Annotated in this window: 42 protein-coding genes and 2 pseudogenes (1 of these 44 cut by a window edge); 29 read left to right on the forward strand and 15 right to left on the reverse strand. The window is 54.4% G+C overall.

Annotation, left to right across the window (positions count from 1 at the left end; genetic code table 11):
* From ACI48J_RS11420 to ACI48J_RS11430, 3 genes are all read left to right on the forward strand, one after another.
* Nucleotides 1–124: the final stretch of an ABC transporter permease gene (locus ACI48J_RS11420; protein WP_405082827.1), read on the forward strand. Its footprint begins 737 nt before the window's first position; 124 of the gene's 861 nt are visible here — the last part of the coding sequence; its start codon lies beyond the left edge, outside the window; it ends in the stop codon at nt 122–124.
* A gap of 34 nt (nt 125–158) precedes the next feature.
* A complete protein-coding gene (locus ACI48J_RS11425; protein ID WP_405082828.1) occupies nt 159–1,517 on the forward strand; it encodes an LLM class flavin-dependent oxidoreductase in 1,359 nt (452 codons plus the stop codon).
* A gap of 265 nt (nt 1,518–1,782) precedes the next feature.
* Complete coding sequence (locus ACI48J_RS11430) at nt 1,783–3,399, forward strand: basic secretory protein-like protein (protein WP_405082829.1); 1,617 nt, start codon at nt 1,783–1,785, stop codon at nt 3,397–3,399.
* 124 nt (nt 3,400–3,523) lie between these two features.
* Here the strand turns inward: ACI48J_RS11430 and ACI48J_RS11435 are convergent, their stop codons facing one another.
* Nucleotides 3,524–3,931 carry a hypothetical protein gene (locus ACI48J_RS11435; protein WP_405083206.1) on the reverse strand — a complete coding sequence of 136 codons (408 nt, stop codon included), beginning with the start codon at nt 3,929–3,931 and terminating at the stop codon, nt 3,524–3,526.
* A 245-nt stretch (nt 3,932–4,176) separates the two neighbouring features.
* Here ACI48J_RS11435 and ACI48J_RS11440 point away from each other — a divergent pair, with 245 nt between their 5' ends.
* The 4 genes from ACI48J_RS11440 to ACI48J_RS11455 all read left to right on the forward strand — a co-directional run bounded on the left by ACI48J_RS11440 (nt 4,177) and on the right by ACI48J_RS11455 (nt 10,974).
* Nucleotides 4,177–5,265, forward strand: a complete 1,089-nt coding sequence (locus ACI48J_RS11440; RefSeq protein WP_405082830.1) for a glycosyltransferase — start codon at nt 4,177–4,179, stop codon at nt 5,263–5,265.
* 52 nt (nt 5,266–5,317) lie between these two features.
* Nucleotides 5,318–6,391: a glycoside hydrolase family 99-like domain-containing protein gene (locus ACI48J_RS11445; RefSeq protein WP_326053717.1), complete on the forward strand. Its 1,074-nt coding sequence runs from the start codon at nt 5,318–5,320 to the stop codon at nt 6,389–6,391.
* A 525-nt stretch (nt 6,392–6,916) separates the two neighbouring features.
* Entirely contained in the window at nt 6,917–7,966 is a 1,050-nt protein-coding gene (locus ACI48J_RS11450; protein ID WP_326053715.1) for a lytic polysaccharide monooxygenase, read from the forward strand.
* Nucleotides 7,967–8,445: 479 nt separating this feature from the next.
* On the forward strand, nt 8,446–10,974 hold the full coding sequence (locus ACI48J_RS11455; protein WP_405082831.1) for a DUF4855 domain-containing protein: 2,529 nt from the start codon (nt 8,446–8,448) through the stop codon (nt 10,972–10,974).
* A gap of 231 nt (nt 10,975–11,205) precedes the next feature.
* Here ACI48J_RS11455 and ACI48J_RS11460 read toward each other — a convergent pair whose 3' ends face one another.
* Complete coding sequence (locus tag ACI48J_RS11460) at nt 11,206–11,919, reverse strand: TioE family transcriptional regulator (RefSeq protein WP_405082832.1); 714 nt, start codon at nt 11,917–11,919, stop codon at nt 11,206–11,208.
* Nucleotides 11,920–11,977: 58 nt separating this feature from the next.
* Nucleotides 11,978–12,247 carry a DNA-binding protein gene (locus ACI48J_RS11465; protein ID WP_405082833.1) on the reverse strand — a complete coding sequence of 90 codons (270 nt, stop codon included), beginning with the start codon at nt 12,245–12,247 and terminating at the stop codon, nt 11,978–11,980.
* Nucleotides 12,248–12,620: 373 nt separating this feature from the next.
* Here ACI48J_RS11465 and ACI48J_RS11470 point away from each other — a divergent pair.
* Nucleotides 12,621–13,169 (forward strand): annotated as a pseudogene (locus ACI48J_RS11470) (cupin domain-containing protein); the annotation flags it as partial.
* A gap of 837 nt (nt 13,170–14,006) precedes the next feature.
* Nucleotides 14,007–14,906 carry an arylamine N-acetyltransferase gene (locus tag ACI48J_RS11475; protein ID WP_405082834.1) on the forward strand — a complete coding sequence of 300 codons (900 nt, stop codon included), beginning with the start codon at nt 14,007–14,009 and terminating at the stop codon, nt 14,904–14,906.
* 190 nt (nt 14,907–15,096) lie between these two features.
* Here the strand turns inward: ACI48J_RS11475 and ACI48J_RS11480 are convergent, their stop codons facing one another.
* A complete protein-coding gene (locus ACI48J_RS11480) occupies nt 15,097–15,456 on the reverse strand; it encodes a VOC family protein (RefSeq protein ID WP_405083207.1) in 360 nt (119 codons plus the stop codon).
* A gap of 95 nt (nt 15,457–15,551) precedes the next feature.
* On the opposite strand from ACI48J_RS11480, the pseudogene ACI48J_RS11485 reads away from it, so the two are divergent.
* The 4 genes and pseudogenes from ACI48J_RS11485 to ACI48J_RS11500 form a co-directional block, all read left to right on the forward strand.
* Nucleotides 15,552–15,823 (forward strand): annotated as a pseudogene (locus ACI48J_RS11485) (NADPH--cytochrome reductase); the annotation flags it as partial.
* A 47-nt stretch (nt 15,824–15,870) separates the two neighbouring features.
* Nucleotides 15,871–16,254, forward strand: coding sequence for a VOC family protein (locus ACI48J_RS11490; protein WP_405082835.1), 384 nt, complete (start codon nt 15,871–15,873; stop codon nt 16,252–16,254).
* Nucleotides 16,255–16,713: 459 nt separating this feature from the next.
* Nucleotides 16,714–19,227, forward strand: coding sequence for an excinuclease ABC subunit UvrA (gene uvrA, locus ACI48J_RS11495; protein WP_405082836.1), 2,514 nt, complete (start codon nt 16,714–16,716; stop codon nt 19,225–19,227).
* Between the two features lie 369 nt (nt 19,228–19,596).
* On the forward strand, nt 19,597–20,484 hold the full coding sequence (locus tag ACI48J_RS11500; RefSeq protein ID WP_405082837.1) for a GNAT family N-acetyltransferase: 888 nt from the start codon (nt 19,597–19,599) through the stop codon (nt 20,482–20,484).
* Between the two features lie 252 nt (nt 20,485–20,736).
* Here ACI48J_RS11500 and ACI48J_RS11505 read toward each other — a convergent pair whose 3' ends face one another.
* Nucleotides 20,737–21,666: an ABC transporter substrate-binding protein gene (locus tag ACI48J_RS11505; protein WP_405082838.1), complete on the reverse strand. Its 930-nt coding sequence runs from the start codon at nt 21,664–21,666 to the stop codon at nt 20,737–20,739.
* 269 nt (nt 21,667–21,935) lie between these two features.
* Here ACI48J_RS11505 and acsA point away from each other — a divergent pair, with 269 nt between their 5' ends.
* The 4 genes from acsA to ACI48J_RS11525 all read left to right on the forward strand — a co-directional run bounded on the left by acsA (nt 21,936) and on the right by ACI48J_RS11525 (nt 25,667).
* A complete protein-coding gene (gene acsA, locus ACI48J_RS11510) occupies nt 21,936–23,666 on the forward strand; it encodes an acetate--CoA ligase (RefSeq protein WP_405082839.1) in 1,731 nt (576 codons plus the stop codon).
* 276 nt (nt 23,667–23,942) lie between these two features.
* A complete protein-coding gene (locus ACI48J_RS11515; protein ID WP_042227065.1) occupies nt 23,943–24,368 on the forward strand; it encodes a DMT family transporter in 426 nt (141 codons plus the stop codon).
* Between the two features lie 52 nt (nt 24,369–24,420).
* Nucleotides 24,421–25,119 carry a cyclic nucleotide-binding domain-containing protein gene (locus ACI48J_RS11520; protein WP_326053696.1) on the forward strand — a complete coding sequence of 233 codons (699 nt, stop codon included), beginning with the start codon at nt 24,421–24,423 and terminating at the stop codon, nt 25,117–25,119.
* 62 nt (nt 25,120–25,181) lie between these two features.
* The gene (locus tag ACI48J_RS11525) at nt 25,182–25,667 is read left to right on the forward strand and encodes a DMT family transporter (protein WP_326053693.1); all 486 of its coding nucleotides are present in this window, start codon (nt 25,182–25,184) and stop codon (nt 25,665–25,667) included.
* A gap of 95 nt (nt 25,668–25,762) precedes the next feature.
* Here the strand turns inward: ACI48J_RS11525 and ACI48J_RS11530 are convergent, their stop codons facing one another.
* The gene (locus ACI48J_RS11530) at nt 25,763–28,894 is read right to left on the reverse strand and encodes an ATP-binding protein (protein ID WP_405082840.1); all 3,132 of its coding nucleotides are present in this window, start codon (nt 28,892–28,894) and stop codon (nt 25,763–25,765) included.
* Between the two features lie 244 nt (nt 28,895–29,138).
* Here ACI48J_RS11530 and ACI48J_RS11535 point away from each other — a divergent pair, with 244 nt between their 5' ends.
* The 3 genes from ACI48J_RS11535 (at nt 29,139) to ACI48J_RS11545 (ending at nt 35,144) form a co-directional block, all read left to right on the forward strand.
* The gene (locus ACI48J_RS11535; protein ID WP_405082841.1) at nt 29,139–30,287 is read left to right on the forward strand and encodes a response regulator; all 1,149 of its coding nucleotides are present in this window, start codon (nt 29,139–29,141) and stop codon (nt 30,285–30,287) included.
* Between the two features lie 395 nt (nt 30,288–30,682).
* A complete protein-coding gene (locus ACI48J_RS11540; protein WP_405082842.1) occupies nt 30,683–34,378 on the forward strand; it encodes a collagen binding domain-containing protein in 3,696 nt (1,231 codons plus the stop codon).
* A 127-nt stretch (nt 34,379–34,505) separates the two neighbouring features.
* Nucleotides 34,506–35,144, forward strand: coding sequence for a class D sortase (locus ACI48J_RS11545; RefSeq protein WP_405082843.1), 639 nt, complete (start codon nt 34,506–34,508; stop codon nt 35,142–35,144).
* A gap of 255 nt (nt 35,145–35,399) precedes the next feature.
* Here the strand turns inward: ACI48J_RS11545 and ACI48J_RS11550 are convergent, their stop codons facing one another.
* From ACI48J_RS11550 to ACI48J_RS11565, 4 genes are all read right to left on the reverse strand, one after another.
* Nucleotides 35,400–36,407 (reverse strand): FecCD family ABC transporter permease, encoded by a 1,008-nt coding sequence (locus ACI48J_RS11550; protein WP_405082844.1) that lies wholly within the window; start codon nt 36,405–36,407, stop codon nt 35,400–35,402.
* Nucleotides 36,404–37,414, reverse strand: coding sequence for an iron ABC transporter permease (locus ACI48J_RS11555; protein ID WP_326053684.1), 1,011 nt, complete (start codon nt 37,412–37,414; stop codon nt 36,404–36,406). Before ACI48J_RS11555 ends, ACI48J_RS11550 begins: the two co-directional genes overlap by 4 nt.
* A 73-nt stretch (nt 37,415–37,487) precedes the next feature.
* Nucleotides 37,488–38,408, reverse strand: coding sequence for an iron-hydroxamate ABC transporter substrate-binding protein (locus ACI48J_RS11560; protein WP_405082845.1), 921 nt, complete (start codon nt 38,406–38,408; stop codon nt 37,488–37,490).
* Between the two features lie 4 nt (nt 38,409–38,412).
* Complete coding sequence (locus ACI48J_RS11565; RefSeq protein ID WP_405082846.1) at nt 38,413–39,204, reverse strand: ABC transporter ATP-binding protein; 792 nt, start codon at nt 39,202–39,204, stop codon at nt 38,413–38,415.
* A gap of 197 nt (nt 39,205–39,401) precedes the next feature.
* Between ACI48J_RS11565 and ACI48J_RS11570 the strand changes: the two genes are divergently transcribed.
* A complete protein-coding gene (locus ACI48J_RS11570) occupies nt 39,402–40,451 on the forward strand; it encodes an NAD(P)/FAD-dependent oxidoreductase (RefSeq protein ID WP_405082847.1) in 1,050 nt (349 codons plus the stop codon).
* A gap of 211 nt (nt 40,452–40,662) precedes the next feature.
* Here the strand turns inward: ACI48J_RS11570 and ACI48J_RS11575 are convergent, their stop codons facing one another.
* On the reverse strand, nt 40,663–41,082 hold the full coding sequence (locus tag ACI48J_RS11575; protein WP_405082848.1) for a GNAT family N-acetyltransferase: 420 nt from the start codon (nt 41,080–41,082) through the stop codon (nt 40,663–40,665).
* A 429-nt stretch (nt 41,083–41,511) separates the two neighbouring features.
* On the opposite strand from ACI48J_RS11575, the gene ACI48J_RS11580 reads away from it, so the two are divergent.
* Complete coding sequence (locus ACI48J_RS11580; RefSeq protein WP_405082849.1) at nt 41,512–42,012, forward strand: SRPBCC family protein; 501 nt, start codon at nt 41,512–41,514, stop codon at nt 42,010–42,012.
* A gap of 107 nt (nt 42,013–42,119) precedes the next feature.
* On the opposite strand, the gene ACI48J_RS11585 is transcribed toward ACI48J_RS11580, so the two are convergent.
* The 4 genes from ACI48J_RS11585 to ACI48J_RS11600 all read right to left on the reverse strand — a co-directional run bounded on the left by ACI48J_RS11585 (nt 42,120) and on the right by ACI48J_RS11600 (nt 47,945).
* Complete coding sequence (locus ACI48J_RS11585) at nt 42,120–42,596, reverse strand: hypothetical protein (protein WP_405082850.1); 477 nt, start codon at nt 42,594–42,596, stop codon at nt 42,120–42,122.
* A 149-nt stretch (nt 42,597–42,745) separates the two neighbouring features.
* Nucleotides 42,746–44,407, reverse strand: a complete 1,662-nt coding sequence (locus ACI48J_RS11590; RefSeq protein WP_405082851.1) for an extracellular solute-binding protein — start codon at nt 44,405–44,407, stop codon at nt 42,746–42,748.
* A gap of 99 nt (nt 44,408–44,506) precedes the next feature.
* Entirely contained in the window at nt 44,507–46,126 is a 1,620-nt protein-coding gene (locus ACI48J_RS11595) for a response regulator (protein ID WP_405082852.1), read from the reverse strand.
* On the reverse strand, nt 46,107–47,945 hold the full coding sequence (locus tag ACI48J_RS11600) for a sensor histidine kinase (protein ID WP_405082853.1): 1,839 nt from the start codon (nt 47,943–47,945) through the stop codon (nt 46,107–46,109). Before ACI48J_RS11600 ends, ACI48J_RS11595 begins: the two co-directional genes overlap by 20 nt.
* A gap of 143 nt (nt 47,946–48,088) precedes the next feature.
* Between ACI48J_RS11600 and ACI48J_RS11605 the strand changes: the two genes are divergently transcribed.
* From ACI48J_RS11605 to ACI48J_RS11635, 7 genes are all read left to right on the forward strand, one after another.
* Entirely contained in the window at nt 48,089–49,039 is a 951-nt protein-coding gene (locus tag ACI48J_RS11605) for an ABC transporter permease (RefSeq protein WP_405082854.1), read from the forward strand.
* A gap of 15 nt (nt 49,040–49,054) precedes the next feature.
* Nucleotides 49,055–49,927 (forward strand): carbohydrate ABC transporter permease, encoded by an 873-nt coding sequence (locus ACI48J_RS11610; protein ID WP_405082855.1) that lies wholly within the window; start codon nt 49,055–49,057, stop codon nt 49,925–49,927.
* Nucleotides 49,928–50,101: 174 nt separating this feature from the next.
* Nucleotides 50,102–50,629 carry a sigma-70 family RNA polymerase sigma factor gene (locus ACI48J_RS11615; RefSeq protein ID WP_405082856.1) on the forward strand — a complete coding sequence of 176 codons (528 nt, stop codon included), beginning with the start codon at nt 50,102–50,104 and terminating at the stop codon, nt 50,627–50,629.
* The gene (locus ACI48J_RS11620) at nt 50,607–51,698 is read left to right on the forward strand and encodes an anti sigma factor C-terminal domain-containing protein (protein ID WP_405082857.1); all 1,092 of its coding nucleotides are present in this window, start codon (nt 50,607–50,609) and stop codon (nt 51,696–51,698) included. The genes ACI48J_RS11615 and ACI48J_RS11620 overlap by 23 nt, the downstream gene beginning before the upstream one ends.
* Nucleotides 51,689–52,036 (forward strand): hypothetical protein, encoded by a 348-nt coding sequence (locus ACI48J_RS11625; protein WP_405082858.1) that lies wholly within the window; start codon nt 51,689–51,691, stop codon nt 52,034–52,036. The genes ACI48J_RS11620 and ACI48J_RS11625 overlap by 10 nt, the downstream gene beginning before the upstream one ends.
* A gap of 407 nt (nt 52,037–52,443) precedes the next feature.
* On the forward strand, nt 52,444–56,994 hold the full coding sequence (locus tag ACI48J_RS11630) for a discoidin domain-containing protein (RefSeq protein ID WP_405082859.1): 4,551 nt from the start codon (nt 52,444–52,446) through the stop codon (nt 56,992–56,994).
* A 117-nt stretch (nt 56,995–57,111) separates the two neighbouring features.
* A complete protein-coding gene (locus ACI48J_RS11635) occupies nt 57,112–57,516 on the forward strand; it encodes an NUDIX domain-containing protein (RefSeq protein ID WP_405082860.1) in 405 nt (134 codons plus the stop codon).
* Nucleotides 57,517–57,671 lie beyond the last annotated feature (155 nt).

Genomic DNA, 57,671 nt, shown 5'->3' on the forward strand with positions numbered 1-57,671 from the left:
TTCGAATACGGATATCGTGTTCGTCGGGATTATCCTGTTCGCGTGCGTCGGTTCTTTATCGGACCTCGCGGTCCACGCTTTGGAGAAACGCTGGCTGGGCTGGCGGGATACGTTCAAGGGTTGACCGAAACATATGAATTAAAGGAGGTTGAATGCGGATGTCTAAACGCACGGACCAGCTCCATCTGGGAGCTTTCATTTATTATGCCGGCCATCATCATGCGGGCTGGCGCCACCCGGAATCCGGAGTGGAGGGGATGTACGACTTCGACCTGTACCGCTCCATTGCCGAAACGGCCGAACGCGGCAAGTTCGACATGATTTTTTTCGCGGATTTGTTGTATGTGCAGCATGTGGATATGGCGGCCTCGGGCATGCTGGATCCCATAACGCTGCTGTCGGCTCTGGCCGCCGTTACGAAACGGATCGGCCTTACGGCGACCGTATCCACGACCTACAATCATCCTTACCATGTGGCCCGGAAGTTCGCGTCGCTCGATTATATCAGCAAGGGACGGGCGGGCTGGAACATCGTGACCTCCCAGCTCGATATCGAAGCCCACAACTACGGCCTGCCGAAGCACCCCGATCATGCGCTTCGCTACGAGATGGCCGAGGAATTCGTCGAAGCGGTCACCCGGCTGTGGGACAGCTGGGACGATGACGCGCTAGTGCTCGACCGGGAAGCGGGTATCTATGCCGATCCCGGCAAGGTGAAGGCCGTCGATTACCGGGGAAAATGGTTCTCCAGCAAAGGGCCGCTGAATGTTCCCCGCCCTCCCCAGGGTAATCCGGTCCTGATCCAGGCGGGCTCGTCCCCGCAGGGACAGGAGTTCGCTTCCCGTTACGGCGAGGTGATTTTCACCGCGCAGCAGTCGCTGGAGGCGGCCAAAGCGTTCTATGCCGCCGTCAACGGCAGACTGTCCGGAGCAGGCAGAAAGCCGTGCAGCCTCAAAATTATGCCGGGGATATCGCCGATTCTCGGATCGACCGCGGAGGAAGCCCGGCGCAAAGAGCGGGAGCTGACGGATCTTATCCCGACCGAGCTGGCCGTCATGGCTCTGTCCGGCATGGTGAGCCACGATCTGTCGGCTTACCCGCCCGACGGCCCGCTGCCGGATATTCCCGATCCTGTGGAGAAGTCCAACGGGATGAAAAGCCGCGTCCAGCTTATTATGGATACCGCCCGTTCCGAGGGGTTTTCCATCCGGGAGCTGGGGCAGAGGATTCTGGGCGCGCGGGGACACTTGCAGTTCGTCGGCACACCGGAGCAGCTTGCGGATCTCATGGAACAGTGGTTCCAGGAGAACGCATGCGACGGGTTCAATGTCATGGGGCCGGTCCTGCCGGGAGACCTGGAGACTTTTACCGACGAGGTGGTTCCGATTCTTCAGCGCAGAGGGATTTTTCGTACGGAATACAGCGGAACTACGCTACGGGATCACTTGGGCCTCGAACGAGCCGAAGCCGGGCATTTCAGCAGACGCGGTTCGGCGGAGGTCGGCGTGAACGGATAGGGAGTGAGCCGCTTTCCGGCGGATTTGCCGGCGATCCTCCCTGCAAGCCGTTTCCTATTGCGGGAAGCGGCTTTTTAATTGACATAAAATCAGGTTCTTCTATAAAAGGCATTAAAAACCTCAATAGATAAAAATTGCATGTTTCTGTTAAAATGAAGAGGGATTCATCCCTTTTAATAGAGAGGTGATAGAAAAGTTTGCCGGCGGAAGCGGTGAACCACTGATTTCGGTTTGACCAAAACGAGAGAGAAGGATGGGAGAAACCATGAAAAAATTGACTTACCTGACGGCAGCGGCTTTTCTGGGACTGGGCTTGATTGGCGGTTTCGGCGTTCCTACGGCAGAGGCGGCCCAAACGACGTCTGCGACTACCCCCAAAAATGTGGCGGCGGGAGGCTCCGTAACGGCAAGCGGCGAATATGCGCCGACCCAGACCAAGGAAAGCGCATTCGACCAGTCTCTTTATTCAAAATGGCTTACGTTCAGTTCCACAGGCTGGATTCAAGTCAAACTCGACACCGCGAAGACGGTCACCTCTTACACGATTACGGCCGCTGAAGATTTTCCCGAAAGAGACCCGAAAAGCTGGGTGCTCAAAGGCTCCAATGACGGATCGACGTGGACCGTACTCGATACCCGGCAAAATGAAGCTTTTACATACCGCAATCAGACAAAAACCTACTTGCTTGCGAACGCGTCCTCTTTTAAATATTTTAAATTCGACAGCATTACAAACCATTCGGGCGGAATCCTTCAGATCGCGGAAATCAAATTATTCGACGGCTCCGTCGATACCTGGACCACGATTAAGCCTACCGTAACGGCCAGCGCTGAAAATACGCCTAACGAAGGGAAAGATAACCTGGTAGACGGAACCAGTGTGACCAAATGGCTGACATTCAATGCAACGGGCTGGCTGAAGTTCGATTTCGGCAAACCGGTCACGATCGACGGCTATGCGCTTTCGGCCGCCAACGACTCTCCCGAACGCGATCCCAAGAGCTGGGTGCTTCAAGGGTCCAACGATAACGCCACATGGACGAACTTGGATACAAAGAGCAATGAATCGTTCAGACTCCGGCATCAGCGGAATCATTATGTTCTGAACGGCAACAACACCGCGTACCAATACTACCGGCTGAACAATATTGCCAATCACAGCGGGGGCATCCTGCAGCTGTCCGAAGTCGAATTTTCGCGCAAGGACGACATGTGGCATGCCGTGAACCCGGTCATCGAAGTGCAAAATCTGGATGCTGCAGGCAACGGCCAACTGTTCGACCAGGCGCTGCCTAACGCGACGGACGATATCCGGGTTATCGTGCGCAAAGTAAATGAGCTGCTGTACAACAATCCCGGCGAACTGCAGGGAGGCGTGCAGAAAATCAAGGTCACGATCGAAGATGTTCCCGGAGTGGCTTGGGCGTCGGGCGACCACATCCAGAAAACGGTCGGCTTCAGCTCCCGGTTTTTGCGCGATATCGCGAACGATCCGAACAAATCGGTGCGCGACGAAATTCTCGGCGTCCTGTATCACGAGCTTACTCACTGCTATCAGTATGACGACAACCGGTATGCCGACAAAAGCGTCGGCGGTGTCAGCTACATGGTCGAGGGTCTGGCGGATACGATCCGCTTCGCAGCCGGCTATCATGACCGTTACGGCATGACCAAGGGCGGAACGTGGCAGGACGGTTACGGCACGACGGGCAATTTCTTCCGCTGGATCGAGGACACGAAAAAGCCCGGATTTATCCGCCAGCTGAATGCAAGCCTGACCCCGTTTGACGGACAGGACTGGACAGAAGGCAAAATCCAGGAGCTAACGGGAACGAACGTTAATACGCTTTGGACAGAGTACCAGGCGACACTCCCTAACTAATCGCCGATGGAATGCATAAGTAAAGGCTGCCGGAAATCGGCAGCCTTTCTTTTTGTGAGAGGAAACCGGGGCAGCTCGGATCATTCCAGCCGGGAAGGGCCGGTCGGGAATAGACTTCCGGGCTTTAAGCTCTCTGGATAGCTAAGCTGGGCGTGCCGCTGCTCACATCGACGAACAGAATGTAGGCCAAACCGTCCGTACCCGTCAACAGCAAGCCGGGCTGGTTCAGCACGCCGGGATTGTAGAACCGTACCTGCTGTACGGTAGGGATACTGACCGGCAGCGTAGGCTGGCCGACCGATCCCACTTGCGAGACCGCACGAATGCTTCCTCCGGCCGTAATCGTTCCGCCCGCAGCCAGGTTGTTAAAGATCGTTTCGCTGCCGTTCACCTGCAGACTGCCGGCGATCGTCTGATTCCCGCTCACGTTCAGATGCGAACCTACCGTCTCGTTGCCGTTCACCTGCAAATCCTGTCCGATTGTCTGGCTGCCTGTTACCTGCACGCTATCGAATGTTGGCAATTCTATCACACTCTCTTTCATTTGGTATATCTCATTCTATGAGGACAACTATCAAGGGGACATGATCGCTTCACACATTTTCGGCCGGAAAGACGCCTAATTCCCCGAAATGAGCTTTTTTTTGTTAAAACTGCCTATCAATTTGGGATAAACACACTAAATCAAATCATTTTGCCTGTGCATATGCTAGCATAAAAGCCCCCTTGAAACGGACGTTGTCGCTATTCGAAGACTATGCGGAAATGAGGAGCAGCATGAAAAAAACGATCAAGAAGAAATCCCCTTCCAAACAGGCGCAAAATAAATGGATTTTAAATGAAGTGAAAAAACCGTTGAACAAGAAGCTTCAGCCGGTCAAACACACGTTGTCCGCCAACCGGCCCAGTACTTGGAACGAGTTATCGCTGCTGCGGGACGTACAGCAGAGCCGGGAGATCACTAAAAAACGGCCCTACAAGCGGATGAACCTGCTTCTAGTTGCACCCGACCACCCTATGCCGGGCGCACCGAACGAGATGCTGCTTGAAGAGCAGCTGAAGCATCTGGTGAGAAATGTGACGACAATCAGATCCGCACAGCCTCTGGCGGAGCAACTGAGTCGGCCGGACCTCGACCTGATTCTGATTATAGGCGGGGAAGAGGCGCTCTCCGATGAAAGTACGGACGCCTTGAATAACACACCGGTTCGTAAGGTGCTCTGGCTGTCCGATAAAGAGAAACCGTTCGATTTGGATTCGCGGACGGTTTCTTTGTTCGATTATATCCTTACGCAGCAAATGGCTCACATCCCCGTGTACCGGGCGTTACAGTGCCGAAACTGCAGCTGTCTGCCCTATGCCTCCGATAGCGGCATGTATTTTCCGAGACCGGTCGAGGACCGCTATAAATCCGATCTGCTGCTGATCGGTAACGCCGAGCCCGGAAGCATTCTGCATTCGTTCGTCTTTTCGGATTTGCCGGCCGATGAGAAGGTTAGGGTATGCGGAAGAGGCTGGGAAACGTTCCCCTCTCTGATTATTATTCCGCCGGATGAAGATTTGGCGCCTTATTACAACGGAGCCCGCATCGTGATCAACTGCAGCGGTTCCCTCGTGCAGACGCTGGATGTGGCGGCCTGCGGTGCGTTTCAGCTTATCCAGCAGCACTCCGAATTGACGCCTTTTTTGGAAGCGGGGAACTGGATCACCTTTCAAACGCAGGATGAATTTGCGGATAAATTTCTGTACTACCGGGAAAACGTCGATCACCGGCGGCTCGCCGCTTCGAGAGCTCTGGCCGACAACAAGTACAATCATTCTTTTCTTCAAAAAGGCATCCAACTGCTTGACCTTGTATTCGACTGAACCGGCGGAGGACATCCGGAGTGTGTTCTTATTCAACAAGGAGGGATAAGCGTTGAAGCTCATTGCCTTTTTACTGCCCCAGTTTCATCGGATTGAGGAGAACGACCGCTGGTGGGGGAAAGGCTTCACGGAGTGGACGAACGTTAAAAAGTCCGTTGCGTTATACCGGCATCACAGTCAGCCCAGAGCCCCTCTGAACGATTACTATTATGACCTGACCGATCCGCGCGCAAGGCAGTGGCAGGCCCGGACAGCCCGGGACTACGGCATTTACGGATTTTGCTATTACCATTACTGGTTTAAAGGAAAGCGGCTGCTCGAGAAGCCCGTTCAGCATATATTGGCGAGCGGGGAGCCGGATTTTCCCTTCTGTCTGTCCTGGGCCAACGAGCCTTGGACGCGGAGATGGGACGGCATGGAGTCGGATGTGCTGATGCCCCAAGATTACGGGAACGAAGAAGACTGGAGTCTGCACTTCTATGCGCTCCTGGATGCATTCAGGGATAAACGGTACATCCGCGTCGAGGGCAAGCCGGTGTTCCTGATTTACAGGCCCGCGAGCATTCCGAAGTGCGAAGCCATGCTCAGCCACTGGAGAAACCTGGCGCGCCTCAACGGCTTGGAGGGGCTTCATCTGGTGCGGACGCTCGGCGGTTTCCCCGTCGGCACGCAGCACGGGTTCGACGCCAGCGTGGAGTTCGAACCGCATTACACATTCGCCCACGGCAGCATACATCCGCCCTGGCTGCAAATTCCGGTCATGGGAAAGGGGCATCTGGCCGTTGACTACGACCGGACTTGGACAAACATCCTGGGGCGCACGCCGCACAGGGACGGCGAAGTGATTTATCCAGGCGCTTTCGTGAACTGGGATAATACGCCCAGGAAAGGAATTGACGGCCAGAGCACTCTGGGCATGACTCCGCGGAAATTCGGCCGGTACTTGTCCCGGCAAATCGCTAGAGCCAGGGAGACTTTCGGCAGCGAATTTCTGTTTATCAACGCCTGGAACGAATGGGCGGAAGGGGCATATCTGGAGCCGGACACGAAGTACGGCTATCAGGTTCTGGAGGCCGTTAAAGCGGCTCTGGAACTTAACGGCGCGGCTTCTTACGGGAACCTCTGACCGGCTGCGGCCTCCCGGCGCTTCACCCGCTCCGGCGTAGGCGCAGGCGTGATTCCCTTATGCGCGTGTTCCTCCTGCCGGCGACCGAAAGGCATTACAAAGCACATCCGTTTTCTGCGGGTGTGTCTTTTTTTTAGGCGGGGAGAAAATAACCGTTATTGTTTCGTTATTAAAAGAAAACAAACAGTTGCATCATATTCTTGTATAATTTGTAATATGAGGTATAATATGAGGTGTATTTTCGGCCGTGTGCTCCGGGTTCCACGTTCTAGCCGGGTGGCTGTGGCCATGCAGCTTACTATCCGGCGGTTTATGAAATCGCTTACGCACGCTGTCGCGAAGAGGAAAGAGGCGGTTAGCTTTGTTTGCAGCCGGCCGCGATCCTGTGAAAGGAGGAGGATGCAGGGGTATCCGCAGGAATAACTTTTGCCGCTGCCCGCTTGTACTAATGCCAGACCCGGCTCCAGCGCCGGCATTTGTTAAAACGCTTTCATTTTTATCGCCCACTAAAAGGAGGAATTTATAGTGACCATTCGTTTGCCCTATCAAGGGATGATCAAGATGCTTGCGGCCGGAGCTATTATGCTCATGCTGTCCATCGCCATGCTTCTTCTGCTGGAAAATAAAGCTTCCGCTCACGGGTATGTCAGTAACCCTTCCAGCCGTGCCGCTCTTTGCGCCAGCGGAGTGAACAAAAATTGCGGTCTGATTATTTACGAGCCTTACAGCCTCGAAGCGCTCAAAGGCTTCCCCGCCGCAGGACCTGCCGACGGTAAAATCGCTAGCGCGAACGGGCTGTTCGCACCTCTCGACGAGCAGTCGTCCACCCGCTGGACCAAAGTAAACCTCAGCCCGGGCCCGACGACTTTCAACTGGACGCTGAAAGTTCCGCACGCGACGGCCGCTTGGAAATACTACATCACGAAGCAGGACTGGAACCCGAATGCGCCTCTGAGCCGCGCTTCCTTCGACCTGACGCCTTTCTGCAACGTACCGTACAAGGGACAACCTTCCGGTTCGTACTCCGACACGTGTAACGTTCCGAGCAGAACGGGCTATCAAGTTATCCTTGCCGTTTGGGAAATCTCCGATACGGCCAACGCTTTCTACAACGTAATCGACGTGAACTTCGGCGGATCTCCGGGAACTCCCGACACGTCAGCTCCGACGGCACCGACAGGCCTGACGGCTTCCAATGTTGCCGCTACAAGCGCAACCGTATCCTGGACGGCGTCTTCCGACAATGTCGGTGTAGCCGGCTACCGGATCTACAACGGTTCCACTCAAATCGGCACGACCAGCGGAGCGCTCAGCTTCAACCTGACGGGGCTGACGGCCAATACGGCCTACGCCATCACGGTCAAAGCCGTTGACGCTGCGGGCAATGTATCGGCTGCCAGCAACACCGCCAGCTTCACGACAGGCGTCGGCACGACTTATCCGGCATGGAACGCTTCGACCGCTTATACGGGCGGAAGCAAGGTGACGTACAACGGCGTCAACTACGAAGCCAAATGGTGGACGCAGGGCGAAACACCCGGCAGCAATTCCGGCGTATGGAAAGTGATTCCATAACGGCCGCCGCTGACCGTTAGTCCCAGGATGACTTCCGAATATTCGGAAGTCATTTTTTTTATGCATGCGGCACCTCAAGAGGAGCGAGAAGCCCGTCCGTTCATCCGGATGGAGGAATGAGGCCGGGCATAGTTTGACCGAATTTCGGTCGCTAACAAAGTAAAGAAGCAAAGCCCGTAACGGGTAGAAAAAGCAGGAGGAGAGCAGCGGCCGATCCAAAGAGCCCAACCGGATAGCCGGCTTTCGACAGGCCGCGGTAATCGGCTTTTTTGCCGTTTCCGCGTTTAAATTGCGGCTGGAGGGAAGAGATCGGAAAGCCAAGAGGGCCCTTTCATGCAAAAACCTGAGAACGCACGAACGGAAAGCATGAAGTAAAGAAGTGTATATAAAAGTCGGAAGTTATCTCTTTTATTCAAGAGACGCGTCTCTTAAGGTTACATTGTAGGCGCTTTCACATTACCTAATTTAGGAGGGAAATTATGAGTTCCAAGAAGAAATGGTTATCGCTGGCACTGGGTGCGATCTTGATGGCTACGATGCTCCCCCATGCATACGGCGCCCAAGCTCAGCCGGAAGTGCGCAATCTTGCCAAAGGCTTGAAGTACGAATGGTCCGAAGCTCCTCATTCAAACTATCCGGATCCGTCCGGCAAGCTTACCGACGGAGTGATCGGCAGCGCCAATGTGACGGACCCGTCCTGGGTCGGAAGCTTAAATAAGCAGACCCGTGAAATCGTCTTCGATCTGGGCGAGGCCAAGTCTATTTCTAAGATCCGGGCGCATTTTCTGCAGGATTGGCCGGGCTCGGCGGTTCTTTTCCCTCTGACGGTCTCCATGTATGTGTCCGACGATAAGCAGAACTGGGGAACGGTAGCCCATAAAGCGACGGAGCACTTATGGTCGGACGGTCCGCCTGTCGACCAGTTCTATACGTGGGACGGAAGCAAGGACGGCATCCCGAATGCGGGCTCCGATGCGAAGATGGCCTATGCCCGTTATGTCAAAGTGGCGTTCTCCATGCATCCGAAGGCGTGGGAGTTTATCGACGAGATCGAGATCTGGGGCGCCGACGGCAAAATCGAAGGAGCGAAGCAGGTGCCTGCGGAAGCATTCGACTATATGCAGCCCGGTGAAAACACGGCCGGAATCCGCAATCTGTCGCTGCTGTACAACGGGTATTACTCGGACGGCGTCAAAATGACGAAGGAGAAGCTGGTTCCCGAAATCGGGTATGTGAACAAGGAAGGAAAGCCCGTCGACTGGTTTTTTGACGGAGCCCTAGTTCTCGGCTTGATGTCGCCTCAAGGGCGCGATTTCGGAGAAGGGGGGGCCCTGCTGACGGATTGGAAATGGTACCTGGACAAAACATTCGCGGCTCAGGGAGACCTGGATCAGCTGAACGAAGCGACGAAGGAAGTCGGCCAGAAGTTGGGAGAGCCCGGCCACAAAACGAAAACGGTCATGATGATCCCTAATCCGGGCGAATATACAACCGATTTCGGGGATATCGACGGAGACGGCGTCACCGAGAATTTCAACGAGGGCGCGGTCGGCAAGGATAAAGCCACCGCCAACCGGCAGAAGGTAATCCGCTGGTGGATCAACGAGGTCAGCCGCAAGTTTGAGGAGAAGCACTATTCCAATTTGGAGCTTTCCGGTTTCTACTGGCTGCAGGAGCAGGTGGGAACGAGCAGCACGGGGCCGGATCTGCTGCGCTTTACGAACGGTCTCGTTCACGAGAAAGGTCTGAAGTCGTTCTGGATTCCCCACTTCCTCGCGTACAAAAGCTATATGTGGAAAGATGTAGGATTTGACGCGGTCACTTTCCAGCCGAACTATTATTTCGAACCTCTGAACATAGACCGCCTGCAAGACGCGGCCCAAACGGCCAAGCGGTTCGGAATGGGCGTCGAGCTTGAATTCGACGATCGGCTGCTGACCGATCCCGTATTCCGCAAGAGATTCCAGGAATACCTGGATGCGGGTGAGCAGTTCGGCTTTAAGGGAAGTCCCTTCAAGGCTTACTATAAAGGCAGCGGGCCTGTCATGGCCCAGGCGGCGGCAAGCTCCGATCCGGAAATCCGCGGCGTGTACGACAAGCTCTACCAGTTCACCAAAGGCGGGACTCCGGCGGGAGGGGCTCCCGTAGCTTCGGACAGTGCGCTCAGCACAGCGCCGGATACGCCCGTCTCCGGCACTCTTCCGGCGACGGATGACGACGGCGATCCGCTGACTTACAGCATTGTGCGCAACGGCGTCAAGGGAAATGCCGTAGTGACGGATGCATCCAAGGGGACGTTCACGTATACGCCGGGCAAGGGCCAGACGGGGACCGACACGTTCACGTTCAAAGCCAGCGACGGCAAGACGGATTCCAACGTCGCCACGGTGACGGTGACGATTGCGGCGGGGCAGACGGGCTGGCAGACCGTATTGACAGGCAGCGGAACGGTTCCGGCGGGGGAGAAGTTCTCCGTTACCTACGGGCTGACCGGAGGATCGCAGGCGGTATACGCGCAGGATCTTAAAGTCGAATATGATGCCGCCTTTATGGATTTTGTATCGGCGAAGCCCATAATGGACGGAATCTCCCTGCTTGAAACCGACAAAAAGACGCCTGGGCAGCTCCGGCTGCTGATAGCCAGTCAAGGTGACAGCCATGCCGTGACGGGTCCGGCCAAGCTGCTCGAATTCACCTTCCGCAGCAAAAAGGACAACCAGACGATCAAAGGAGTCGTCTCCGTCACGAGCGCGGTGATGGGTGACCGCGACGGACAAGAAGTGGAGGCCGCGCCTTCGTCTCTTACGGTACAAACCCCGGGATCGGTTCCGGGCGATTACAACGGAGACGGCAAAGTGAGCGTCGGTGATCTGGCCATCGTGGCGGCTCCGTACGGAAAAACGAAACAAAGTCCGGACTGGGAGCAGATCAAGCACCTGGACATCAATAAGGACGGTAAAATCAACAATCAGGATCTCTCTGCCATGGCGAGTAAAATCTTGAAGTAGCCGCCCGGCGCTGAGACGTTCATCCCGGACGGTGACCGCGCACATGAACTAAAGGCGTACAAGAGTGAACTTACGATTGCCGGTAAAGCATGCTTTGAAATAGAAAGGAGCCTGTTCCTGTCGTACGTTTGGCACGTATACGCACAGGAAGGCTCATAGAACCGCCGCCCGTTTCCCTTGAAGGAAGCGGGCGGCTTTTTGTATGAAGATGCAAGGGGGAGGACGGTCAGGTCAATCCCGCTCCATTAATCCGACTTCTTTGCAAAGCTCGACGAGCTCAGAGACCGCCCGGAACTGCTGCCGGTTCCTTTCATGAATGCTATGAAGCGCTTGCTCCGTCACTTTTTTCGCCTTCCCGATGCTCTGGTGTTCCACGGCTTGTACGATATCTTTCATTCTTTCCAGGAAGTAAACCGTTCTGCGCAGCGTGCGGATCAGCAGAATCTGCCGGATGTGCATAGGCGTAAAATTCCGGTATCCGTTGTCCGGATCTCTACCCGGCTTAAGCAGCCCTTCCTTTTCCCAATGGCGGATGGCGGAATCCTGGACACCGGTGAGAGAGGCGGCCTCGCCGATGGTCATCGCGCTTTTCAGCTTTTTATCGGCGAGGATCGGCAGCTCGGGGTCTTGGAGGAGAGCGAGTGTCTTGTCGGCCACCGCTTTTTCATGCTGGAGGACGGACTGCTCATGGCTGACGAGCCAGAAGGCGCCGTCCATATCGCCGCGCTGGATATGGCGAAGCACATCGCAGCTGAGTCCGACGCCGAAAGCGGGGAACATGGCGCGCAGACAGCGGAAATACGCCAGATGCATCCTCGTGTACAGGCGGTACCCGTTCGCGGCCCGCTCCGGCGCCGGAACGACGCCCCACGATTCGTAATGCCGCAGGGCGCTCGTGCTGATGTGCAGTTTTCGGGCAATGTCGATGGGCTTGTAGTAGTCCATGTCTCGGGCCTTTCTCCGCGCGGAAAGCGGCGGTTTCGATGCTTGTTTAGGACGATGTTTAGGACGATTTTCCGGATGCTCCGGAATCTGAGGCGAAAGACAGGCTCTTAGCCGCCAGGGCGGGGCGCAGCAGTTCGATCCCTTTGGGACCCATGCCGTGCAGCCGCAAAAGCTCCTTCTCGGTGACCCGGGTCAGCTGCTCCAGCCGCTGAAAGCCGGCTGCGGCAAGCGCGTGGAGAGCGGGCTTGGACAGGCCTGCGGGAAGATCGGATTCCGGACCGGACGTCGCAGCTTTCATACTCGGCTCGTCAGGAAGGTTAGTCGGCATGAAGATACCTCCTCTCCTTAAATAAGTGGATTTCTTAACACGGGTGAGGTAGAAGCTATGCTTACTATACCACGGGGCCGATGATGTTTTTTCTTAGGAATTGCGGACCTTAAAAAAAGATAACTCATGTTAAGTCACGGTATCCCGATCGAGAAGCCCGTAAGGTACACTTCAATCATACCAAAAAAAGCAAGGGTGATGGAATGTGAGCTACAAGACAGGGCTCGAACTGGTGGAACCGGGCAGCGAGTGATTTACGGTAATCACGTGCTTGAAATAAACAAGGGCCGGACTTATTTAAGCACATAAAACATTTCGTCCCCCCATACAAATAGGAAGCAGGAGAGGTTCTGTCATCACGAATAAGGAGAAGATGAATTTGGCGAATTCCTATATGGATTACACTTCACCGGATCTCCAGTTTTTTTATGATTTGCCGAAGAACACCGTTTTCAAAACGAACAGCCGCAATTACATCAATCTGCTCGGCTATAAGCAGCTCAATACGCTGGGCAACGCCTCTCTGCTCGACATTTTTTTTAGCAAGGGGCACTATGTGGAGCCGCATTATCATCAGAACGCGACGGAACTCGTTTACTGCGCATCGGGTGCCGCCGAGGTTTCGTTTATCAATCCCTTTACCAATAAGCTCTATCATATTCCCATTAAAACGGGACAGGTGGCCACTGTGCCGCAGGGGTGGTGGCATTATGAGGAGGCGTCCGAAGACGATACCCATCTTATCGCGATATTCGACGCGCCTATGCCGGAAGTGATTCTGGGTTCGGATATTCTGAGGCTGACCCCGGCCCGCGTAATGGCTGAAACTTATTGTCTGGATGAAGAAAAATGGAAAGAAGTGATCGCCCCCATCACGAAAACCGTTGCGATCGGACCGCTGGACAACTGCCGCAAAAAGCCGCAGACAGTCAGAGATTCCCGCGAACCGAACGGTGAAATTCGGGGGAGCGGAGCTGCCGCTAACGTAGGCTCGATTCTTCCTCCGGGTTACCCGACCGCTTCTTACGGGGCCGCTCCCGCCCAGCCGTATCCGCCCGAGAATGCTCCGATCGGCTATCGCGGTCCGGCGGCTCCATATGGGAGCATCTCAAGCGCCGGGCACCCTGCTTCCGGATATCCCGCCCCATATTCTTCGCCGTCCTACGCAAATCCCGTTTCTGCGGCGAATCCGTATGGGCAGCGCTATGTTTGGCCTAACGCGCATGTTTACACGACGCGGACGCATCACCAAGCGTACAACCAGGCGCACAACCAGACGCCTAGCCAGGCGTACAATCAGACGCCCAACCAAGCGTACAACGAGGCGTACAATCAGACGTACGCGCAGCCTTATTCGCGGCAGCCGTATCCGCAGACGCAGTCCGAAACTTACCGGACCCCCGTGCCCGGAGCGACAAGCTTTTAATTACGCGGTGAATAAGACCCGGCAATTCCGGGTACCCGCATGTAAATTCCCAAACCGAAGGTGACAACAGGCGGGCTTCACAGTGGAGAGCGTCTGCCTGTTTTCTCGGTGCGCCAGCGGATATTAGCGCGGACGTCCCGGCAGTTCCGCGATCTTTCACTCCGCGGTGAGGCACTGCATGAAGGCGCTCAGCCGCGCTCCAAGGGGCATCTGTACCGGTACAGATGCTTTTTTTTGACGTTGTAGGCGCCTCCACTCCCTTCTAGAATGGAATTACGCAGCAGGAAATCTATTTCCGGGCAAGCGTAATACGGGTACCCGAGGTGACTCTTTATGTATACATTGACGAGGGAAGAAGTGCGCGCTTATTTAAAAAGAATCGGGATTTCGGAAATCGGGGCGCCCACGCTTCTTTATTTGGCTGAGCTGCACAAAGCTCACGTCAAGCATCTTCCCTGGCAGACGCTGGACATTTTCGGCGGAAAACCGGCCCCTATCGGGTTTAAAGAATCGGTGGCGCTCATTCTGAATCAGCGAAGCGGCTACTGCTTCCATTTGAACGGCGCGTTCGGCGTTCTGCTGCATTCTCTCGGTTACCGGGTGAATTTGCATCGTGCCGGCGTTCAGCCGATGGGAGCTGAGCCGCGGATCAATTCTTTTCATCTGGGACTGACCGTTGATTTTTCCGACGGAGATATGGGGAACGGGACTTGGATCGCCGATGTAGGGCTGGGGGATATGCCTTTCGAGCCGCTGCCTCTAAGACACGGCACTTACGTTCAGGAGCCTTACACTTACAAAGTGACGGAGTCGGGGGTTGCGGCTGACGGCTGGCGGCTGGAGCATGATCCGCTCGCTTCTTTTTCGGGTGTCGATTATGCGCCCGACGTGCTGACGGATCTTGAAGAATTCAAGCCGAACCACGAATTTTATATCCGTTCGGAGGATTCCCCCTGGTTTAATAAGTTTCTGATCAGACAACGGAATGCGGCGGACGGCAATGAACTCAGAGGCTGTATTTGGAGTAGAAGGGATGCAAGGGGACTGAAAAAAAACGAGCTTCGCACGAAATCGCAATGGTTCGAGGTTCTGGCCGGTGTATTCGATGAACAGCTTGTCAACTACAGCAAGCCGGAGCGGGAGGAATTGTGGAAAAGAGTTGCGGCGGCCCATTCCGACTGGCAAAAAATAAAGGACCGGCAAGAAAAGGCGGGAAGCCTGCCGACGGGATGATTCCGGTACAAATCGGTTATAACGAATGCGGCTTTCCCGGCGTGACATACAAGCCCTCCGGCTGAAGGGATGAGCCTGCCGCAACAGGCGGAAGCCGCATCTGAACCGCTGCGATAACGGCCGGATGCGGCTTTTGGCGTTCCATGCCCGGATCGGGAAACAACATTCCGCAAGCGGGGCTTACAAGGGCTTAGTCCTCTTGCCCATGGCTCAAAATGTTGACGAGCTTGCCCAGAGGATCGCGCACAAAAAAACGCCGGACCCCCCAGGGCTCGTCAACGGGTCCGTACTCCGCAGGAAAACCGGCCTCCTCCATGCGTGCAAGCGCTTCTTCCAGATCGTCCACTTCAATGGATAGAGCCGGTGTAGGGGTGCCGGAGCCTCCCTGCGAAGCGATGCTGATCTGGACGTTCATCGTCTCGCGGTTCCCGTACGTTGCGATCCAGCCATGATCCATCAGCAAATCGAGACCGAGCGCCTCCTGATAAAAGCGTTTGGCCGCCGTAAGTTCCGGCGAGTCCAGGTTTGCGATAATTCGTTTAACCTTCATAATCAGCCTCCGTTTATAAGCCGTTATATCCCGGAGAACTACTTCGACAAGCATGGACAGTTTCTCCTTCCTTGATAGATTCGGTACCGCTGCCGCGCAGCGGAATGCCAAAGACGTACGTGCAACACCTGATGAAAAGGAACGCGGCGGAGCTGATCGGCCTGCTCGAACAGGCGGGCGGCTGTATGTAGGCGGAGACGGAAGCCGGATGGCGCCGGACGTGGAAGAGGAAAACCGGCAGGCTTGCGCGAATATCCGTCAAGTAAGCCCGGAAGTGGCCGGATGGTTTGCAGACGGACGCTACGCCAAAGATGTCTGGGCGGGGATTTACAGCGTAGAAGCGCAGCCTCAATTCGCCGTCATGTAAGCCGCCGGACGATCATTGGTTATTTTACGGAAGGGAAGGCGATTTTTATGAAAATCGAGCATGCGGCTTTATGGACGGCCGATCTGGAGCGGATGAAATCCTTTTATGAAACTTATTTCGGCGCAGCGGCGGGAGATAAGTACACGAATGCCAAGAAGCAGTTTCACTCGTACTTTTTGCAGTTCGAAGGCGGCGCAAGGCTGGAGCTGATGACCAAACCGGCGTGTTTCGGGAGAGATGAGGGGCGGGTTTACCTGGGCTATGCCCATATCGCCTTCTCGGTCGGAAGCGAAGCCAAGGTCGTGGAGCTGACGGAACGGCTAAGACGTGACGGATATACGGTCGAGGGCGAGCCCCGAGTAACCGGCGACGGCTATTTTGAAAGTGTTGTCCTGGACCCGGAAGGAAACAGCATAGAAATCACGGTGTGAAACCAACGGACCCCTGGAGTCAAAAAGTACCCGAATGTATGCGAGCGAGGGTTGAAAAATTTTAAGGCCCGCCCGAACAAAAAAATCCATACGGACGGACGCCGGCAGCTATCCGTTGCGGTTTTAAAGACACAACACGTTTACGTGCTGTGTCTTTTTATTTCCGTCCATTCGTTTAATGGGAAAAAGTCTTCGGCACCGGGCACGCCGTTTTCCTGACCGGAGAGCATCTGTTCCGTGGAACGGGGACTTTTTTTGCCGGGCGGTTGTTGTTTCAATTCGTTTAGAACCTTGAAGTGCATGGCTATACATTTTGCAAACAAGTGCCTGATAAACCAAGAAAAAAATACTTAAACCTTCTCATTTGCATGAATGTTATAGAATAAGGTTGTGTGACTGGAATCAGGAAATAATGCGCTAATAAGGAAGAAAAATCAAAAACGAACGGAGGATTTACTTGTGAGCAGCGAGATCGTGATCCGGGGAGCCCGGGAAAACAATTTGAGGAACGTGACGCTTCGCATTCCGAAATACAAACTGGTTGTGCTGACGGGACCTTCCGGCTCCGGTAAATCGACGCTGGCCATGGATACGCTCCAGCGCGAGTGCCAAAGGCAGTATATGGAGTCGATGGGCATGACCTCGGACACTATTGCCAAACCGAAGGTAGACGCGATTATCGGGTTATCCCCGTCCATCAGCGTAGGGCAGCATGTCACGAACCGCAATCCGAGATCGACGGTCGGTACGATCACGGATATTCACACGTACCTGCGCGTCATTTACGAGAAACTGGGCGAGCGGCCCTGCCCGGACTGCGGAAAGCGCTTCGTACCGGGGCCTGACGGAGAAGCGGCCGGACAGGGAGACGGGGAAGACGGAGAGGACATGCAGCCGGCCGTGAAGTGTCCGCATTGCGGCGCCGGAATGGAACGTCTTACGCGCCGGTATTTCTCCTACAACACGCCGGAAGGCGCCTGCGGGGAATGCGGCGGGCTCGGTCATACGGTTACCCTGAACACGGATGCCGTTTTTGATGAGGAGAAAAGTTTGCGGAACGGCTGTGTAACGGTCTGGTATGACATGATCGCGAAATACAATCTGTCGATTCTCAAAGCGGCGGGGGAACATTACGGCTTCACCTTCGATGCCGATGTGCCTCTTAAAGATTACGGGGCCGTCCAGCGCGACCTGCTTTACTATGGTGTCGAGAGCGAGGCGTTCTCCGCGCATTTTCCGGACGCAAAGCCGCCCAAATCGGTCGGCGGCGGGAAGTTCGAAGGTGTCGTGACTGGCATCCGGAGACGCTACAAGGAGAAAGGCGGCGAATCGGGCGAGTCGGCGCTGTTCCTTGAAGAGACGTGCGCCGCCTGTTACGGCGCCCGGTTGAAGGAGAGCGTCCGGCAGGTAACGGTCGGCGGCGCTTCCATCTGCGATATTTCCGGCTGGGCGCTCCAGGATGCGCTAGGCTGGCTGCAGCGGCTGAGGGGAGAGCTGCAGCCCGAGGCCAGGGAGATGGTCGGGTCGCTCCTGCACGATCTGACCGTCCGGACGGAGCGGATCGTGGCTGTCGGCCTGGGCTATCTGTCCTTGAGCCGACAAACGGTATCGCTCTCCGGCGGAGAGGCGCAGCGTCTCCGGCTCGCCTCCATCCTCGGCTCGGGACTGACCGGCGTGCTGTACATCCTCGACGAGCCGACGGCCGGACTGCATCCGCGGGATACCGCCGGGTTGATCGGCGTGTTGAAGCAGCTGAGGGACCTCGGCAACACGGTACTCGTCATCGAACACGACGTCGAAATGATGCAGGCCGCGGATCATGTGATCGACATGGGTCCCGGCGCGGGAAGTTTCGGGGGCCGTGTCGTCGGAGAAGGGACGCTCGCGGAGCTTATATACACTCCGGATTCCGTCACGGGAGCGTTCCTGCGAGAGTCTTCCGGCATGACCGCGTCCCGGTCCCGGCAGAGAAGGCCCGGCAACGGCCGGTTTCTGAACGTTCACGATGCCTATGAACGGAATCTGAAGCATATCGACGTCTCCTTTCCTCTAGGCTGCCTGACCGCCGTCACCGGCGTCTCGGGTTCAGGAAAGTCGACCCTGCTTTTCGATCTGGTGGCCGCGGGCGGACGCGACCAGCAGCAGCGCCGCGGCTGCCGGAGCATCACCGGTTTCGACGGCATCGGCGGGATCGTGACGGTCGACCAGTCGCCGATCGGCCGGATGAGCCGGTCTAACGTCGCGACCTACACCGATGTATTCACGGCGATGCGGAGTCTGTATGCCGGCTTGCCCGAAGCGAAGCGGGCGGGGCTTAACGCCAAGCATTTCTCGTTCAACACGCCGGGCGGCCGCTGCGAGCACTGTCAAGGACTCGGTGTTGTGCCGATGGACATGTTCTTCCTGCCCGGTCTTGAAGTCCGTTGTCCGGTCTGCCGGGGGAAGCGGTTCAAGGAAGAAGTGCTGCGGGTCACCTGCAACGGGTACTCCATTTCGGATCTGCTGAACATGACAGTCCAGGAAAGCATGCCTCTGCTGCAGGGCAGAATCAAGATGGACGGGCAAATCGCTCTTCTGACCGAAGTGGGATTAGGTTATCTGCACTGGGGGCAGTCGGTCCGGACCCTGTCGGGAGGAGAAGGGCAGCGGATCCGGCTTGCCAAGGAGTTGGGCGGCAAAACGAAGCAGCACACGCTGTATCTGCTGGATGAGCCGTCGACGGGCCTGCATCCGCGGGATACCCGGCAGCTGCTCGTGCTGCTGAACAAGCTGGTCGACGCGGGAAACACGGTCATCGTCGTGGAGCATAATCTCGACATGATCCGCGAGTGCGATTGGGTCGTCGATCTCGGGCCCGAAGCGGGAGACAAGGGCGGGGAAGTGGTGGCCGCGGGCACGCCGGAGGCGGTCGCGGCAGCCGCAGCTTCCCATACCGGACGCTTCTTGAAAAAAGCGCTGGTCGCGGCCTACTAAAAGAAGCCCCTGGCGGGGCCGGGATTCCAGCCGCGAACAGGGGCTTTTCCGGTGCCGGTTTACTGCGGCCCAGGTGGAAGCAGCACGAGTGGCTGACCGCCTGCAAGTCCCCGTTGGGTCGGCCGACCACCGCACAGCGTCGCAACGCGCGCCTGGATTCGCCGGTTCGTCATGTGTGACCCTACTGCGCCGTGCGCCGTACATCTGCCCTCTGAATCGTGCCCGCTGAGCCTCTAAGGCACAACTAGCCGCTCGGGACGAAAAAACGACTATAACCAAATCCGCCTTAACCGCCGGTCTATTTTTCCATTATAATGGATAGGACTGTGAGCCTTCACGGCTCTTACTACATGAATAAGGGGAATTTGAATGCCGGATACCGGGATTGTTTTGTCTGTAAATCGTTTGACCCACGATCAATTGGCACAAGTGAAAGAACTGGAAAAGCGCTGTAACGAATACGATTCCATTACATTAAAACTGAACTGGGATATGCTCGAGAACCGGAAAGCGGAAGAATACAGCGACTGGCTTTATGTCGAGGACGGGAAAGCAGTCGGTTTTCTGGCGCTGTTTGCTTTTAAAAGCAGCGAAGCGGAAATCAGCGGCATGGTGGACCCGGAGTACCGCCGCCGGGGAATTTTTCGGAAGCTGTTCGAAGCGGCCGCCGAGGAATGCCGGAAACGCGGAATACCCGAACAACTGCTTATTGTGCAGCGGGGGTCGGAGTCGGGACGCTCTTTCGCCGGATATACCGGAGCCGCTTATGAATTTTCCGAGTATTGGATGGAGCTGCCCTCGGGTTATGACCGGGATGTGCTGAGTTCCGTCATTTCCGCCGGTCAAATCCAGCTTCGTCCCGCGGAGCAAGCGGATATGGAAGTAGCGATCCGGCTGGACGTTGCCGGGTTCGGCGTCACGGAATCGGATGCCAGGGGATTCAACGAACAGAAATTGGCCGCGGCCGGAGAAAGCTTCTGGATTGCCGAGCTTGAGGGGACTCCTATCGGGAAAATCAACATTCAGCTGTACGACGGCGGGTTTATTTCCGGATTTTGCGTGCTCCCGGAATACCGCGGGCAAGGTCACGGCAGAGTGATTCTGGGCAAAGCGATTTCCATAGCGGAGTCGAAACAGCTTCAGGGCAAGCTGGCTCTGGAGGTGGCGGCGAACAATGACCGCGCCCTGGGTTTGTACAAATCGGTGGGCTTCGTCGAGCGCAGCGTAAACGATTACTACCGCGTCACCGTGGGATAACCGTTATGTAAAAAGGACATCAGGGCGGCTGCCCTGATGTCCTTTTTTCTTGAAGACGCTTGATTATGTGCGGAACGGGAATCTGAGGACGCAGGACGTATAGGTCGCCTAAGAAGGGGGACGCACCTCGCAGGACGTCCTCTTCATCCGGCAAAAGAAAGGCCGCCGTCTGCAGCCGAACCGGAACCGACGCGGGCGGCGAAGGCAGGGCGAGCGTCAGTAGGCGGTATACGACTGGATGGAGTCCGATCGTTAAGGACGCAGCGCTTTCATGACGTCGTCGACGATTTTCTCGGCGGCGATGACGCCGTTATACAACCAACTGCTTGTTGAAGGAATCTCATAGACGTGACCGTTTTTAACTGCCGGGATGTTTCTCCAGAGGTCTTCTTCCAGGTTTCCGGCCTGGCCTTTATCGTAATTGACGAGAAAAAGATAATCGGCGTCCAGTTCGGCCAGCTTCTCCAGCGAAACGGGAACCCAATTGGCCTTGGAGTCCGGCAAAGAATTCAGCAGGTTCGGTTTGTTCAAGCCCAAATCCCCGTACAAAATCGCTCCGCTTGAAACATTTCCGTTTACGACGTAGAAGGTTTTCTTGGTGAGCCACAGAACCGCTACTTTTTTGTCTCCGAGCGCTTTCCGCAAGCTTTCTTTCGACTCTTTTGCCTTCCGGTCGTAGACATCCAGCGCTTTTTTCGCTTCCTCCTTTTTATTTAACAATTCGGCCATTTTCGTTATTGTTTTTTTATAATCGTCGGCGTCTTCTTTAGAGAGGACAAAGGTCGGCGCTATTTTCGCATACTGCTCGTATTGACTCTCTTGAGCGGCGGCTTCCGGGCGGAGGATGATCAGGTCCGGGTTGAAGCTGAGAACGGTCTCCGGCGGCAAATTCGAAGGAATAGCGGGAATTCCCTCCAACTGTGAGCGCAAATATTCCTGTACGTTTCCGCCTTTCACGGACCATTGGGCCACGGGTTTAATACCGAGGGCAAGCAGAGGGTCTTCCAGGTAGGAGGCAATAATTTTTTTGGGCTCGGCAGGAAGGTTCACTTGATGACCCATCCCGTCCGTGACCGTTTGCCGCGGGGGCTGTGCGCTCTCTTTATTGCCGCAGCCTGCCGTCAAGGCGAATAGAAGCAGGATAAAGATAGCGGGCACACCCGACTTTTTGAGATTAAACACGATAGTATTCCTCCATATATGTAGGTTGTAAGGATAGCTTTTCCAAACAACATTATATTGATAATGATTATCATTGTCAACAAAAGAGGAGACAGGCGTGCTTCGGCAGGATACAAAATCGGCCGGTTTCCTCCGGGTAAAAAAGCCGTTTCTTCGTCCGTTTTTTATTGTCGTGTCCGTGAATGTAAGATATAATCAATTCCGATGGAATTTATTAGGATAAATTACAAATTAAATTCGGGAAAGAGAATGGGAGGATGAGTGCTAGGATGACGATGCAAACGGAAGAGCGGGAAATCATACCGGTTCTTACAACGGGCAATAATCTGGCCGATTACGAAGAGGCGTACGCCAATTTCGACTGGGCGGATGTGGAGAAGGAATTTACGTGGTCCCGCACGGGAAAAGTCAATATCGCTTACGAGGCGCTCGACCGCCATGTGGAGGAAGGCCGGGGGGACAAAACGGCGCTTATTTATACGGACGCGGCACGGAATGAATCGTATACGTTCGCACAAATGAAAACACTTTCAGACAAATTCGGTCATGCTCTGCGGTCTCTCGGCATCGGCAAAGGAGATCGCATTTTCGTGTTTATGCCGCGTTCTCCGGAGCTGTATACGGCTTATATCGGGGCTGTAAAAATCGGGGCGATCGTCGGCCCGCTGTTCGAAGCTTTTATGGAAGCGGCCGTGAAAGACCGGCTTCAGGATTCCGAAGCCGTGGCTATTGTCACGACACCTGCGCTTAAAGACCGCATTCCCGTGTCCGAGCTGCCCGCGCTGAAGCATGTCATCGTGGTCGGCGAGAACAGCGAGCCGGGCGACAGGGAAATTTCCTACGAAGATCTGATGGCAAAAGCGTCCGATCAGCTGGAAATCGAGTGGGTTGGACTGGAAGACGGCATGCAGCTGCATTACACGTCCGGCTCCACCGGCAAACCGAAAGGGGTTCTGCACGTCCATAACGCGATGATCCAGCATCTTCATACCGCCAAAACGGTCCTGGACCTCCAGCCGGACGATATTTACTGGTGCTGCGCCGATCCCGGCTGGGTAACGGGAACCGTCTACGGAATGTGGGCGCCCTGGCTGAACGGGACGACTTCGCTCGTACGCGGCGGCCGCTTCTCGTCGAACGACAGCTACCAGACGATCGAAACCTACAAAGTCACGGTGTGGTACTGGGCTCCGACCGCTTTCCGGCTGCTGATGGCGGCGGGCGACGATCTCCTCAAGCAGTTCGATCTGTCCTCTCTGCGCCATATCCTGTCCGTGGGCGAGCCTCTTAATCCCGAAGTGGTGCGCTGGGGGATGAAAGTATTCGGCAAGCGCATTCACGATACGTGGTGGATGACGGAAACCGGCGCGCAGGTCATCTGCAACTATCCGGCGATGCCGATTAAGCCCGGCTCCATGGGCAAGCCGATCCCGGGCGTGTACGCGGCCATCGTCGACGATCAGGGCAACGAGCTGCCGCCGAACCGGATGGGCAACCTTGCGGTACGGGCTCCATGGCCTTCCATGATGCGCCTCATCTGGAACAATCCCGCGAAATACGACGAGTATTACCGTCTTAAGCCGTGGTATATTTCCGGAGACTCCGCTTACAAGGACGAGGAAGGATACTTCTGGTTCCAGGGCCGCGTCGACGATGTGATCAACACGTCCGGCGAACGTGTCGGGCCTTTCGAAGTCGAGAGCAAGCTGGTGGAACATCCGGCCGTTGCGGAAGCGGGTGTAATCGGCAAGCCGGACCCGGTGCGCGGCGAAATCATTAAAGCGTTTATCGCGCTGCGGGACGGCTACGAGCCTTCCGAGGAATTGATCAAAGAAATTCAGCAGTTTGTCAAAAAAGGGCTCGCGGCCCACGCGGCTCCCCGTGAAATCGAGTTCCGCGACAAGCTCCCGAAGACGCGCTCCGGCAAAATTATGCGCCGAGTTCTGAAGGCCTGGGAACTGGGGCTGCCTACCGGCGACCTGTCTACACTGGAAGATTAATTCATCATCTTCGTTTGCTTGCCGTTTCCGGAGCTTGCGAAGGACCGACTAAGCCCCGGTGCCGTTAGTTAAGCATCGGCCTTTTACGCAGCTCTCTGCACACTGCTGCTTTAAAGCAGCACCCGGATAACCGGCCTCTCGGGAGGCCGGTTATTTTTTGCGGGATTCCGGTGAGCTCGGATGCATTTTACGGACTTTCAGGACATATGTCCTTTTCTGTACTCCTTCGGCTGGGATTTAATAAGAAAGAAGTTCTAAGCGAAGGAGACGGCCGCAATGAAAGGGATTTTATTTGCATTTTTAGGCGGGGCATGCATTACGCTGCAGGGCGTCGCCAACGCGCGCATCAGCCACGATATCGGTACGTGGCAGGCCGCCACGATAACCCAGCTGACGGGTTTTCTGATCGCGCTGGTTATCCTGCTTTTTGTGCGGGACGGCAGCCTGAGAAGTTTCAAAGGGATTAAGCCGCTCTATCTGATCGGAGGCGCACTGGGGGCGGTAATCATTTTCAGCGAGGTCACGGCCATTCAGAAAATCGGGGTTACGTTTACGATTGCCGCGCTGCTGATCGCTCAGCTCAGCCTTACATTTCTCGTCGATATCAACGGATGGTTCGGCGTCGCCAAACAAAAAATGAAGCTGCCGCAGTTCATCGGTATCGGGTTAATGATCGCGGGTGTCGTGATCCTGAAACTGTGATAGGATAAGGTTTCGAGGAAAGGATAAGGAAAAGGCTGGAGGTGGACCGGCAGTGAAAGAAATTCAGGACCGGGAGCAGTTGTCCCGTTATTTGCGGGAACACCGGCTGGAAACGGTTTTTAACGAAGCCTTGAACCCCCATTTGTCTCTGTTCAGCTTCGGGCAGGGAGAGATGATCTGTTCCAGGGGCGAGCCGGCCCGCTATTTGTATGTGCTGGTTAAAGGGAAAATTAAAATTTACACGTCCTCCGCGGAAGGCAAAACGCTGATTCTCTGCTTCAAGACGCCGATTGAAGTGATCGGCGATATTGAATATATACGGGGAAGCGATATCGTGAACACGGTTGAAGCCGTATCGCCGGTTCACATGATCGGAATTCATCACCGCTGGCTCAAAAAGTACGGGAACGACCACGCTCCGCTGCTGAGGTTTTTATTGGAGATTATTACGCAGAAATTTTACATCGACTCGAATTTTTCCAGTTTTAATTTGATGTATCCGGTAGAAGTCCGGCTCGCCAGCTACTTGCTGTCGGTTTTCTGCGAAGAGTCGGATAATCTGGTCCGGGGGCAGCTGAGCACGACCCATCTCATGGATGCGGCCAATTTGATCGGAACGAGCTACAGGCATCTGAACAGGGTGATCCAAAAGTTTTGCAGCGAAGGGCTGCTTCAGCGTACGAGAGGGTTTATTACGATTAAAGACCGGGAAGGTCTGAGCGCGCTGGCCGGTCACAATATTTATGAGTGATAGAGTTTAGCGGGTCTCACCGTGTATCGGAAAGTGTTATTTGGAGAGAAGGGAGCAAAACCATGATACTGGGATTAATGCTGGCGGTTCTGGCCGGTTCGCTGGTCAGCCTGCAGACGGTTTTCAACAGCAAAGTAAACGAACGGACGGGATCTTGGGCAACGACGACCCTGGTGCTCGGAATGGGATTCCTGGCTTCGTTGATCATCAGTCTGCTTGTGGAGGGGAAGCAAACGTTCGCCCTGCAAAACATGCAGCTGTGGTATTGGGCAAGCGGCATGATCGGCGTCGGAGTCGTTATCTGTCTCGTACAGGGAATGAAGCTTCTGGGCCCGACATATGCCATTTCAATCGTGCTGACGGCGCAGCTCAGTTTTGCCCTGCTGTGGGACTCGCTGGGATGGCTGGGACTGGAGAAGGTGCCGTTTACGCTGAACAAGCTGATCGGGGTGCTGGTCATCGTCGCCGGCATCGTATTGTTCAAATTCGGCGGCAGGCAAGGAGCCGAGCCGTCCGCGGCCAAGGCGCCGCAGGGATTGCCGGACTGACGGATGTACGGGAAGTCATAATGAAAAACTCAGGCTCTCTCTGGAGAACCTGAGTTTTTCTGTTGTTTACGCGGCTGCAAGCTGTCGCCTGACATTTAATTGGCGGGGATGAAGAAAGAAACGGCGGTCCCGAGACCGGGAGAGCTTTTGAGCGTCAATCCCCTGCCGTACATGTGCCGCAGCCGGCGGTCAGTGTTCGCCAGTCCGATTCCCCGGCGCTTTTCTCCGGCGTGGACGCCCTGGAGCTTCTCCAGGATTGCCGGGTCCATCCCCATGCCGTTGTCCGTAACACGGACTTCCGTCCCGTTTTCGCGATTTTTCACTTCGATCCGGATAACGCCTCCCGACTTTTTGTCAAGCACGCCGTGGATGAGCGCATTTTCAACCAGCGGCTGAATGGATAGAGGCGGAAGTCTGAGCCCGGGAATGTCATCGATCTCCCATTGGATGCCCAGCCTGTTTCCGTGGCGGACGGTTTCTACAGCGAGATAGGAGCGGACAAGCTCCAGCTCTCTCTGAAGAGGAATAAGCTGCTCCGAGTTTTGAAAGTCGAAGCTGTTTTGCAAGTATGCGGAAAATTCCTCCAGAAGCGACCTCATTTTTGCCGGGTCGATCTCGCTGAGGATGGAGATGGAGTTTATCGTGTTGAAGAAAAAATGCGGCTTGATTTGAGCCTGCAGCCATGCGGCTTCCATACGCAGCCGTTCTTCAACCGACAGTTTGAGGCCGATCAGGGAGCGGACCCGCGCCTTCAGGTCGTAAGCTCCCAGCGGCTTCGTGACATAATCGTTCGCGCCTGCCAGGAAGCCCGCCGTTATATCTTGCGGGCTGCTCCGTGCCGTAAGCAGGAGGACGGGCAGCTCGGCCAGCGTATGCCTGCCGCGGATGCTCCGGGTCAGTTCGTAGCCGGACATGAGCGGCATCATGACGTCGCTGATGACGAGGTCCCAACCGTTTCCGTCCAACAGGGACAGAGCTTCTCTGCCGCTTGCTGCCGTTTCGACGCGGTAGCCTTCGGATGCCAGCAGGTTGCGAAGCACCGTCAGGTTGACGGGATCATCGTCGACGACGAGAATACTCGGCAGCATCTCCGGCCATCCGGTCTGCTCTTGCCGGGCGGTTTGCGCGGCCTGTCCGGCCGGGCTGGCTGCGGACAGTTCTTCTTCGGCGGCCGCTAAGGGAACGGGGGACTGGGGAGCGTGCCCGAAGGGACCGTTCAAGTCCGGTCCGGCGGGATAAGCCGGATAGGCAGCGGCCCGGAACGGCTCCGCGAAAGGCAGCGTAAAAGAAAATACGCTGCCCTGCCCGGGCACGGAGGAAGCTTCGAGCACACCGCCGTGCAGTTCCACCAGGCTTTTGCAGATGCCCAGACCGAGCCCCAACCCTCCACCGGGTGAGGTAATCCCGGAATCGGCCTGCTCGTAGGGCTGAAATAAGCGGACCAACTGCCGCCCGTCGATACCGATTCCCGTGTCCGCAATCCGGATTTCGGCGTGACCGTCCCGGACCCGCGCTTCGATGACAATCGTCCCCTCGTTCGTAAATTTAATAGCGTTGTGAACGAGATTAAACAGGATCTGGGTCAGCCTGTTCTCATCCGCAAAGACGGGCGGAAATGTTTCGGGAATATCCAGCTTCAGTTCCAGGGGCTTGCCGTAGGTCATATAACGCAGCATATCGGCCACGCCGGCCGCGACGGACTGAACTGTCAGCTCCTTCGGCTGCAGGCGGACGCGGTTTTCTTTCAATAACGTGATGTCCAGCAAATCATTAAGCAGCAGAGACATCCGCTGCCCGACCGCCAAGAGCAGTTCCATGTTTTTTCTGCTGTCCTCCGTAAGCCTGTCCTGCTCTGTGTGGAGAACCGTCTGAGCCATATTCAAAATTCCGTGCAGCGGATTCCTCAGTTCGTGGGAGGTGTTAGCGAGGAAGTCATCCTTCCGTTTGTCTTCCTTTTGCAATCTTTCGGCAAGCTCCGCCGTCCTGGCGGAAGTGCGGAAATAACGTTTAAACCAGTAGGCGGCAAGCGCAAACAAAGCGGCAAGCAGGTCAAGCGGATAAAAATCCGGTTCCGGACCGGTTACCGGCTCTATGGCGGCCCAGAACACGTTGGAGACGACCGCCGTAATCCCGAGCAGCAGAAACATGCCGTCCTCCTTCTCCCTTTTTACCGTTCTCAGCATAAGGACAAGAAAGACGAGATCCGTCGACAAGCCGGATAACGTTAAAAACAAAGAAGAGCGGGAAACCATATAAGCGGGCGCGAACAAAATGAACAAGGTGTACAGGACATAAACAAACTGAAGCATTCTAAAAATCCGTTTGCCGGTCTGTTTGAGAAACCACAGTCTTGCGAGTTGAATGAGGCAAAGGGCAATTCCCGTGTAGGCGATCAATATCGTCCTCGTGGCGGTTTCGTAATCCATATTGAGCCAGACGGCCAGGGGTTTGCCGTCGTCCAAAAGTACGGCGACCGCCGCAAAGAGACCCAGCGAAGCGAATGTGAGGACGGATTTGCGCTGCGCGCCGATCAAATAAAGCAGCACCGCATAGGCCGAGTGGATCAGCAGAACGAGGGCGATGGCAAGCTGTGAGCCGATGCCGATCCATACGGTGCGCGTCAGGGCGCCCTCTTCACCGAAACGGACCGAACCCGTAATGCCTCCGGCTTTCATATAGGACGGACTGGCTGCATGAATGATCAGATCCGCTTGGCCGCTGTCCGCCGTAAACGTGACGGAGGCGGGTCGGTAGCCCGGGATGAAGCCCTCGCCTGTCTCCGCCGGCCGGCCGATATAATGGATCGGCTGGCCGTTTACGAACACTCCGGAAGCGGAGCGGATATCGGGCAAGCGGATGCTGAATGTCAGCTTCGTATCACGGGGTAGAGACACACGCAGCCGGTAACTGCCGAAGCGGTAGCCGTCTTTCGCTTCCGCGGCAAAGGCCTGCTCCCAGGAACCGGGAACCTGCAAAACCTGCATCCTCGCCGGCGCCGCCGGACCGCTTTCGAAAGGAATCAGTTGATTGGGATAAAATTCCCATTCGCCGTCAAGCGTTACCAGCGGATTTTCGGCAAAATCCCAGTTCTGCAAATTGAGCGATCCTTTAACGGCCGGAGGATGAGCGGGAATAGAGGTCATTTGGGACCAGGTCAGACGCAGTCCGCCGAGCGACAGGAAAAAAAGAAACACCCAGATAAACACTCTGAATTTGTAGGTTTTCATTCAGTTGCATTTCTACAAATTTCCTTAAAATCCTTTCTCATTTCAAGATGCGTTTTCGGTAAATGATTCTTTTGGCCCTATAAAAATAGTTAGGAAGACTCCTTTCATTTCTGATATGGTAGAGAAGAGGGGGCGAAGTCCTTTATTATATGGATCAAAAGCCTATCTATCCCAACATGAGGTAAGTCCGATAAGGTACATAAGTTCGAATGAAAGAATAGAGTCTGATTCGGAGGGACTGAGGATGTTAAAAGCGATAATTCTGGAAGATGAGCCTCTTGCCGCTTTGCAGATGAACCGCATGCTGGAAGAAATCCCGGGGATTGAGGTAGCGGGTTCCTATTCGGACCCCGAAGAAGCGATAGCCCAGGCCGAAGGGCTGCAGCCGGATATAGCGTTTCTCGATATACATCTGCCCGGTAAATCCGGGATACAAGCGGCCGAGCTTCTGCAGGAGGTTTGTCCGGAATTGGACATCGTATTCGTTACGGCCTACGATAAATACGCGGTTCAGGCGTTTGACTTGAACGCTGTCGATTATTTGATGAAGCCGCTGCGCAAGGAACGGCTCTTAAAAACCGTCCGCCGTCTTACGGATAACGCGCGGATCTTACGCAGCAACCGTGCGGACGATTCGTCCCGCCCCATGCGGATTCGTCTGCTGCAGACGATACAATTCGAACGCCGGAACGGTACCGTAGAGAGGCTGAAATGGCGCACGGCCAAAGCGCAGGAGCTCTTCGCCTACTTGCTTCACCACCGTGGACAGCTTATTCGTAAAAGCGACCTGCTTGAGATGTTCTGGCCGGATTTGGAGGCCAAGAAAGCGGCCGCTCATCTGTATACCACGATCTATCATATCCGGCAGGCGTTAAAACATACGGGAACGGATATCGGAATCCGGAGTATGAACCTAAAAGAGGGTTACATGCTGGATGCCGGAGACATCCGGATCGACTCGGAGGAATGGGAGCGGGATCTGAGCCGGCTGGAAGCCGTTCATACCGGCAATGCGGCGGAGCATCGCAAGATACTGGATCTGTATCCCGGAGACTTTATGGCGGATTGCGATTATCTCTGGGCGGAGAATGAGCGGCAGCGGCTGCGCATTTTGTGGATCGAACATGCAAGGAAGCTGGGAGAATTTTATGCCGGTCATGGCGAGGTTAATAAAGCGGTCATGGTTTACAGCCGGATGCAGGAGAAATACCCGCACTTCGAAGGCAGCTATTTCCCGCTGATGAAGCTGTATGCTTCTCTCAGGGACCGCAAGGCCGTAGAAGAGCAATTCGAACGGCTGGGCGCGCTGCTCAAAGAAATGGACGTGCTTCCCGAGGGTTCCGTTCAAAGGTGGATGGAAGAGTGGAGGGAAGGCGCCGCAAGTGTGCTTTGAACAGGAGGCCGTCTTTTTTTCGGCAAGACGCTTATCAGGAACCAACCGGGCTGAGTATACAGGCCGGTTTTTTTGTGCCGCCCCGTTGTTCAGATTTTGTCGAGATGGGCGCGCTACAATACAAAGTGTGCCTTTTTGCGGCATAAACCGATCGGGAGAAAGGAGAGAAGCAGGAGATCAGACCCTGATGATGCCGGACGGCAAAACAATCACCGTTGAAGTCTCTGTCCACTTTGTATTCACTTGTCCGAAGAGATGAGGAGCCGGACGTCTTCAGCGTCTCGGAGTCTTCTTCCTGCACGGTGCAGGTGATCGATCCTCTTGCAAGTTAACTACAAACATAAGGTGATATTGACTTCAGCAAATAAATGAGGGATTGGAGGCGTGAAACGTTCATGCTGAAGCAAAAAATTAGCGCTGCCCTAGTTGCGCTGCTGGTCTTCGTCCAGGTTTTTAACGGATTCGGCCAGTGGAGCGCGGCGAATGCGGCCGATATTAACGGATCTATTTTGGACAGCGTAACCTTGGCGGTGTACGACAAGGCCGGTAACGTCGTGACTGACAATGTTTACGAGCAGGGCTCCAAAGTGCAGGTGGATTATCATTGGTCTCTGCCTGACGGGCACGGTTACAAGGACGGGGATACGTTCCGTTTCACCCTGCCTGCGGAGTTTCTTCTTTTCAACAACATAAGCGGACCTCTTCTCATTGAAACCGACGATGTGGGTTCGTTTACGGTCAACAAGGATACCCGTCAAATAGTGATGACCTTCAACTCCTACATAGAGACACACGATGACGTACGCGGGATTTTAACGATCCAAACCCAGTTTGACACACAGAAGATAACCGGCTCGACCCTTCAGAAAATTAAAATTCCGATTAAAGGCGGAGAGCAGGTCATTTCGCTCCAGTTTAAACCTAACGTTGCCTCGACAATCGGAAAAAGCGGTGTTCCCCAGGGATACAACGCTAAAAACATCGATTGGACCGTGGACGTTAACAAAGAATTAAAATCCGTCGAAAATGCGGTGATGACTGATCCGCTTCCGGCGGGACTTTCCGTTCCGGTTACAGCCGCGGTTTATAACCTGGACGTAAATTTGGACGGAACGGTCGTTCAGGGAGCGCTTGTCGATCCCGGCAAGTATACCTTGGACACATCGGGCGGCACGGTAAAGGTGAGTTTTGCCGACAGCCCTATCACGACCGCGTACCGCGTTCAATTTACTACGCCCGTAACGGACGGCTCGCCGGCGACATTCAACAACACGGCCACGTTTAAGGGCGGCAATCAGAGTGCGGTCAGCGCGAGCGCGACCGTAACCGTGCAGCGCGGAAGCGCGCTCAGCAAGAGTTCCGTAAGCTACGACTCGGCCACTCAAACGATCGGCTGGGCCATCAAGTATAACTACAACGAGAGAGCGATAACCCAAGCGAACGCCGTTCTGACCGATTTGTTCGACGATGTCCATGAACTGGTAGCGAACTCGGTCAAAGTGTACCCGGTTGCGCTGGATAACGCCGGCAACGAAACGGTCGGCGGCGAAATTCCGGCCGGCGATTATACGGTGACATCCGCCTCCGCTGCCGGTAAGAACGGATTTAAGCTGCAATTCAATCAGCCGGTAACAGGCGCCTATAAAATTACTTATGAGACCAAAACCGCCGACCGCGTGATTGCAGACGGAACCGTTAACAACAAAGTGACGTCCGGAAGCGGCGACAGTGCGACAGGGAACCGTCCCGTCAAGCAGGTCGTACTGGTCAAAACCATGGATGGCGCTAACTATCAGGACAAAACGGCTGCATGGACCTTGACGATAAACGGCGATAAACAGCCCATGAGCGAAGTCGTCATTACGGATGCGTTCCCGAATAAGGGAATGAAGATCGTACCCGGCACGTTTAAAGTCAAGCAGGGAAGCGCGGTTTTGAACAGCCCTGCCGACTACACGCTGGACGGTACGGTAACGGAAGATTCCGGATTTAAGCTGACCTTCGCGGGTCCTCTTTCGGAGACCGTCACGATCAGCTACAAAACGGAGTACAATTTCGATTGGATTACGCCTCCGGGCAGCACGAAGAACTTTGTGAACAATGCGGACATCACGTGGAAGGACAGCACATCCGCAGCGCAAACAAAGTCCGTATCGGCTGTTTTCACCCCGCGCAGCGAGGCTAAAAACAACGGATTCAAAAACGGTACGTACAATGCTTCGAAGAAGGAGTTAAGCTGGACAATCGGCGTCAACTACAACGGAAAGCCTCTCACAAGCCCGAGTGTCGAAGACCTCCTGGAATCGAAGCAGACCCTGGTCTCCGGCTCGCTTGCTCTGTATACGATGAATATTGCAGCGAACGGAAATCCTTCCATGGGTACGATCATCGACAGCTCCGAGTACAGCTACTCGGTTGACAGTGCGAATAAGCTGGCGGTGACGCTTCTTAAGCCATCCTCCGCTCCGTTCTATATCGTCTATAAAACGAGTCTGGACGGGGAGCTTATCGACAGTACGGTCAGCAATACGGCGGAATTGTTCGACGCTGCCGCTCCCGTATCGGAGAAATTGACCGCCAAGGTGACGATTCCGAAAGGCGGCGAGTACGTCAACAAAGCCGGTTCCCAGAACGGGGACAAGATCAACTGGATCATCAACATCAACCGGGGACAATCAACGGTAGCGGACGCGAAAATCGTAGATACGCCTACGGAGAACCAACTGCTGCTGCCTGAATCTTTCAAGCTGTACACGACGACTGTAGCCGCTAACGGAGACGTTGTCAAAAGCACTCAGGCTGTCAAAGGGAATGATTACAATCTTACGATATTGACGGACGACGAAGGCAAGCAGACGTTCGAGCTAAGCTTCCTCCACGAAATTACAGCGCCATACGTTCTGGAGTATCAGTCCTTAATCGTTGCGAACGATCGGGATACGGTTTCCAACAAAGTCAGCTTTAGCGGAAATAACGTAAGCGTGGTATCGAAGGAAACCACCGACAGCATCATCGTCGGAGTATCCAGCGGTTCCGGCACGGGCAGCGGGATCAGAGGTTCCCTTACCGTCAAAAAGACGGATGCGGCCGACTCTTCGCACTTGCTTCAGGGTGCCGTGTTCGAACTGTACCGCAAATCCGGAAACTCGCGTTCCCTGATTGATAGCGGAACAACGGATTCGACAGGCACTTTGATCTTTAAAAAGCTGCTGGCCGGCGATTATATCATCAAAGAAAAATCGGCGCCGTCCGGTTATGTGCTTGACAACACGGACCGTCCCGTTACGATTAATTCCACAGCGGGCTTCACGCTGAATGTGACGAATGCGAAGGTGTCCGTTCCGACACCGACACCGCCGGTGACACCAACACCGACACCGCCGGTGACGCCAACACCGACACCGCCGGTAACGCCAACACCGACACCGCCGGTGACACCGACACCGACACCGTCGGTGACACCAACACCGACACCGTCGGTGACGCCAACACCGACACCGTCGTCGTCCCCGTCCGATAATACATCGGAGACGCCAACGCCGACACCGTCGGTGACACCAACGCCGACACCGTCGGTGACACCGACGCCGACACCATCGGTGACGCCTGCGCCGACACCGTCGGAGACACCTGCGCCGACACCGTCGGAGACGCCGGCACCGGCACCGTCGGAGACGCCAACTCCGGCGCCAACGTCCTCTCCGGTGGAAGGTAAAGTCACAACGGACAAAGATACGCCTATCGTAGGAAAAGTCGATGTACCGGAAGGGCAGAAGCCGTCGATCGGCAAGCACCCGGAACACGGCAAAGTGACGATAGACGAAAACGGCCGTTGGACGTATACCCCCGATGCGGGCTATACAGGCAAGGACCGCTTTACCGTAGCAGTCAAGGACAGCCAAGGCAACGAGACGATCCTTGCGCTTCTGGATATCACGGTGCAGACAAAGCCGGTTCCCGGCCAAGGAAAACCACCGGCCGCCGTACTTCCTCAAACGGGTGAAACCGGCCGTTGGAGTGTACAAGCCGCAGGTATCGTTTTAATTGTGCTCGGACTGCTTTGGAGAAGAAAATTAGCCCTAAAAAAATAAAAGGCGGCTATTGAAGGATGGATACCCTTTAAGTAGACTTTGTTTAGAGACTAAACGGGTTTGCTTAGAGGGTTTTTCTACGGGGAAAGAAGCGGGACCAAAATTGAAGTCAAAGAGGGGCGTTCAGATGACAAAACGGATACTCCCCCTGCTGTGCGTGATCCTTGGCATCGCTGTTTTTCTGTATCCGACTCTGCGGGACCGATACGAAAATATACAGCAGAGCAGGCTGCTGGAGCAGTGGCAGGCCAATTTAAGGATTATCGACCAATCGGAACCGGAAAACGAAACAGACGCTCCTTCTGCCGGACAAGCTCCAAACGCGTCGGAAGATCCGATTTCACTTGCGGCGGGCGGTAAACACGTGGAAGGGGTTCTGGTGATCGACAAAATCCAGTTGAAGCTCCCGGTTCTGACAGACGCCACTACAGAAAACTTGAAGATTTCTCTCGCAAGCATTTCCAATACGGGGAAGCCGGGGCAAGTCGGAAACTATGCCATTGCCGGTCACCGGAACTTCGCTTACGGGAAAAACTTTAACCGGCTGGATGAAGTCGCCGTCGGCGATACGATTGAAGTGGACACGTCCTCCGGTAAGTTCATTTACCAAGTCAAAGAGAAGCGGTACGTACTGCCGCATCAGGTGGAGGTCCTTCAAGGCAACGGCAAGGATAGTGAAATTACACTCATAACTTGCCACCCGATGAAAAATCCGACCCACCGGATGATCGTCAAGGGGGCACTGATCGAGTCACGGGCTGTGTAGAAACCTTTACGTACTGGGGGGCGGAAACCCGATCCCGAATAAACGCTTCCGGGGACGTTTTGCGAGCTCTCTACCGGCTGGATCGGAACCCGATTTATAGAGCGAAAAGCAACTGAACCGGGCGGCTTTCTAAACTTTCCCGCCAGACTTGCCGGAACAGACCGGCCCCGATCGTCTGAAATGAGTAAGGAGCTCGGCGCCTTACCGAATCCGGGCACAAAGAAACCCGTCAGCCTCTGCGCTGACGGGTTTCTTTTATTTTTTGAGCAATAAATAGATGAAATAAGGAGCGCCGATCAAGGCGACCATAATCCCCGCCGCGATGCCGTCGGGTTCGATAATATTACGGCCGATCGTATCGGCAGCGAGAAGCATCCAGCCTCCGAGCAGGATGGCGAGCGGGAGAAACATCTGGTTTCTCGGGCCTACGAGCGATTTTGCAATATGAGGCGCCATAAGACCGATAAAGGAGATGCCGCCCGTTACGGAAACAACGGAGGCCGCCAGTGCGATGGCAGCAAGCAGCAAGGCGGCCCGCTCCTTTTCGACCGCGACGCCGACGCCGACCGCCACGCTTTCGCTCATGCCGAGCAGGTTCAGGCGGTTGGCTTTGTACAGGACGAACGGGATGAGGAGAACCAGCCAAGGGAGAATGGCCCCGATGAATGGCCAGTCCGCTCCCCAGATGCTTCCGGCCAGCCATTTCGCGATAAAATCGACCTTGACCCGTTCCGCGGACGAGATGATCACAATCATGACGCCGGACAGGGCCATGGAGAATCCTACGCCGATCAGCACGAGCCTTACGGGCTGCAGGCCGGTTTTGCGGCTGTGCGACAGCAGGTAGATCAGGCAGGCGGTGATCAGAGCGCCCAGGAAAGCGACGACAGGCAGCAGATAGACGAAAGATCCGGGATCGATCGGAACGAATAAAAAGAAAACGGCAATGGCGACGCCGGCGCCGGAATTAATCCCGATAATACCCGGATCGGCCAGGTCGTTGCGGGTAATGCCCTGGAGAACCGCTCCGGACAGGGCAAGTCCCATTCCCGCCAGAAGGGTAATGATAATCCGCGGCAGCCGTATGGAGAACAACACAAAATTTTCTTTGAAAGAGCCTTGCCCAAGCAGGGTGGGAAGCAGCCGGTCATACGACAAAGAAGAATACCCCAGGCCCATTCCGATCAAAATGGTTAACGCAATAAGCACGATAGTGACTGCGACCAGAAGCCGCTGTTTTCGGATTAGAGAAGGATGAATCATGACAGGGTTCTCCCTCCTTTGCGTTCAATGAGCAGGAAGAAAGGCAGGCCAATCATAGCTACGATCGCGGCCGCAGGCGTTTCGTAAGGGGCATGGATGGTCCGCGCAAGCGTGTCGGCGAAGAGCATGAAAGACGCGCCGCATACGGCCGACATGGGTAAGATGAGCCGGTAGTCGGTTCCGACGACGGCACGGACGATATGGGGGACCAGCAGGCCGATAAACGCCATATTTCCGACGAGAGCGACGGAAGCGCCGGCGAGCAGAACGACGACCACAAAAAGGACCGCTTTCACCCGGAGCGTCTTCTGGCCCAGCCCTACGGCAACCTCCTCGCTCAAGCTGAGAATGGTGAGCTGCTTCGACAGAACAAGTGCGACAAGTATCCCTGCCGCGATAAAAGGGGCGATGGCCTGAAGCTGGCCCCAGGTCGTACCGACCAGACCGCCTGCGGTCCACATGGACACATCTTTCGAGATTTTGAAAACAAGCCCGATTCCTTCGGAAACGGCGTACAGGAAGGCGGATACGGAGGCGCCCGCCAGTACGATTCTGAGCGGAGAGAATCCGCCTTTTTTGAGCATCCCGATGCCGAAAACGAGTCCGGCCCCGATGACGGATCCGGCGAAGCAAGCCGCCATGATGCCGAAGTAGCCCACCGCTGGGACGAACGCGATCGTGAAGGCGAGCGCGGCGTTCGCGCCGGCGGTTAAGCCGAGCAGGCCCGGGTCGGCCAGCGGGTTGCGGGTCATGCCCTGCATGACCGCGCCGGATACGGCCAGTGCCGCGCCAACGAATATGGCGGCAACCTCGCGGGGAAGCCGGATTTCCCGGAGCAGGGTGATCTGCCCGTCCGTTGAGGAAGAGGTGAGAGCAAGCCAGACATCCTTTACGGTGACGTCGGCCGCGCCGAAAAGCATAGCCGCCATAAACAGGCCGGCAAATACGAAGATACCTGCCGCAAGCTTGTATGAAAAAGGTAGGATACGCGGGTTTTGTTTGTTCATCCGTCTCATCTTTTCTGTACTGGAATGGAAGAAGGAATTCTTTCGAGAAAGAATCCCTTCAGGATGGCGCTGCTTATTTGCCGAGATTCTTGATAAAGAAATCGAGCTGATAATCGAGGGTAAGCGGATCGTTGAAGTAAAACTCTTTGGCGTTTGCTTCGAACACATGGCCGTTTTTAACCGCCGGGATGTTTTTGTACGTTTCCGTCTGCTGGAACGAATGATCGGCGTCCGGATTTTTACTGAAGATGACATAATCGCCGGCATACTGCGGCAGAACTTCGGCCGACAAAGCGTAGTAGCCGTCTTTGAGCGCCATTTCTTTCACTTTATCGGGCATTTTCAGCTTCATTTCCTGATAGAGGATTTCCGTGCCGCGTCCCCAGTTATCGCCGAAGACGTACAGCTGTTTGTCGAAGCTTTCAATGACGGAAATCGTTTTATCCGCTCCGATTTTGGCTTTAATCTCGTCCCCGGCCTTGGCCGCCCGTTTTTTGAAATCGTCGACCCAAGCTTTGGCCTCTTTTTCTTTATTGAGCAGTTTGCCGATCTCCAGATGCTGCGTGAGATAATCGACTTTTCCGTATGTAAAGGTAACGGTGGGGGCGATCTGCTTCAGCTTGTCGACGTTTTTGATATTGGAGAGACCGATGATCAGATCCGGCTTCAGTTCGATGATTTTCTCCAGACTTTCGTCGGAAACTTCTTGAACGTCCTTTAATTTGTCGAAACGGGGATTCTTTTTGGACCAGGAATCCACGCCCACCAGGTTTACGTTGAGTGCCATCACGTTGCCGGTGAAGGACGAAAGCACGATAATACGCTGGGGATTTGCGGGAACTTCAACCGGACCGCTTTCGGACTGGTAGGTGATGGTAGCAGGCTGCTTGTTGTCCGCAGCGCCTCCTTTATCGGCGGTGGTTTCCCGCTTGGCACCGCAGGCGGATAGAGCGAGAACCAGAACGAGCAGGATGGGTAGCAGAAGTTTTTTCATGCTGTCAATCTCCTTTTATTAAATTATAGGTGCAGCACATCGGCTTGTTCGTACGCGGATCGCGGCCGATCTCCGCGTCGATCTGAAACACTTGCTTCAGAACTTCATGGCTTATTACTTCTTCGCAATTCCCGGCTTTTACGACTTCGCCGTCTTTAAGGGCGATGATATAGTCGGCGAACCGGGCAGCTTGGTTGAGGTCGTGAAGGACCATGACAATAGTGCGTCCCTGCTCCAGGTTCAGCTTTTGCAGAAGCTCAAGAACTTCCAGCTGATGCGCCATATCGAGGTACGTGGTGGGCTCGTCGAGGAAAATAATGTCCGTCTCCTGAGCCAGCGCCATGGCGATCCAGACACGCTGCCGCTGTCCTCCCGATAAGGCGTCGACGGGGCGGTACTTGAATTCATTCGTGCCCGTGACCTCCAGCGCCCAATCGATGACCTCGTAGTCCTTCTTCGATAACCGGCCGAAGCCCGTCTGATACGGAAACCGGCCGTAGGATACGAGTTCGCCGACCGTAAGCCCGTTTGCGCTTTCCGGGGACTGGGGGAGGATGGCCATTTTTCGGGCCAAAATTTTAGTGTTTTCCTTGGAAATCAGTTCGCCGTCCAGAAGGATAGAGCCCGACTGATGGGAAATAATCCGGGTAGCGGCTTTCAGCAGGGTCGATTTGCCGCAGCCGTTGGCGCCGATAATCGTCGTGATTTTTTGGTCGGGAAACGATACGCTCAAATTTTTAACGATTAAACGTTCCCCATACCCGATATTCAGTTCATCTGTATATAGGCGAACCATGATGCAACCCCCAGTAGCTGTGTAAAAATAAAGACCGAATTAATTGATAATGATTATCATCGTCATCTCATAACATACTTTAAAGGGGGACAAAACATTTGTCAACCCGCATTTTGACTTGTAAAATTCAAAAAAAGGTCGTATATTTTATTGAGAATGATAATCAATCACAACTCTAAGGCAAGGAGTGAGGGTACATGAACGAGAAAGAACTATTCGATGTGACCGTCATTGGAGGGGGACCGGCGGGTCTCTACTCCGCTTTCTATAGTGGATTAAGGGAACTCAAAACGAAGATCATCGAGTTTCAACCGCATTTGGGCGGGAAAATTCATGTGTACCCGGAGAAGATGATTTGGGACGTCGGGGGACATACGCCTCTTACCGGGGCCCAGCTCATTGAAAAGCTGGTGGAACAGGGATTGACGTTCCGTCCCGAAGTGGTGCTGAATGAGAAGGTGGAATCGATTAACCGCAACGAGGAAGGAAATTTTGTTTTACATACCGCTTCCGGGCAAACGCATTATTCCAAAACGGTGATCGTGGCTGTCGGCGGAGGAATCTTGAAGCCGCAAAGGCTGCAAATCGAGGGAGCGGAGCGGTATGAGGTTGCGAACTTGAACTACACGGTGAAATCGCTGCAGCGCTTCAAGGACAAGACGGTGATCATTTCCGGGGGCGGAAATTCGGCGGTCGACTGGGCGAACGAGCTTGAATCCGTAGCGCAGCAGGTATATCTGACTCACCGCAAAGATGCGTTAACCGGGCATGAAGCGCAGGTTAAGCAGTTGATGGAAGGATCCGCCGTCTGCTTCCTGAATTCGTCGATCACGAGGCTGATCGCCGCTTCCAGCCACGACATTATCGAGTATGTCGAACTGACGAATCACCTGACGGGTGAGCTTACACAGGTGCCGGTCGATGAAGTGATCATCAATCACGGCTATGAACGGGACAGCACTCTGCTCAAAAGCAGCGGGCTGGATATTGAGCTTGCGGACGATTTCTACATTGCGGGCAATGCTTCAAGCGTCTCGACAGTGGAAGGCCTTTATGCGGCCGGGGATATTTTGAAGCATGACGGCAAGCTGCATTTAATCGCCGGCGCTTTCCAAGATGCGGCGAATGCGGTCAACCAGGCGAAGCAGTATATCCAGCCCGGCTCGGACAAAACCGGCATGGTTTCCTCCCACAACGAAATATTCAAGAAGCGGAACCGCGAGCTTGTGAAGCAGATGATGGGGTAGGAGCGATACGTTCCGGTACGGGATGCAAGACCCAAAAGGTTCGTGTACCGCCTTGTTCTCAAGGCAGGTTCAGGAACCTTTTACTCGTACGGGGACAAGTTTCTCCGGGCGGCCGTTCTATGAGAAGAGGGGAATCTCGGACACGCCGGGCATGCTTTTGCACACAGGAGCGAACCGAGACGCCCCCCGCAGACTAATCTTCCATGCTTTTTTAAACGGGCTGCCGGGAAGTTTTCGACATGCCGTAAAAGTCCGGATACATAAGCTTAAACCCGAACGATTGGTACAACCGGATTCCCGGCGTATCCGAGATGACAATCACCTGGGAACCTTCGGACGTATTCTTTTCCAGGTAAAGGACAATTTCCTTCATAAGCGTGTCTTCGATACCAGTTCCTTGATCCCGGCAAGAAGGATGCACCAGTACATCCGCCACTTGAAAATAGCAGGCTCCATCCCCGACGATTCTTCCCATTCCCAAGAGCCGTGAATTCTCGTCACGCACAGCAACCGAGAAAATGGAGCCGTTCAAACCGGCCGCGGCTGCGGCTTCTTCCAAGGGAGCTAACCCTGCGAATCTCCTCAACTCGGCATACTCCACGGGGCTTGGCCGCTCATAACTAACGTTCATATCCACCTCTCCTTTCTTTTTATATCCTCACTATACAACATAGATGCAAGTGATAAGGAAGCGGTGATATCGTGGTGGATTTTAGGAAGTCGGCGTACATAAACATTATCTTAACACTTTAAACTTTTAGTTTAGAAATTCCGGCTTCCTCCCGTAAAATCAAAAAAGAACCGCGCAAAGCGGTGCTTTTTAGGTAAGTAAGCGGCGTACGAGCCGCTTCGCTGGATGATTTTAATTACTATATCTGGTAGATTGATGACTGTATGGTATAATCCATTATTAATTTTATTTTGAAAAGAAGATAGGGTTCGAAAATGTTTAACCATTTTGTTTTTACATCTCCGGCTGATACACTAACAGAAGGACAACCGGTCAGACGGCTGTCATTGAAATGATCTGAAATTGTGGAGTAACCAGGAGGAGATTATCATGCTGGCGATTCTTGAGAAAGCCCCGGACGGATACGTCGCACGTTTTGACCGTTCTTTCAGGCATTCCGCCGAGGCGGTTTGGTCCATGCTTACGGAGAATGACAAGTTGTCCCGCTGGTTTTCCGAGCTGGAGACAGGGGAGCTGCGTGAAGGCGGATTTATCCGATTCAACATGCCGGACGGCAGCTTTATAAAGCTGGACATTTTGGAGGTTAAACTCTGTTCCGTACTTGAATATACGTGGGGAGAGGACCGGGTCCGCTTTGAGCTGTATCCTGAATCGGAAGGCTGCCGGCTGGTTTTGACCGAAAAGCTGCAAGCCATAACCGCGCACACTCCGAAAGATCTCGCAGGCTGGCACGTATGCCTGGAGGTGATCCGGCTCCTGCTGGACGGAGAGGAAATCCCCTCCCGGAAGAAGGAATGGGAAGCATGGTACGAGAAATACTCCCGTCACGTGGATACGTTTCTTGCCGAAGAGGGCAGGCAGGGGAACTGAGACGGTATAGGAGGGGATGCGGGACGGACCGGTAAGGACGGCATTAGATGCACGGCAAAAAAGCGGGAGCCCCGAGGTGAATTCCGGACTCCCGCTTTGAAAAGCAGTCATAGTTTTAATCTTCCATCGTAGCCAACCGGATAAACCGGCCCGCCGGAATAGTCCGGAAGATGAGTATATTCCTGATATTCGGGACTGGGTGTAAATGCAGCAAATCCTTCTCGATGTTTTCTTCTCATTCTGACATACAAACGGATGTAACGGTCCACCGTTATTTTTTCATGTCTTCTTTTAAAAGGATTCCACACTTTAATATAGGTGCTCCAATAGGCATCTCCAGCCGAAACTTCAAATTCTCCCGCTCCGAATATTTTCCCTTTATTGCTCAAGGCTTGTTTAACTGCGTCGGCCCCGACTTTTTTGACAAGATCTTCTAAACGCTGACCAAGATAAGCCTGGGCGCAACCTAAATACACGCAAGCGGCTAATACAGCAAAATCTCCGGGACCATAGGATTCGGACCAAAGTACAATGTCCCATCCTGTTTCAACGCTGTTCTTCATATCTTGAAAAGTACTAGGCATTTTAACCTCCTGAGATGGAATAGTAAACCTTTTATGGATATATGTGTTCAACAGCTTCTCTAATTCTTAATGCACAAAATAAATCTAACCAAACCAAAAACCCGGCAGCAGATCGTCGATCCGCTGCCGGGTTTTTTTCAGTTAAAAGACTACTTGGACGAGACCGACTTATACCAGTCGTTGACTTCTTTCGTAATTTGCTCGCCGCCGTTTGCTTTCCAGTTGGCGACAAATTCGTCAAAAGCCGTAATGGGCAGTTTGCCGTAAATAATTTTGTTGAACGTTTCCATTTCCGATTGACGGAGAAGGTTCCATTTGGATACCATCGTCGGCGTAGCCGCGCCTGTAAAATAGTTCTGCTTGCGGATGTCCTTCTGGGACATGACGACTTTGGCAGCCGCCCAGTTTTCCGGTTTGCGGAATTCGGCCATCTGCTTCTCGTAAGGGGTCTCCGGTGTTTTACCGTCGGCGAGCTTCACGAGCGTTTTCATATACAGATCCGGAATTCGGGCAGGACCGGTCAAGAACGGGAACTCATTGGAGAAATTTTTGATTTTCTCTTTGTCGCTGGTCGGTTTCCCGTCGATGAGATCCCAGTCGTAGCCTTTTGCAAAGCCGTATTCATATTTGCTTCCGGCTGCCGGGTTAGCCAGATTGTCGAGCAGGTAGTTGTAATACAGGAAAATCGCTTCCGGATGTTTGGCGTCTTTGTTGATCATAATACTGGCGTTAACGCCGGAATTTTGCCATTTCGTCCCGATTTGGCCGTTAGGTCCGGCAGGGATCGGATAGGCTTTATATTTAGCGCCCTTTACGTTTTTAAGCAGATCCGGCGCGGGCCAGTCCGGTACCCAGTTGGCTCCGGGCAGAATGCCCGCGGTTCCCTTGGTCCAGCTTTCCGCCGATTTGGCTTCGTCCCACAAAGCGGAATCCGTGTGGATGTAGCCTTTGTCCATCCACTCTTTCAGCTTGGCGAGGGCTTCCTTGGCACCGGGGTTGGTGGAGCCGTATTCAAGGCTGCCGGAAGCGTCCTTGTTCCACTGCTCCTGGATCGTCCCGTAAGCGCCGAACAGCCAGTCAAGCGAACCCATCCAAGTGTTCGTATTGTTTTTCAGCGATATCGCAAGCGGAAAAACATCTTTCGGAGCGAGACCGTCCGGATTTTGGTTTTTGAATTTGTCCATGATATTTTCCAGATCGGCAATCGTCTTAGGCGCCTGAAGGTTCAGCTTTTCCATCCAGTCTTCGCGAAGCCACAGCAGGGTGTCGTCATTGTCGGTATACTCGAGAATGGGCATGTTGTATTTCTTGCCGCCTCTTGTGAACGGATACCATAATTCCGGATGCGCTGCGGAATGATCTTTTAAAATTTTGTTGGCGTATTTGTCGAAAAGCTCGTCAATCGGCATGAACTGGCCGGAATCGATGAGCTGATTGGTCAGTACCGGATTGGTCGGCACGGATACGAAGTCGGGCAGTTTTTCACCCGAAGCGATCGCAAGCTGCAGCTTTTGCTTATATTGGTCATCATTGGCCGGATACCAGGTATCCTTATGTTTAATGCCTAACGTTTCCAGCATCCAGCGGTCGTGGACGTTGTTCTCCTTGGTGTCGCCCTGAACGTACTTCTTGGGCATCAGCACCGAGCTGATTTCAATCGGCGGATCATATTTTCCTTTGGAGAAGGCGGCTTCGGCTCCGGAGGAAGCGGTGCTGCCTTTCGATGTGTCATTGGATGCCCCGCCGCAGGCCGTAAGCGTGACAAGTCCCGCCGTGATGAGAACCGATCCCAATTTCCTGAACTTGACCATTCTTCATTTCCCCCTACTTGTGTGATCCTTACATGTGTTACTGTATCAACTTTCCGGGGAAAGCATCTATATGAGTTTGTTAGTTTCGATAGGAATCTGTCATGGTAATAAAGCCCCGTCCCGGTATTCCTGGGGGGTAACCCCGAAATGGCGCTTGAACACTTTGATAAAATAGGCCGGGTCCATGTAGCCGATTTCCATGCTGATTTCATACACTTTCTTGCCGGTGGCCTTGAGCAGATGGCAGGCGCGTTCCATGCGAAGCCGGGAGATATAATCGCTGATGCCTTCGCCCGTCTCGATCTTGTATATTTTGGACAAATGGGTCGGATGCAAATTGATATGGTCCGCCAAAGCCCGCAGGGAGACGTCTTCGTGCAAATGTTTATCCGCATACTCCTGTATCTTCTTCACGTACTGCGAGCGGCTGTCCTTGACGCTGCTGGAGCTGACTTCTTTGAGCTTGTTGAGCACGCCTAGCGACCATTTTCCGAGTTTTTTGATGGTGACAAAAGCCTCTCCGCTCTGCAGCGCTTCCATATCTTCTGTCCCGAGCAGCTTCGTGAGCGTATAGCCGCTGCGGTGGGCGAGATTGCTGAAGGATGCGGAGATGAGGAATCCGGCTTCCATGCAGTGCTCCCAGGATTCCGGCCATTTCTCCTCCAGCTCCGTACAAACGGCCGCCAGTTTGGCTTCCGCCGCATCCCAATGGCCGGCCTCCAACAGGTTAATGAAGGAGGGGGGGACGTACAGCGCGTTCAGCGGCCCCTGCGCCGGCGTGTGGTCGACTTCGTTGACGCGTACAACGAAATCCCGTTCGTCGCCGACGATTTCCCGGAAATAGGCGGAAGCCTGCCGGAAACGGTCGGGCAGCTGCTCCGGAAAGGGGAACCATTCCGTGATGACGATGGAGAGGGAGCCTTTCAGGAACTGCTTCACTTTGTGCTGGAGCTGCTGGGACAGCTTCTCCAGGAGGGTTTCTTGTCCGGCGCCGCCGGCGGATTCTTTTAGCTGCAGGAGAAACACAAGATAGCCGTGCTCCTCCTTGACGCCCCACACTTCCATGAATTCGCCCATGATCTCCTCGGCCATATTCATGATTGCATATTCGATCAAGGGCTGTCCGTTGTTCTTGTACCGGCCGAATTCTTCTTCGAGCCTGACGAGCATTAACGCGCTGTTCTCAAAATGGAACGGCAGCCCGTAGTCGCTGAGCTTCCGGTACCATTCGTCCGTGGACAGACGGCGGCCTTGCAGGGCATCGAGCAGAAACTGTCCGCGCAGAATAGGCAAATTCTCGCGCAGCGTATGCCGGGTGCGCTCCAGTGAGCTGATCAGCTCCCATTCGGCGCTAAGCTGATCCATCGCGGTTTTGACGGCGCCGAACAGCTCCCGGTCGGTCGGCGGCTTAAGCAGATAATCGACGGCGTTGTGCCGGAGCGCTTTTTTGGCGTATTCGAATTCCGAATGTCCGGACAGGATGATGCATTTCATCTTCTTGTCGCGGATTCTTATTCGTTCGATCAGCTCGATGCCGGTCATTTCGGGCATCTGAACGTCCGAGATTACGATGTCGATCGGATGAGTATCGATGATCTGCAGCGCCTCGCCGGCGGAGTAAGCCCGGTGCACCTGTTCGATTCCGAGTTCGTGCCACGGCTTGTGCAGCGACAAGTTGTCTACCCAGTGGGCTTCATCGTCAACAATGATCATTTGCATGTTTAAGGTCTCCTTGAGGTCTCGAATAGTCGGATGTTTGTGCGGCAGGAGGAATCTCCCAGACGATTTCGGTCCGGAGTCCGCCAAGCGGCGATTTGACGAAAGCCAGATAAGACCGGCTGCCGAATTGGTGCATGATGCGCTGATTCGTGTTCCACAAGCCGCAGCCCATTTCTTCCTGCAGAGGCTCCCGCATTTTCCGGTTCAGCGCCGACTCCTGCTCGGCACTCAATCCCGGTCCGTCGTCATCGACATAGATTTTGCAGAAGCCGTCCGATATCTCGCCGGTGATCCGGATTTCGCCGGAGGCATAGGATTTGCCGACTCCGTGAATGACGGAGTTTTCCACAATCGGCTGGAGGATCAGGCGCGGAACGGACTGGCTGCGTATGTCTTCGGGAATCTCGATCCGGTAGTCGATCCGGCCGTTCCGGAGCTTCTGGATATCGAGATAGTTGACAATCAGCTTGATCTCTTCTTCGAGAGAGGCTGTCTCCCGTTCCATCCGTGTGGTATAGCGGTAATAGGCGCTCAAATTATAAGCCATCGCGACGACGGCTTCCTCATCTTTCATCTGGGCCATGTTAATAATGTAGCCCAGGCAGTTATACAGGAAATGAGGATTAATTTGAGCCTGAAGCTGTTTGAGCGTCGCTTCCCGGGCACGTATTTTCTCGTTGAACACGTTCTCGATAAGGTCCTGGATCTGGCGGGACATATCGTTAAACCGGTAGAACAGGAACGAAAATTCGTTATGGTCCCGGGTATGCAGGCGGACGGAATAGTCTCCGCGCTGAACACGGCGCAGTCCGTTGATCAGCTTGAGAATCGGCTTCTGGACGTTCCGGTACAGCAGAATCGAGGCCGAAATGCCGACAACGAACAGCAGGAACATCGAGAAGTAGAACAGATTCCGGCTGAACGAAATGGGTCCCAGGATCTGATCGAGCGGAACCACATCAACCAGATGCCAATCCAGGTAGGACGATTTTACGGAGCTGACCAGATAATTTTTGCCGTCCAGCTTGACGACATGCTGCGCCGTAGTGTCGGGAGAATGCTCGTCCAGGTAGACTATCAATTGCTCCGACAGGCGCTTATCCGCACTGCGGTTCAAGATCGGGGTATCCCCTTTATGGTAAAAAAACGGATCGCCTTGTCCGCCCGCTTTGTAGGTATCCAGCATATTCTGGATATTCTCATAACTGAAGCTCGCCTCGACGACGAGACTGCTGCCCGTCAACATGCCGGGCTGGGCCAGAGAGTCATTATAGAACCAGTAAAAAGCGTTCAGCCCTCCCGGAGCTTTGCCGCTTCCGTCCCCGTACGTCCATTTCCCGCTCCTGTTGTTCTGTAAATATTCCTCGTCGAAAGCCGGAGATTTGTAATTGGAGATGACGTCTTTGTTCTGCTGGGAATAGACCGCGTACCGGGCCGGCCAAATGTCGGTCACCCTCGACTGGAGCGCCATTTTCTCCTGAATGACATACCGCGTCTGCATCCGGTCGTAGCGGTCTTCCCATATATTCAATCCGTTGAATTTACTGACATTCGGATCTTTCGCAAAGACCAGGCTGAAATCCATCATCTGACTAATGCGCGAATCGATCTGACCGGACAAAAACGTGAGCTGCTTGGTGCTGGACTTCTGCAGTTCTGTGCTTACGACATTGAAAGTCACGTCGTTTGAATACGTATACACAAGAATAATCGGGATAAAAAGAACGATGATCAAGGTGTTCATTTTGGCAAACAGACGGAATCTGTACCGCGCTTTTCCCCGGACTTTCGTAACCATTCCCGTTAATCCCAAACCCATTCCGATCTCCTCCAGACCCTGCCCCTAATAAATCCCTATGGAAGCCTAACATTGTACTATAGTCAGCTTTCCGAAATACTTGCTACTATTTATAGCAGAGATTCATCGAACACACAAAATAATTTTTGGGGCGGGAGAGAGCGATGGAAGCTAACGCGGTACGGCAGGCGAATGCCGGGATAGCCCGGCGCACAGACAGAAAAAAAGGCTGCAAGCAGCCATGGATCCTGCATTTGATGGTCCTTCCGGCGGCTGTTCTCGTGTTTATATTTTCGTATATCCCCATGTCGGGGATTATTATGGCTTTCCAGGATTATAAACCGGCGCTGGGGATTTCGGGCTCTCCCTGGGTCGGATTGAAACATTTCCGGTATATGTGGGAAAACGATTATTTTTTAAAAATTACGTGGAACACGTTGTTCTTCGCTTGTTCGAAAATGGTCATGAATCTGATCATTCCGTTTTTCTTTGCTTTGCTGCTTAACGAAGTGAGGAAAATGGCGCTGAAAAGAACGATTCAAACGCTCGTCTATTTGCCGCACTTTCTGTCCTGGGTGACGCTTTCGGGAATCTTGATCGATATGCTCGCTCAAACCGGACTTATCAACCAGTTTCTTGTTGCCGTGTTCGGCATCAAGCCGATATTCTTCCTGGGAGACGGCAGCTGGTTCCGGTTCACGATCATTTTCAGTGACGTCTGGAAGGAATTCGGTTTCAATACGATCATCTTCCTGGCGGCGCTCTCCGGCATTAACCCGTCGCTGTATGAAGCTGCGGAAGTAGACGGGGCCGGACGCTGGAAGCAGACGTTCTACATTACGATTCCCGCGCTCATCCCGATTACGATCGTGATCGCGACTCTCGCGCTCGGCAACGTGCTCAACGCGAACTTTGACCAGGTGTTCAACCTGTACAGCCCACTCATTTACCGGCAGGGCGATATTATCGATACGTTCGTGTACAGAGAAGGTCTTCTCAGCGGGCAGTTCAGCTTTGCCACGGCCGTCAGCCTGTTCAAATCGTTCATCAGTCTGATCCTGATCGCGGTCTCGTACAGACTGGCCTACCGGTTTGCCGGGTACCGAATTTTCTAGAAAGGGAGCGAGCGCATGTATCATAAAACACTGCCATACCGGATATTCAGCCTGTTCAACCATGTGTTTTTAACGGTTCTGGCCATTCTTTGCCTGCTTCCTCTGTATCACCTGCTGATGGTGTCCCTCAGTGCTTCGGCTCCGGCGAATGCGGGACTGGTCACCTTCTGGCCGATCGGATTTACATTCGAAGCCTACGCCAAAACTTTCGATAACGCGAATTTCTTGTCGTCATTGTGGGTGTCCGTGCAAAGAACCGTGATCGGAACGGCGCTGGCTCTGGTCGTAAATACCATTGCCGCTTACGCGCTGTCCAAAGAAAGTCACGTATTCCGCGCGCGCAATCTGTATCTCTGGTATTTTGTCGTGACGATGCTGTTCAGCGGAGGACTTATTCCAAGCTATATTTTGATCCTGAAGCTCGGACTTATGAACACGTTGATGGCCCTTATTCTTCCCGGGCTGGTGGGCGTCTTTAACATTATTCTGCTCATGAACTTCTTCCGCACGGTGCCCAAAGACCTGGAGGAAGCGGCTTTCATCGACGGGGCCGGACAGTTCCGCACGTTCCTGAGCGTATACCTGCCGGTCTCCCTGCCTGTCGTGGCTACCGTCTCCTTGTTTATGATGGTCGGTCACTGGAATTCGTATTTCGACGGGATCATCTACATCCGGGATTCGGAGAAGCTCCCGCTTGCCACGTTTATGCAGACGATCATCGTGCAGGCCGATATGTCGAAGCTGGACCCGGCAGCCGTTGCCAGCCTGTCTCAGCGTACGATCCGGGCGTCGCAAATCTTTATCAGCGCTCTGCCTATTTTGCTCGTGTATCCTTTCTTGCAGCGCTATTTCGTAACCGGCATCGTGGTAGGCGCGGTGAAAGAATAGGCCGGTTAACCACCGGAAACTAACTTATCTATAGAAAAAACAGAAAAAACCATGTGGAGTTTTATCGCTGAAAACCGTGCGCCGCACGGTTTTTTTGGTTGGATGCAAGTTTCGGCGAACCGGTTATGCAACTTTTGACAGGAGATAACCGTGTTTTTACCGAAGGAGGAGAACATGAATGAATCGTTGAGTCTGGAAGACGTTTACCGCAAGTATTTCAAAGACCTATACGCTTATCTGTTTTCCTTGTGCAAAGATCACCATTTGACGGAAGATATTCTTCAGGAAACGTTCTATAGGGCGTATGTGAACCTGGAGGATTACAGCGGAACAAGGATCAAACCGTGGCTTTTTACAGTGGCCAAAAACACGTATATCGACTATTTGCGCAAGCACAAACGGATGGATTTGAAACGGGATGAATTTTTTGCTCAAGTACCTGTTAAGGGGTCTACCGAACAAACTTTTTTGGAGAAAGAAGGGAAAGAAGCAATCGTGCTGGCGGTTTCTTCGCTTCCGGATAAGTACCGGGATGCCGTGCGGCTGTGTGATGTGGAGGAAATGTCCTGCCAGGCGGCGGCCGATGTTTTGAACCTGAAGCTTTCTACGTTAAAAAGTCTGCTTTTCCGGGGGAGGCAGAAATTACGGCAAATGAAAAGGAAGGAGAGTGAGCCCGGCCATGAACCGTCAGGATCCGTTTAGAGAACGCCTAAAAGCATTCAGAGAAGGAACATTGTCCGAAGCGGACGAGCGTGAAATGGAAGAAGAACTCGATAAATTGGATGCGTACAACGCGCTGCTGGAAGAGGAGACGGGAGGAAATGTTCCCGGAAAACAAAGCGAGGAGATGATTATCGGCAGAAGCAAGTGGAGGTCCAGATGGACTTCCACCCTGATTACACTTGTCGTCCTGCTGCTGATTTTGCCCGTATCGTATATGGGAACACTCGTCTATTATGCGCTTCATCCTTCCTTGAATGCGAACAAATTGATTGAAGTTCTGGACAAAACCGTCTATGTCACCGAACCGAATATGACCTTGGAAGAGAGGAAGATCGAAACGCAGGTGCATCCGTTGTCGCTGACCGTCGATATGGAGCTGTGGAAAAAAGTCGGGAACCGGGACATCCGTGCGGGAAAGCAGACGACTTCCTTTATACTCGGAAGGCCGAACGGTTTTCCGAAGGTGGAGTACTTTACGGATGCTCCGCCGTCGAAGGTTCCGACGGTAGAGAACCGGATGCTCGTTCATCCCGGGTTTCCGAGCTTGCCGTATTTGACGGGCACGGAATGGCGGCGGCTTGAAAAGCTGCCGGAAGGGACAGTGGCCGAAGCCTACGTTTCGCTGAACCGCGTTGCCGGCACGGACGAAGCGCTCAAAGCGCTTCGAAGCGGCTCGGTCGAAGTCGTATGGTACGCGGCAGACACCGGCTTCGAGCAGCGGGGCGTGGACAGCGATGGCCGCGTGATTGGACCGATCGGCTATCCGGCACAGGAGGATTGGGACGCGTGGTCGCCTTTTAACGATACGAAAGAAAACGCGGAGCAGTTTATGGATACCCTCGTTTTTCTGAAAAACTATGAAAAGATGGCGGCATTATTTTCCGGCGCCCAATCGCTGGAACTGGAGAAGAGAATCCGGTATTTGAAAGACAACGGGATCAAAACGTATGGAGTTGTCGTGACAGGGCCTGTCAAGGATTTGGCCGCTCTGCGCAACAACGACCTGGTCCGGGGAATTAAAGTCGGGGAGGTCCGGCTATGGAACTGACTTCATGGTTTGCCGGTTATAAAAAGAAAAGGCCCGGCAACGGAAAAAACGGCAGGGCGGGCAGCCCTTTTCTCAAAGAATCGTGGGCGGGGTATATGTCCTGCAGTGTGGCGGTGGTTCAGCTGGCTGTTATTAATCTCACGTTTCTGTTTAATGTGTGGACGCTGGACGTTCTTGAATTTCTTTTTGCCGCCAGCACGTTAAGCGCGCTAACCGGTCTGTTCCTGCGGAACCGGAATAAAAAGCTGTGTCTCTGGGCTCTCGCGATCCAACTGGCTTATGTTCTTTTCCTGGCGGTGATATTCGTGACGGGCTGGATGATTAACCCGAAGCCATGATCGGCAGCGGAACCGGGAGACGCGAGACGCGAGCTAAGGCGCCCCGCTGAACGATCAGCGAGAGCCGCTGTGAAGAGCCTCCGTATCGGAGGCTTTTTTTGTTTGTAAGAACCAAAGTGCTGAGGCGCTAAATATCCGGTTCGGGAGGGTGGCCGATGCCCTAAGTAAACGATTGTATATAAATGTAAAAAGGTATCTCTTTTTAACAGGGAAGGGGGGCTTTTAGTATTAAGAGTGGAAGGGTCTATTCATTCAATCATACATCGGAGGGGGGGGAATGAAGAAACCGGAAAGCAGCCGAAAAGCAATAGGAAAGCAACAACGGAAGCCGGACCCGACCTATGTCTCTTATGCGCAGGACCGGAAAAACGATCTCAAGTCCTTCACAAAGAAATGAGGATGAGTAAATGAAAACAAATCAAGGAATGAAAGCGAAACTTTCCTTCATGCTGACCTTTGTACTTGTATTCTCGATCGTTTTAAGCGCGGGCCGGCCCGCTGTGTATGCGGCTCCAAACCCGCTCGGGTTAGGAGCGGACGTGCAAACGGGAAAGGCACCGACAGACACTCCAGTTGCGGAAGAAACGTACGGCGGATCGGCTGAACGGCCGGTTCCGGACGTACGTCCCGGACCCGTGCCTCTGACCGCGCCGGCCGGCGGCACCGAAAATTTTGCCTTGAAGAAACCCGTCAAAGTTTCGGGCAATGAAGTGGATTACGGCTTGTATCCCGAGATGGCCGTGGACGGGGACATGGGGACCCGGTGGTCGTCCGCCAAAACGGACGATCAGTGGTTCGAGGTGGATCTTGGCGGGAAAAAGGAGATCGGCCAAGTGGTGATCCACTGGCAGACGCCCGCCAAATCGTACCGTGTGCTCACTTCCGTATACGGAGACGTATGGGAGAACATCCGGGAGAATGACGGCCTGATCCAATGCGAAGGCGGCAAAGAAGTGCTGAATTTCCCGTCCCGTGAAGCGAGATACGTCAAGTTCCAGGGCGTGGAGCGGGCCCCGGCGAGCGACGGCATCTTGTACGGGTATTCTTTTTACGAATTCGAGGTGTATAAAGAGGATCCGATCGCCAAAATTATCGGTGGCATTCAAAAGCTCGACCCGGTCGCGAAGGGGCAGACCTCTTTAAACCTGCCTGCCGTGCCGCCCGGTTATAAAATATCCGTGTACGGCAGCGACGCTCTGCCGGTCATCGACAAAGAAGGAACCGTTCACCCGCCGCTGTCGGACCGGACCGTCCAGCTCCTTCTGCAGGTGGAAAGCGAATCCGATCCTTCGCGGAAAGGAGTAACCGGCAACATCGGCGTGCATGTTCCCGGGTTGTACACACGGACACCGGATCTCAATCCCGAACCGAAAGTGATTCCTTCGCTGCGCGAATGGGCCGGAGGAACGGGCCGTTACGCCCTGTCGGCCTCCTCCAGAATCGTAATAAGCGAGCCGACCTTGCGGGAAACGGCCGAGATCGTCCGGACCGACTTGAAAGAGATGACCGGCCTGAATCCGGAAATCGTTCAAGGCAAAGCGTCCGCCGGTGACGTGTACATGGTCCTGGACCCGGCTATGAAGCATCTGGGCGCCGGAGGCTATCTGCTGGATGTGAAGGAGTCCGTTACGATTACAGCTCCGGAAACGAAAGGCGTCTTCTGGGCAACCCGATCGGTTCTGCAGATTCTGAAACAAGACCCCGAGCGCCGTCATCTTCCGGCCGGAACGGCGCGCGACTACCCCAAGTACGAGACGAGGGGGCTGATGATCGATGTCGCCCGGAAGTTTTACACGATTGATTTTTTGCGGAATTACGTGAAATTGCTGGCCTGGTACAAGATGACGGACCTGCAGATTCATCTGAACGATGACGTCGGGACTCCGTTTAAGAACGGGCAGCGGGCCGCCTTCCGTCTGGAAAGCGAGCGTTATCCCGGCCTTGCCAGCACGGACGGTCATTACACGAAGGAAGAGTTCCGTGAGCTGCAGCGTCTTGGAAGCGATTACAGGATTAATATCATCCCTGAAATCGATACGCCGGGCCATTCGCGTATTTTCACGACCTACGATCCTTCACTGGGCACGGACCACACTCTTGACATTACGAAGCCCGCAACCGTGGATTTTGTCAAAAGTCTTTTCGACGAATACATCGACGGCTACAACAACGGGGAACCGACGTTTCTCGGGCCGGATGTTCATATCGGAACGGACGAATATGGGGGGCCTTCTAAAGAGGTTTTCCGCGGCTACATGGATACGCTGATCAAGCACATCAACAGCAAAGGCAAGCATCCGTATCTGTGGGGCGGCCTCAATGAATATGCGGGGGTGACTCCCATCAGCAGCGAGGCCACCATGGACATTTGGTATGAGCCGTACGGAGGGCCGAAACAAGCGATGGATTTGGGCTATGACATCGTCAATTCCGATACCAACTATATGTATCTGGTTCCTCGGTTGTACCGCGATTATTTGAATACTCCGTTTCTTTACCGGCAGTGGGAGCCGGTGAAATGGCCGGGCGTTACGCTGCCTTACGGGCTTCCGCGGCTTAAAGGCGGCATGTTCGCCATCTGGAACGATATTTCGTACGAAACCGGCGTTTCGATGGACGATTCTCACGTCCGGATGCTGCCCGCAATGCAGGTGCTTTCTGAGAAAATGTGGCAGGGAGCGCGAGAAGACAGCGATTACGACGCGTTTATGGCAACGGCGGCCGGAATCGGCGAAGCGCCGGGCGTGAACCGCCTGCACCGGGTCAACACAGATCGGCCTGACGGCCTGGTGATCCGGTATCCGTTCGATGGGAATGCGGAAGACACTTCCGGAAACAAGCTTCACGGAAAAGGCGAGAATATCGCTTTTACCGAAGGAAAATACGGCAAGGCGGCCCAATTCCGGGGCGGAAAAAGTTACGTCGAGACTCCGATTGACACGATGGGCTTCGGCTGGACGGTTTCCATGTGGATCAAGCCCGAACGGGATAACCCGGACGATGCCGTACTGATGGAGTCGCCTATGGGGAAAATCAAGTTGAAACAAGGAAAAACGGGCAAATTGGGCTTTTCCAAAGAGGAGTACGACAGCGTATTCAACTACGAGGTGCCGGCTGACAAATGGACGCATCTTTACTTGACGGGGGATGCGATGGGTGTGTCGCTTTATGTGAACGGCAATGAATACGCCGAAAAACTCGGTCTGCCGGTCAGACGCATTCAGACGCTGATGCTGCCGGTTCAGAGAATCGGAAGCGAAACGAACGCCTTTAGAGGCGCGATCGACAATGTGCACATTTACAACGAGTTTCTTCCTTTGCTGGACGTCAACAATCTGGCTCTTCACCAAAAAGCGGAGTCTTCTCCCCTCGAAGCTCCCGAGCATACGCCGGGCAATACGATCGACGGCAATTTGTTCACCCGGTGGTCCAGCGCGTACGATGACGCTTCCTGGATGATCGTCGATCTCGGACAGTCTCAGACGATCAACAAAATCCAGATCGGATGGGAGACGGCGGCGGAGAAGTTCAAGCTTCTCGTATCCGAAGATAAGCAGACATGGACCAATGTCAAAGGGGGCGACACGATCCTGTCTTCCGCCGGGAAGCTGGACACCATCGACTTTCAGCCTGTAAAGGCGAGGTACGTCAAATTCCAGGGAGTCGAGAGAAAACCGGTAGACGGCACCAAATACGGGTACTCGATCTACGAGTTCGAAGTATACGGCGACGACAAAATGGCGCCGTACCAGGATTTGATCGCCGAAGCCGGCAAACTGCTGTCCACCGGAAAAGGCAGCCCGGATATACGCCGCCAGATGGAGAATCTGCTGCTGGAGTATCCGGTCCGTTTTGAAACGGTCATAGACTCGCTCCGCGATTTAAACGCCCGTTTAAAAGAGTCCATCAACCATCCGGGATCGGACCCCGATCCGGGGAGCCCGGGTGACGGAAGCGGCGGGACGGGTACAGGCGGCGGCTCAGGCGGCGCAGGCGGTACACAGCCTGACAGTGAGACCGGCTTGCTCACGCTGAAGCCGGGCGAAGGGGGAACAACTCGTCTTGGAAGCGAGATCAGTATCGAGATTCCTGCCGGAGCCTCGAAGGAAACCGTCACGTTCGGCATCCGAAAAATCTCGGAACCTTCCGGTCTTATTGGCGGGGGACAGGAGAGAGTCAGTCCAGTCTTTGAAGTGACGCGAAGCGCCGGCACGAGCTTGACAAAGCCGATTAAGTTAACACTGGCTTACGAAGCGGGGAAGGCGGGCGCGGGCCGTCAAGCCGCCGTCTTCACCTATGATCTCGTCCGGAAAGAGTGGACCCGGCTCGGAGGCGCAGCCGCGGGCGGCAAAATCAGCGTGGAGGCGGCCGACACGGGGATATTCGCCGTCTTTGCCTTGAAGGAGGACGGCGCGAATCCGCCTCCGCTTTTCCGGGACACCGCCGGACACTGGGCGGAGGAAGCGGTCTCCCGAGCGGCCGCGGAGGGGATTGCCGACGGGTATCCCGACGGCACGTTCCGGCCGGACGCCAGGGTGACGCGGGCCGAGTTCACGGTGCTGCTGGCAAGAGCGCTGCGCCTTGAAGGCACCGCGGCGCTGCCCGGCTTTGCGGACGCGGCCGATATCGGCGCCTGGGCCGGGACGGCGGCGGCTCAAGCCGTCGAAGCCGGAATCGTCGACGGCTACGAGGACGGCACGTTCCGGCCCGGGGCGGACATCACCCGCGCGGAGATGGCGGTCATGGCCGCCCGGGCGCTGAAGTTGGCGGCGGAGCCGACGGTGCAGACCGGTTTTGCCGACGACGGCGACATTCCGGTCTGGGCACGCGGGTATATCGGCGCAGCGGCCGGTCTGGGACTTGTCGCGGGACGCGACGGCGGCATATTCGCGCCGGGTGATCCGGCTTCGCGTGCGGAAGCCGTAACGCTGCTGCTGCGGGCCGCCGGCCGGAAATGAACAGCCGGCCGCGGTGTGAAGACCGAGGTGCCAAGCCCGCTTTATACTTGCCTGCGCCTTTGAAAAAAGGACGGAAGGTGGTATACTTTTGAGAAAAATCAAGCGGGGGTACATCGTATGACAGCAGCAAGCATTGATAAAATCGCGTGGATCTATGTGGAAAACGGCCGCATTCTTAGCGCCCGTTCCAAAGGAAAAGATACGTATTACATTCCCGGCGGCAAACGGGACCCCGGCGAAACCGACACGGATACGCTTGTGCGTGAAGTGGAGGAAGAGGTTTCCGTCCGAATCAAACCCGAAACCGTGACGCATTTCGGGACATTCGAGGCCCAGGCTCACGGAAAAGAAGAAGGAGTTCTCGTGCGGATGGCTTGTTACCAAGCGGACTTCGAGGGCGATCTAAGCCCGGCTTCCGAAATCGAAGAGCTGGTCTGGCTAGCTTACGGCGACCGGGAACATGTCTCTCCTGTCAGCCGGCTCATTTTCGACCGGCTTCACGAATTAAAGCTGCTTTTGTAGCCGGTAAAGCCGATAAAGTCGGTAAGTTCGGTAGGCGGCATCGGGCACATAAGAATTGTTGTATTCGTAGTTTACGTTTGAGACTGAATTTAAAACCAGTAGCGGCAAAAAATAGCCGCTGCTGGTTTTTTCATTCCAGGATAAAGTTCAACGAT

The organism is Paenibacillus chitinolyticus, assembly GCF_045038035.1.
Classification (GTDB): Bacteria; Bacillota; Bacilli; order Paenibacillales; family NBRC-103111; genus Paenibacillus_F; species Paenibacillus_F chitinolyticus_A.

Bases quoted from the DNA above. Each gene is read 5' to 3' on its own strand.
- ACI48J_RS11535 (WP_405082841.1), top strand. From the start codon at position 29,139: ATGTTAAAAGCGATAATTCTGGAAGATGAGCCTCTTGCCGCTTTGCAG.
- ACI48J_RS11620 (WP_405082857.1), top strand. From the start codon at position 50,607: ATGAACCGTCAGGATCCGTTTAGAGAACGCCTAAAAGCATTCAGAGAA.
- ACI48J_RS11515 (WP_042227065.1), top strand. From the start codon at position 23,943: ATGAAAGGGATTTTATTTGCATTTTTAGGCGGGGCATGCATTACGCTG.
- ACI48J_RS11430 (WP_405082829.1), top strand. From the start codon at position 1,783: ATGAAAAAATTGACTTACCTGACGGCAGCGGCTTTTCTGGGACTGGGC.
- ACI48J_RS11500 (WP_405082837.1), top strand. From the start codon at position 19,597: ATGCCGGATACCGGGATTGTTTTGTCTGTAAATCGTTTGACCCACGAT.
- ACI48J_RS11570 (WP_405082847.1), top strand. From the start codon at position 39,402: ATGAACGAGAAAGAACTATTCGATGTGACCGTCATTGGAGGGGGACCG.
- ACI48J_RS11490 (WP_405082835.1), top strand. From the start codon at position 15,871: ATGAAAATCGAGCATGCGGCTTTATGGACGGCCGATCTGGAGCGGATG.
- ACI48J_RS11575 (WP_405082848.1), bottom strand. From the start codon at position 41,082: ATGAACGTTAGTTATGAGCGGCCAAGCCCCGTGGAGTATGCCGAGTTG.
- ACI48J_RS11625 (WP_405082858.1), top strand. From the start codon at position 51,689: ATGGAACTGACTTCATGGTTTGCCGGTTATAAAAAGAAAAGGCCCGGC.
- ACI48J_RS11525 (WP_326053693.1), top strand. From the start codon at position 25,182: ATGATACTGGGATTAATGCTGGCGGTTCTGGCCGGTTCGCTGGTCAGC.
- ACI48J_RS11595 (WP_405082852.1), bottom strand. From the start codon at position 46,126: ATGCAAATGATCATTGTTGACGATGAAGCCCACTGGGTAGACAACTTG.
- ACI48J_RS11480 (WP_405083207.1), bottom strand. From the start codon at position 15,456: ATGAAGGTTAAACGAATTATCGCAAACCTGGACTCGCCGGAACTTACG.
- ACI48J_RS11545 (WP_405082843.1), top strand. From the start codon at position 34,506: ATGACAAAACGGATACTCCCCCTGCTGTGCGTGATCCTTGGCATCGCT.
- ACI48J_RS11425 (WP_405082828.1), top strand. From the start codon at position 159: ATGTCTAAACGCACGGACCAGCTCCATCTGGGAGCTTTCATTTATTAT.
- ACI48J_RS11565 (WP_405082846.1), bottom strand. From the start codon at position 39,204: ATGGTTCGCCTATATACAGATGAACTGAATATCGGGTATGGGGAACGT.
- ACI48J_RS11555 (WP_326053684.1), bottom strand. From the start codon at position 37,414: ATGAACAAACAAAACCCGCGTATCCTACCTTTTTCATACAAGCTTGCG.
- ACI48J_RS11475 (WP_405082834.1), top strand. From the start codon at position 14,007: ATGTATACATTGACGAGGGAAGAAGTGCGCGCTTATTTAAAAAGAATC.
- ACI48J_RS11600 (WP_405082853.1), bottom strand. From the start codon at position 47,945: ATGGGTTTGGGATTAACGGGAATGGTTACGAAAGTCCGGGGAAAAGCG.
- ACI48J_RS11465 (WP_405082833.1), bottom strand. From the start codon at position 12,247: ATGCCGACTAACCTTCCTGACGAGCCGAGTATGAAAGCTGCGACGTCC.
- ACI48J_RS11560 (WP_405082845.1), bottom strand. From the start codon at position 38,408: ATGAAAAAACTTCTGCTACCCATCCTGCTCGTTCTGGTTCTCGCTCTA.
- ACI48J_RS11550 (WP_405082844.1), bottom strand. From the start codon at position 36,407: ATGATTCATCCTTCTCTAATCCGAAAACAGCGGCTTCTGGTCGCAGTC.
- ACI48J_RS11530 (WP_405082840.1), bottom strand. From the start codon at position 28,894: ATGAAAACCTACAAATTCAGAGTGTTTATCTGGGTGTTTCTTTTTTTC.
- ACI48J_RS11540 (WP_405082842.1), top strand. From the start codon at position 30,683: ATGCTGAAGCAAAAAATTAGCGCTGCCCTAGTTGCGCTGCTGGTCTTC.
- ACI48J_RS11580 (WP_405082849.1), top strand. From the start codon at position 41,512: ATGCTGGCGATTCTTGAGAAAGCCCCGGACGGATACGTCGCACGTTTT.
- ACI48J_RS11590 (WP_405082851.1), bottom strand. From the start codon at position 44,407: ATGGTCAAGTTCAGGAAATTGGGATCGGTTCTCATCACGGCGGGACTT.
- acsA (WP_405082839.1), top strand. From the start codon at position 21,936: ATGACGATGCAAACGGAAGAGCGGGAAATCATACCGGTTCTTACAACG.
- ACI48J_RS11460 (WP_405082832.1), bottom strand. From the start codon at position 11,919: ATGGACTACTACAAGCCCATCGACATTGCCCGAAAACTGCACATCAGC.
- ACI48J_RS11610 (WP_405082855.1), top strand. From the start codon at position 49,055: ATGTATCATAAAACACTGCCATACCGGATATTCAGCCTGTTCAACCAT.
- ACI48J_RS11455 (WP_405082831.1), top strand. From the start codon at position 8,446: ATGAGTTCCAAGAAGAAATGGTTATCGCTGGCACTGGGTGCGATCTTG.
- ACI48J_RS11630 (WP_405082859.1), top strand. From the start codon at position 52,444: ATGAAAACAAATCAAGGAATGAAAGCGAAACTTTCCTTCATGCTGACC.
- ACI48J_RS11605 (WP_405082854.1), top strand. From the start codon at position 48,089: ATGGAAGCTAACGCGGTACGGCAGGCGAATGCCGGGATAGCCCGGCGC.
- ACI48J_RS11635 (WP_405082860.1), top strand. From the start codon at position 57,112: ATGACAGCAGCAAGCATTGATAAAATCGCGTGGATCTATGTGGAAAAC.
- ACI48J_RS11440 (WP_405082830.1), top strand. From the start codon at position 4,177: ATGAAAAAAACGATCAAGAAGAAATCCCCTTCCAAACAGGCGCAAAAT.
- ACI48J_RS11615 (WP_405082856.1), top strand. From the start codon at position 50,102: ATGAATGAATCGTTGAGTCTGGAAGACGTTTACCGCAAGTATTTCAAA.
- ACI48J_RS11585 (WP_405082850.1), bottom strand. From the start codon at position 42,596: ATGCCTAGTACTTTTCAAGATATGAAGAACAGCGTTGAAACAGGATGG.